Here is a 55,412-nt window from a genome sequence, read left to right as displayed (position 1 = left end):
AGTTCCGCCGCCGTGGGCGCGGTTCAGGCGCGCTCGGCATCCTTTGGCGTGTGCCTTGTGCGCGACCGCAATCCGAAGCTGGAATACCGGCGGCTCTACCGGGAATTCTTTGGGCTTTTTTGCGGGCCGCCCTATCCGCTTTTCGGGCGAGAAAAATTGCAGCCCGCCGATCTGAAGGGGCATAATACAGTTAGTTTTCAGACAGATAGGTTGCAAGATGTGCTGAAGCCGGTGGCCCTGTTGCGGGCGGAGTCAGACATAGGCGAGCAGGTGGTTGGCACGTCGAGCCACCTTGAGGAAGTGCGCCGGATGATCGTGGCCGGACTGGGGATCGGGCCGCTGCCTGTCCATGTCGCGGCGCGGGATGTGGAGGAGGGGCTGCTGTGGCGCTTGCCGCCCTATGACAACCCGCCCGCCATTGATGTGCATGTGGTCTGGAACCCCCAATCGCGGCTGAACCGGGCCGAACAATCGCTGCTGACCTGCCTGCTGGACAAGATCGAACGCACCCCGATTTCGGACCGGACCTATACCTGAGCGGCACGTTTTTCCGACGCCGCCGTCGGTTTTTTCTGACAGGTCCGTCGGAAAACCTTAACACACCGGGCCGTCAGCCCAGAAGCGTTTGCATCCCGAGGAAGAGCAGCGCCGACATCAGGGCGGCGGCGGGCACGGTGATGATCCAGGCGGCGACGATGGTCATGAAATGGGACCGGCGCACCAGCTTTCGGCGGCGGCGCTCTTCGGGGGCGATGCGGGCCTGGTTCGGCATGGCGCGGCGGGCCTTGAGAATTCGGCGTTCGGTGTGCCATTCGCGGAAAAAGCCGACGCCGAAGACGCCACCGACCGCGATATGGGTCGAACTGACCGGCAGGCCGAGCCAACTGGCCACGATCACGGTGATCGCTGCCGACAGGGCGACGCAATAGGCGCGCATCGGGTTGAGCTTGGTGATCCGGCTGCCGACCATGCGGATCAGCTTGGGGCCGAACAGGAACAGGCCGAAAGAGATGCCGAAGGCGCCGATGATCATCACCCAATGGGGAATGCTGACGGCGGCGGTGAAATCGCCCGATTGCGAGGCCTGCACGATGGCGGCAAGCGGTCCGACCGCGTTGGCCACGTCATTGGCGCCATGGGCAAAGCTGAGCAGCGCAGCCGAGACCACCAGCGGAATGCCAAAGAGCACCTTGAGAGACTTGTTGCGGTTCTCCAACCCCCTGGATTGGCGGCGGGTGACCGGGATCATCGCCAGCCAAAAAAGGATGCCTGCCAAAAGGCCGATCAGCAGCGCCGTGCCAAGCGAGATGTGGACCAGATGCTTGAGCCCCTTGAGGGCGAGATAGGCGGCGAATGCGCCCGCCATGATGCCGACCAGAACCGGCACCCAGACCTTTGCCGCCGAAATCTTGTCGTCGCGATAGATGATGCGGGCCTTGATGAACCACAGGACCCCGGCGGCAATCAGTCCGCCAAGCGCGGGAGATATGACCCAGCTGGCGGCGATTGCGCCCATGGTCGACCAGCTGACCGCGCCGAAGCCGGCAGACGCGATGCCCGCCCCCATCACGCCGCCGACGATGGAATGGGTGGTCGAGACCGGTGCGCCGCGCCACGTGGCGAGGTTGACCCAGAGGGCAGAGGACAGGAGCGCGGCCATCATCGCCCAGATGAAAACCTCGGCCGAGACCATGCTGGCGGGCTCGGTGATGCCTTCGGCGATGGTCGAAACCACATCCCCGCCAGCAATGAGCGCGCCGGCGCTTTCGAAAATCGCGGCAATGGCGATGGCGCCACCCATGGTCAGGGCGTTGGCACCGACGGCGGGGCCCATGTTGTTGGCCACGTCATTTGCGCCGATGTTGAGCGCCATGTAGGCGCCGAACACGGCGGCCACGGCAACGATCATGCCATGCGTGGTCTGGCCGAAGAATAGCGCTGCCATGAGGGCCGCGAAGACGACGAAGATCAGCGAGATGCCGGGGCCGACCATGGGCCGGGCGACGTATTGCGCGCCTGCCTCAAGATACGAGAGCCGACCAAGGTCACGGTCCAACGTGTCGAGATGGCGCGTTTCGCGTGACTGTTTTTCCATGATCTATCCCCTCGCGTCCGGGGCGGGGTAAGCAAGACAAAGGGACAAATCAACGCCCTTGCCACGACGGCGCGATGAAACGGCTAAAACTGCCGCAGGATGGACTGAAGCCCCGGTTCCTCAACCATATTGGCCGCCTCGGACGGTGACACCCATGTGCGGCGGCGTTCGTGTGCTTCGGGAAATTCGTCCTCCAGCGCCTCGACCTCGATAGAAAACACCATCGCGTCGATCACGATCGACCAGCCGCTGTCGAGAGCCTTGTCGTAAGTGTACGTTCCGACGGCCTTTTCACACAGGTTGCCCTTGCTGACGCCAGCTTCTTCCCAGGCTTCCTGCATCGCGGCTTCACCTGCGCCAAGGTCTTTCATCGGCCAGCCCTTGGGCAGAATCCAGCGCCCTGTGCCGCGGCTGGTGATCAGGAGAACCTGCTTTTCCATGCCCTGTCCACGATAGCAAAGCGCCGCAACCTGCAATCGGTTGGGGCGTTGCAATAACGGGTGGAGCACTTCGCTCCACGCTTTCTTCAGGATCGGGACCATGTGTCAGGTCTGCTCTGGCAATTTTTTTGTTTTCGAGCGCACAACCTATGCGCGTTCCACCCTGTTTTCAATGCCTGACGGGCGGGAACGCCGCCTAGAACGGGAAAAAGACCGGGATGACCAGAAGGGCAAGCACCACGAAAATAAGGTTCAGCGGCAGCCCCACCTTGAGGAAATCGCTGAACTTGTAGCCGCCCGCACCGTAGACGAAAGTATTGGTCTGGTAGCCGATGGGGGTGGCGAAACTGGCCGAGGCCGCGAACATCACCGCGATGATGAACGGGCGCGGATCGAACCCGAGTTGCTGGGCAAGGGCGATGGCGATGGGCCCGACCAGCACCGCGACCGCGTTGTTCGACACCATTTCGGTCAGGATGCTTGTCAGGATGTAGACCGCTGCCAGCACCGCGAGCGGACCGTAGCCGCCCACCAGTGACACCACCGCATCGACCAGAACCTGCGCCGCGCCCGTGGTTTGCAGCCCCTGGCTGAGGCCGAGCATCCCGAAGATCAGGAACAGGATGCGCCAGTCGATGGCGTCGAAGGCCTCTTCCGGGTCGACGCAGCGGGTCATCATCACGACGACCGCCCCAATAACGGCAAGCCCGGCAATGGGCATCACGCCCGCCGCCGCCAGTGCCATCACGCCGATGATCGTAGCAATAGCGATCGGGGCCTTGGTGCGGCGCATGGGGCGGTCTGCCGGGGTGGTGAGGTTGACGATCCCGCCATCCTCGATCATCCGTTGCAGGCCTTCCGGCGGGCCTTCCAGCAGCAGCGTATCGGCGAATTGCAGGCGCAAATCCTGCACGTTGTCCGAGATATTCTGTTCCTCGCGGTGCACCGCCATCAGGTAGACGCCGTATTTTCGGCGCAGCTTGAGGTCTTTGATCGGGCGTCCGCGCAGGTGGGATTTGGGGCCGACCGAGGCCTCCATGGTCAGGGTCTGATCGGCGGTCACGGGCACCAGCCCGGAGGCACCCATGTCGTGAAACTCGATTTCGCCGTTTTCCTTGAGGCCGAGGATTTCGCCGGTGTTGGTCTTGAGCACGATGCGGTCGCCGGGGGACAGCGTCACCTCTTCGAGCTTGCGCCGCAGCGACACCTCGCCCCGGATCACGTCGACAATGCGCGCGCCGCCGCTGTTTTGAAACGGCAGGTCGGACAGCGGCTTGCCGATATAGCGCGAGCCGGAGGGGATCAGCAGGCGGGCGAGGAACCGGCGCTTGCCCTCCTTGCCCAGAAGACTGGCGAGCGAGGCCCGGTCGGGCAGCATGAAGCGCCCGGCGAAGAACATGTAGATCATGCCCACGGTGGCGAAGATCAGCGCGGGCAAGGTCATCTCGAACATCGACAGGGGCGGTTGGCCCGCATCGCGGGCGACGCCGCTCATCAGGATATTGGTCGAGGTGCCGACCAGCGTCAGCATTCCCCCGAAGATCGCGGAATAGGACAGCGGGATCAGCAGGCGTGACGGCGCGACTCCGACCGACCCTGCCAGCGAGATCATGATCGGGGTCAGCAGGATCACCACCGGCGTGTTGTTCATGAAGGCCGAGGCGACCATCGTGCCGACCATCATCAACATGGTCGTGCGCAGGTAAGAGCCGCGCGCCTGCGTCTTGAGGTAGTCGCCCAACAGCACGAGGACGCCGGTCCGTTCCAGCGCCGCCGAGATGATGAACATCATGGCAATCGTGATCGGGGCGGACGAACTGAATACGGTCAGGAAATCGCCGGTCTGGATAATCCCGGTGGCCAGCAAGGCCGCCGAGGCGCCGAGGGCCGTGACCTCGGGCGGGTAGAGTTCCTTGAAGAAGCTCAGGAAGACCACCCCGAGGAGCGCGAGCACGAAGATCTGATCAAGGGTCATTGTCGGGGCCTGTCGCGAACACAATAGATCCAGTCGATAAGCAACCACACCGCTCTTTGCAATTTCTGCGACGCCGCAGCGGGATGGATCGTGCCATTTGTCCGGCCCGAGGGCGCGACGGGCACCATTTGCGGGCCGAATGTGCGTCTTGCGACCGGATTGGGACGGGGGCGGTCAAGGCGCGGTCGGGTCTAGTCGTCATCCGGCTGGCGCGGCCTGACATAGATGTCGAGCCGGTGGCTGACGATGTCGAAGCCGTAGGTGCGGGCGATCTCTTCCTGAATGCGCTCGATCTCGTCCGAGCGGAATTCGATCACTTCGCCGGTGTCGACATTGATGAAATGGTCATGATGGGATTCGGGCACCGCTTCGTAGCGGGCGCGCCCGTCCGAGAAGCTGTGGCGCTCGATCAACCCGTGCTCGGCCAGCGTGTTCATGGTGCGGTAGACCGTGGCGATGTTCACGCCGGGTTCGATTTCCCTGACGCGGCTGTGCAATTCATCGACATCGGGGTGATCTTGCGCCGTTTCAAGGACTTGCAGGATCACACGGCGCGGGGCGGTAATCCTCAACCCCTTGCGTTTGCAGCGCTCGGTCAGGGTCTTGCGGACCGGGTGTTTCATCTGCGCGCCGTCCCTTTCGTTCGTACCGTTCCTGGCCCCCGCGCTGCCAGCCGGGGGCGTCTGGCCGGTGTCGGACCGACGCATATTGAGCAGAAAACCGGGGCAGAGGGAAGGTGGCGGGGCGTCGCGCAGATGCAAATGAATTGCACTTGCAAAAAATGCGAGATCAGCTAGGTCTTGTTGCGAGTCATTTGCAGAAACATCCGGGGCCAAGGCCGGCCCCGATCACGGAAAGGACAATTCATGCCCAATGCGATGGTGCGCCTTGTCGGCGGGGTGGCGATGTCGGCGCTGCTTGCCGGGGCCGCGCAGGCGGACGAGGACCGACTGCGGGTGGTCACGACCTTCACCGTTCTGGCGGACATGGCGCAGCGGGTGGCGGGCGACGCGGCCGAGGTGGTTTCGATCACCCGGCCGGGGGCCGAGATCCATGGCTATTCGCCCACCCCGCGCGACATCGTTCGGGCACAGGACGCTGACCTGATCCTGTGGAACGGGCTGAATCTGGAACTGTGGTTCGCGCAATTCCTGCGCAATCTGGACGACGTGCCCTCGGTCACGCTGACCGAAGGGATCGACCCGATTCCGATCGCGGAGGGGGCCTATGAGGGGCTGCCCAACCCACATGCGTGGATGGGGTTGGACAACACGCTGATCTATATCGACAATATCGCCGATGCCTTTGCCGGGCACGACCCTGACAACGCCGACATCTACCGCGCCAACGCTGATGCCTACCAAGCCGAGTTACGCGCCACGATCGAACCCTTGCGTGACCAGATCGCCCAGATCCCCGAGGATCAGCGCTGGCTGGTGACCTGCGAAGGCGCGTTCAGCTACCTGGCGCGCGATTTCGGAATGCAGGAGCTTTACCTCTGGCCGATGAACGCCGACCGCATGGGCACGCCGCAACAGGTGCGCGCGGTGATCGACGGGGTGCGGGCGCATGACGTGCCGGTGGTGTTCTGCGAAAGCACGGTCAACACCGGCCCCGCCGAACAGGTGGCGCGCGAGACCGGGGCGCGGTATGGCGGCGTTCTCTATGTCGACAGCCTGTCCGAGGCCGATGGCCCGGTGCCGACCTACCTGGACCTGCTGAGCGTTACCGCGCGCACCATTGCCCAGGGCCTGACGGAAGGGCGGGGGCAATGATCCTGACGGGCAAGACCGGGCGCGGCGGCGCGGCGGATGGCGGGCTTGTGGCGCGCGATGTCACCGTCACCTATCGCAACGGCATGACGGCGCTGCGCGCGGCGAGTTTCGAGATTCCGCGCGGCACCGTGACGGCGCTGGTCGGGGTGAATGGCGCGGGCAAGTCGACGCTGTTCAAGGCGATCATGGGCTTTGTCCCGGTCGCGCGGGGCGAGATCCGGCTGCTCGGCATGACCGTGCGCGAGGCGCTGAAGAAGAACCTCGTCGCCTATGTGCCGCAATCCGAAGAGGTCGACTGGTCGTTTCCGGTGCTGGTCGAAGACGTGGTGATGATGGGGCGCTACGGGCATATGGGGTTTCTGCGCCGTCCGAAGGCGGCCGATCACGCGGCGGTCGAAACGGCCCTGCGGCGGGTCAACATGCAGGACTATCGCCACCGCCAGATCGGTGAATTGTCGGGCGGGCAGAAGAAGCGCGTTTTCCTCGCGCGGGCGCTGGCGCAGGACGGGCAGGTGATCTTGCTGGACGAACCCTTTACCGGCGTCGATGTGAAGACCGAGGAACAGATCATCGCCCTGTTGCGCGAGCTGCGCGACGAGGGGCGGGTGATGCTGGTCTCGACCCACAACCTTGGCACGGTGCCGGAATTCTGCGACCGGACGGTTCTGGTCAAGGGCACGGTGCTGGCCCATGGGCCGACCGAGACCACCTTTACCCGCGCCAACCTGGAGGCCGCGTTCGGCGGCGTGCTGCGCCACTTCACCCTTGGCGGGTCGGACCTGCACGAGGATGACGACGCACGCGGCATCTCGATCCTGACCGATGATGAACGGCCCTTCGTGCAATATGGCGATGAAGTCCGGGTGTCGGAGGAGGGCACATGACGGCCCTGCTGGAGCCTTTCTCCTACGGCTACATGACCAACGCGATGTGGGTTTCGGCCCTTGTCGGCGGGGTCTGTGCCTTCTTGTCGTCCTACCTGATGCTCAAGGGCTGGTCGCTGATCGGTGACGCGCTGTCCCATTCGGTCGTGCCGGGGGTGGCGGGGGCCTATATCCTTGGGCTGCCCTTCGCGCTTGGCGCGTTCATCTCGGGCGGGCTGGCGGCGGCGGCGATGCTGTTTCTGTCGGACCGGTCGGGCCTGAAGGTCGACGTGATCATCGGTATCATATTCACCTCGTTCTTCGGGCTGGGGCTGTTCATGGCCTCGGTCAACCCGATGGCGGTGTCGATCCAGACCATTACCATGGGCAATATCCTTGCCATCACGCCCGAGGACACGCTGCAACTGGTGATCATCGGAGTGGTGTCGCTGGTGGTGTTGCTGGCCAAGTGGAAAGACCTGATGGTGGTGTTTTTCGACGAAAGCCACGCGCGGTCTATCGGGCTGCGGCCCGGCCTGCTGAAAGCGGTGTTTTTCGTGCTGCTGTCGGCCTGTGTCGTGGCGGCGATGCAGACGGTGGGGGCGTTTCTGGTGATCGCCATGGTGGTGACACCGGGGGCGACGGCCTATCTGCTGTGCGACCGCTTTCCGCGACTGATCCTGACCTCGGTCGCAATCGGCACGGTGACCAGCTTTGTCGGGGCCTATGCCAGCTATTTCCTCGACGGGGCCACCGGCGGGGTGATCGTGGTGCTGCAAACGCTGATCTTTTTGACGACCTTCGTATTCGCGCCCAAGCACGGGATTCTGGCGTCCAGGCGCCGCGCGGCAGAGACAGGAGCGGCCCGATGATGGAAACGCTTCTGTTCCCCTTCCAGTTTGCCTTCATGCAAAATGCCTTTTGGATTGCCATGCTGGTATCGGTGCCCACGGCGCTGTTGTCGTGCTTTCTGGTGCTGAAAGGCTGGGCGCTGATGGGCGACGCGGTAAGCCATGCGGTGCTGCCGGGGATCGTGGTGGCCTATGTGCTGGGGCTGCCGCTGATTCTTGGGGCGTTCTTGGCTGGCATGGTGACGGCCTTGGCGACGGGGTATCTGTCGGACAACAGCCGGGTAAAGCAGGACACGGTGATGGGCGTGGTGTTTTCGGGCATGTTCGGTCTGGGCATCGTGATCTATGTCTCGATCCATACCAATGTGCATCTGGACCATATCCTGTTTGGCAACCTGCTTGGCGTCGGTCCCGAGGATCTGTGGGCCGCCGGGGCGATTTCGGCGGTGGTGACGGTGGCACTGTTGCTGAAGTGGAAAGATCTGATGCTGCATGCGTTCGACCCGGCGCAGGCGCGGGCCTCGGGCTTGCCGGTCAACCTGCTGCATTACGGGTTGTTGACGATCCTGTCGCTGACCATCGTGGCGACGCTGACCGCGACCGGGCTGATCCTTGCGGTCAGCCTGCTGATCGCGCCGGGGGCGATTGCGTTCCTGCTGGTGCAGAGCTTTGGCCGGATGCTGGTCGTGTCGGTCGGGGTCTGCATGGCGTCGATGGTGGCCGGGGTCTATGCGAGCTTCTTCATCGACAGCGCGCCCGCGCCGACGGTGGTGCTGATCCTGACGGCGGTGTTCATCGTGGCCTTCCTGCGGCGCATCTGGCAGGTCAAGCGGGCCTCGGCCATGGGCTGAGACGCGCGGCAGGGGGGCTGCTGGCTAGGGCGCTTCCGGCGCGGGCCCGGTCAGGTCGAGGCCTGCGCGGGCATACCAGCGCTTGATGTCGTCCCAGATTTCCTGCGCGGTTTCGGCATACCAGAACAGCGACAGGTCTTCGGGGTCGATCACGCCCTCGGCCACCAGAAACGCGGGGTCGAACACCCGGCTCCAATAGGCGCGGCCCACCAGAACGACCGGGACGGGCCGGATTTTGCGGGTCTGAATCAGGGTGAGCGTTTCAAACAGTTCATCCAGCGTGCCAAAGCCCCCCGGAAACACCACCAACGCGCGGGCGCGCAGCAGGAAATGCAGCTTGCGCAAGGCGAAGTAGCGGAACCGGAAACAGAGATCGGGCGAGATATAGGGGTTCGGGAACTGTTCGTGCGGCAGGGTGATGTTCAGCCCCACCGTGCGCGCGCCCACATCATGGGCGCCCCGGTTGGCGGCCTCCATCATGCCGGGGCCGCCGCCGGTGACGACGACCAGCCGGTTGCCATGCGGCCCCTCGGCCGCCCCGACGATGCGCCCGAAGGCGCGGGCCATGTCGTAGTAGCGGCTTTTGTCGGCGATGCGCCGGGCGATCTGAAGCCGGGTGCGCAGTGCGTCATCGCCGGGCGCGGCATCGCTGGCCGCCTGCGCCTGCGCCAGTTTCTCGGCAGCGGCCTTGGGTTCGGGAATGCGGGTGCCACCGAAAACCACGATGGAATGGGCAATGCCCTGTTCCCGCAACAGGGTTTCGGCCTTTTGGTAATCCAGTTGCAGCCGGGTGCCGCGCATGTCGTCGCGGTTGAGGAACTCCACGTCCGCGTCGGCAAGGCGGTAATTGGGCGCGTGGGTGATGTCGCGTACCAGATCGGGCGCGCGGATGTCTTCGCGTCCGGGTTTCGGCGCGCACCATGGCAGGTCTACCTCTCGGCGCGAGGCATCGACCGGGGCGGGTTTGGCGGGGCTGTCTTCGGGCGCTTTGGGCATGGCTACCTCCTGGGGGCCAGTGGGGTCACATCAGGCTAGCGGTGGCCAGCTCGATGATTTCCTCGGTGATGTCGTCCTGCCGCAGGCGGCGCGAGGTTCCGATCAGCTCTTGCAGCGAGGCGTCGGTATTGTCCTGCGCGGCGATCATCGCGCGCATCCGCGCCTCGTTTTCGGCGGCGAAGGACTGGATGATCGCCTCGCCCAGTTCCGCGAAGATATGCTCCTCGACCAGTTGCTCCAGCAGGCGGGCCGGGGGCAGGGTGATGCGGGGCTGGACCCGTGTCGTGGCCAGCGGGAAGCGGTCATAGTCAAAGGGGACAAGATGCTTGATGACCACGCGCATCTGGTCGCCGCCGCCGGGCAGCGCGTGAATGGCCGTGACCCGCGTGGTTCGGGAATTCGCCACCCTGTCATAGATCTGCTCGGTGATCCGGGTGGCAAGGGCCGCGGTCTGCGCTGGATGGGCAATCATCGGGGTGGACCATGCCACGGGAATTTGTTGCTCATCCGCGACGAAGAGGCCCCGGTCCCCGATCAGGAACAGGTCGCTGCTTGCTTGGCGCAGGGGCGCGGCGGCGGCGAGGGTCTTTTCGGAAAAGCTGCCGGCGAAGCCCTGTTCGGCGGTGAAGACGATCAGCACGTTGCGCCCGCCGTCGGTGTCTGTCCCGGCGTCGGCCTCGGGATGCGGCAGCAGGGCCAGGGCCTCGCCAATCGCGGCGCCGATCGTATCGGCATAGGTGCGGATGCTGTCGAGATGCTGGTGCGCCTCTTGCACCCGCGAGGCGGCGATGCCGCGCATGGCCGAGATCACCGCGCCAAGCTTGTGCACGGTTTCGATCCGCTCGGTGACCTCGGCAAAACGTCCGCTCATGGGGAGGTCGTCCCGGCGGGGGAGATTTGCCGAGCAAGGGCGGCAACGGCGGCCACGAGCGATCGGCGCAGGGCATCGGGCAACGCGCCGCTGTCGTCGATCTGCGCCACCAGACCTGCGGCGGTGTCGTCGAGCCAGCGGGGCAGTCGGGTGCGCAGGTCGGGCAGGGATGTCACCGGCAACGTGTCGAGCGCGCCGTCGGCGAGCGCCGCGAGCAGCGCAACCTGATCGGCCAGCCGCAGGCCGCTGTAGCGCGGTTGCGACAAGAGTGCGCGGATGCGTTCGCCGCGCGCGATCTGTGCCTTGACGCGGGTGTTGGGCAGGCCGCCGAAGCGGGTGAACATCTCCAGTTCCTGAAACTGGGCGTAGTCCAGCCGCACCCGGCCAGAAACCGCGCGCAGGGCCGGTTTCTGCGCCTTGCCGCCGACGCGGCTGACCGAGAGGCCAACGTCGACGGCGGGGCGGTGGTTGGCCGAAAAGAGATGTGAATTCAGGACGATCTGACCATCGGTGATGGAGATCAGGTTGGTCGGGATATAGGCTGACAGGTTGCCTGCGTCGGTTTCGGCAATCGGCAGCGCGGTCAGCGAGCCGCCACCCAAGTCCGACGCCAGTTTCGCTGCGCGTTCCAACAGGCGGGCGTGCAGGTAGAAGATGTCGCCGGGATAGGCCTCTCGCCCCGGCGGTTCGCGGGTCAGCAGCGCCAGTTCGCGGTGGGTCGCGGCGTGGCGGGTCAAATCGTCGATCACGATCAGGGCGTCCTGCCCGTTGTCGCGGAAATATTCGGCCATGGTCATGCCCGCGAAGGGGGCGATCCATTGCAGGCCGGGGGCCGCCGCCGCGCCGCCGACGACAAAGATGCAGCGGTCGAGCGCGCCGTTGTCGCGCACCGCCTCGACCACCCGTTCCACCGCCGAGGCGCGCTGGCCAACGGCGACGTAGACACAGACAACATCGGTGTCTTTCTGGTTGATGATCGCATCGACCGCGAGCGAGGTCTTGCCAGTGGAGCGGTCGCCGACGATCAGTTCGCGCTGGCCGCGACCGAGGGCAAAGAGGCTGTCTACCGCCAGAACCCCGGTTTCGAGCGGCGCAGAGACCAGGTCGCGGTCGATGATTTCGGGGGCCGGGCGTTCGATCGGCCACAGGTCGTGCGTTTCGGGCGCGGGGCCGCCGTCGAGCGGGCGGCCAAGCGGGTCGACCACCCGCCCCAGCAGCGCCGCGCCCACGGGCACCCGCATGACGTCGCCGGTGTCGGTGACGTGATCGCCCACGGCAACATCGGTCGTGTCATCCAGAAGCACCGCGTCGATGAGGTCGCGGTCGAGGCTGTGGGCAAAGGCATAGGCCCCGTTTTCGCAGCGCAACAATGCCCCCAGCCCGGTGTCGGGCAGGCCCGTGACCTCGGCGATGCCATCGGCCAGCCGTGCCACTTGGCCGACGATCCGGGCCTCGGGGGCCAGCACGGTCTGCGCCAGCCGGGCGCGGCGGGTTTCCAGCCAGTCCCGTGGCGTCTGGTCATCCGTCATGGCGTGTCACCTCGGCCTCGATGCGGTCGAGATCGGCGCGCAGGGTATTGCGCACGATCGCTGTGGCGGCGTCGAGTTCCAGACCGGCCAGCAAGCTGGGGTCGGGTGTGACGGTGATATCGACGGGCCGTCCGAGGACGGCTTGCAGGCGGTCCGTCAGCCGGGTCTTTTCCGCGTCGGTCAGCGCGCGGGCGGCGCGCAGATCGACCGGTGCGCCGTCGCCGATCGCCGCGCGGGTGGCCTCTGGCAGCTTGGCCACCGCGTCGGCCAGACCGTCGATAAAACCGGCAATCCGCGCCTCGTCGGGCAGGCGGTCGATCAGCCGGGCCGCGATGTCGAGGGCGAGGGCACCGGCCTGTTCCGAAAGCGCCTGTTGGCGGTCCTTCGCGGCTTGCGCCATCTCGGTGCGGGCGTCGGCGCGCAGGGTGTCCAGTTCGGTCATGGCCTCGTCATGGAGGCGCTGCTTTTCCTGCTCGGCATCGGCGCGGGCCTTGGCCAGCAGCGCGGTGCGGTCGTTGGCGACGCCTGCGGCGGCGTCCTTGGCGGCGGCACGGGCGGCCTCGGCCTCGGCCTTGGCGGCGCGGGCGTCATCGAGCGCGGCATGGGCGGCGGCCTGCCGTTCGGTGATCATCTGCGTCACCGGACGAAACAGGAAACGCGCCAGAATCCAGACAAGGACGAGGACGTTGATCGTTTGCAGGCCCAGTGTCCACCAGTCGATTGTCATGGCGCGGCCCGATCAGGCGAAGGGATTGGCGAAGAGGACGAGCAGGGCGATCACCAACGTGTAGATCGCCATGGTCTCGATCATCGCAAGGCCCACGAACAGGGTTCGGCTGAGGGTGCCGGCGGCCTCGGGCTGGCGCGCGATGGCGTCCATCGCGGCGGCGACAGCGCGGCCTTCGGCAAGGGCGGGGCCGATGGCGCCAAAGCTCACTGCCAGAGCGGCGGCGAGGATCGAGACGATATGAACGAGGTTTCCGGTCATTGTTCTGTGCCCTCCTTGGGGGATTTGGCGCGGTTTGGCGGATCGCCGACCGCCGCGCCAATGAAAACGGTTGCGAGGATTGCGAAGATATAGGCCTGCACGGCCCCGGTCAGCAGATCGAGGGCCATCAGCGGGATCGGGACGAACAGCCCGGCCAACGACAGCACGATGCCGATCACGAAGACGCCGCTCATCATGTTGCCGAACAGTCGGACGATCAGCGAAAAGGTGCGGGTAATCTGCTCGACGATATTGAGCGGGATCATGACCCAGCTCGGTTCCGCGAAGGTGGCGAGATAGCCCTTGAGCCCGAGGCGCGAAATACCGAAACCCACGGTGGCAGCGAAGACGATCAGCGCCAGGGCCGCGTCGGTCTCGATATGGGCCGTGGGCGGTTCGATACCGGGGATCAGCGATGACCAGTTCGCCACCAGCACGAACAGGAAGATCGTCCCGATCAGCGGGCGATAGGGGGCAGGGTCGCGGTCCATCGTGTCGCGGATCTGGCCGTCCAGCGTGGTAACGATCAGTTCAAGCAGGGTTTGCGTGCGCCCCGGCAACAGCCGCAGGCGGCGGGTGGCCAGGATCGAGAACAGCGCCAGCCCCGCGATGATGGCCCATGTCACCACAACCGGCGCGGTGATCGGGACCGGGCCGATGTTGAACAGCGGGTCGAGCGAAAGCGGATTGCCCATCACGATCCCTCTTTCGTCCAGCGCAGCACGATCACCCGCGCCGCGACCACGCCGAGCGCCCCGGCCAGCAGCGGCAGCGCGCCTTGCAGGGCCAGCACGACAAGCACCCCGGTCAGCAGGACCAGCCGCCCCAGTTGCAGGCCAATGGCCAGCCCCGTCGAGCGACCGTCGAGATAGAGCGCCGTCACCCGTTTGAGCGAGGCGAAATGGACGAGCCCGGCGAAAAGGCCAAGGACAAGACCCAGTAGGGCAGGGACAAGGGGCAGGGTCATTGCTGGTGCATCCATTTCCACGCGGCATGCAGGCCGACCGCAGCGCCGATCAGGATCGCCGGGGCGGTGAAGAAAATGCCGGTTTCGAACAGCCGGTCGGCAAGACGGCCAAGCACCACGCCAAGCAGCATCGGCACCACGATGGCCCATCCCAGAATGCCGATCTGCCCAAGCCGCTTGCCAAGCGAGGGTTCGGGGTCTTCCTGTTCCAACCGGTCGCGGGCGGCAGCGCGGCGGGCGGCGTCTTCGACCTCGTCATGGTTTTTCGGGCTGTCAGCCATCGGCGCCCCCTTGCGGACCCGACGAGATCGCGGGCGGATGGTTCAACATGCCGGGACGGTCGGGGCGCAGCAGCCGCATCATCTGCCGCACCGCCTGCGCGTGCAGCCGCATCTGTTCCACCCGCGCCTGCCGCTCGGCTTCGGCGTCCTGTCGGCGCAGGTCGCGGATCGTGGTTTGCAGCGCCTCCAGATCCTGTCCGAGGATCGCCTGACGGCAGGCCACGGCCACCCGCGCCCCATCGGTCACGGTCAACAGCCCCTGCCGGATCGCGCAGAACCGGCGCAGCCCCTCGCCATCGCGCCAGCGCAGGACCGAGGCGGGCAGAACGGTCAGGAAATCGGTGTGGCCGGGCAGGATGCCGAAGCCGCCGCTTTCATCCTCGGCCCGCACGGCGGTTGTGGCGGGGGCATCGACCACCACCTCCATCGGGGTCGAGATCGTCAGGTGCAAGCGCCCGCTCATGCCGCGTCTTGCCCATTTCTGGCCGCCTCTTCCTTGGCGCGGGCCTCGTCGAGGGTGCCGACCATGTAGAGCGAGGATTCTTCCCAGTCGTCGGCCTCTCCGTCCAGAATGGCACGACAGCCCGCGATGGTGTCTTCCAGCGAGACCGAGCGCCCCTCGATTCCGGTGAAGCCCTTGGTGACGGTGAAGGGCTGGGTCAGGAACCGTTGCAGGCGGCGGGCGCGTTCCACCATGCGGCGGTCGTCGCTGCCCAGCTCCTCCATCCCCAGAAGCGAGATCACGTCCTGCAATTCGCGGTAATGTTCGATGGTGCGGCGCACATCGGTGGCGACGCCCACATGTGTCTTGCCCAGAATATCGGGGTCGAGCAGCACCGAGGACGAGGCAATGGGGTCAACCGCGGGATACATGCCGTCGGCGGCCATGGCGCGCGACAGCACCACCATGGAATCGACGTGCCCGGCGATGGCCACGACGGCGGGGTCGGTGAAATCGTCGGCCGGAACATAGACCGCCTCGATAGCCGTGACCGAGGCGTCGCCCACCGATGCGATGCGTTCCTGCAACTGCGCCACTTCGGTGGCCAGTGTCGGCTGATAGCCCACGCGAGAGGGCAGGCGCCCCAACAGGCCCGAGACCTCTGACCCCGCCTGCACGAAGCGAAACACGTTGTCCATCAACAGCAGCACGTTGCGATGCTCGACATCGCGGAAATGTTCGGCAATCGCCAGCGCGGTCATCGGCACCCGCCAGCGCGCGCCGGGCGGTTCGTTCATCTGGCCATAGACCAGCACCGTGCGGTCGAGCACCCCGGCGGTGGTCATGTCGAGCAGCATTTCATGCCCCTCGCGCGAGCGTTCGCCAACGCCGGAAAAGACCGAGATGCCGCTATAGCCCGCCACCATGGCGTGGATCAGTTCCATCACCAGCACCGTCTTGCCCACGCCCGCGCCGCCAAACATCGCGGCCTTGCCGCCCTTGGCCAGCGGCGTCAGCAGGTCGATCACCTTGATGCCGGTTCGAAACAGGTCAGAGGCCGCGCCTTGCGCCCGCAGCGGCGGTGGCGCCCGGTGAATGGGTGCGCGTGGCACGTCGTCGGGCAGGGGCTGCCGCTTGTCGCCGGGGGTGCCGGTCACATCCAGCAGCCGCCCCAGCACCGCCTCGCCCACGGGCACGGTGATCGGGCCGCCGGTCTGCGTTGCCTGCGCGCCACGTTTCACCCCCGAGGTGTTCTGCAAGGCGATGGTGCGCACGGTGGCCTGATCAAGCTGGGCCTGAACCTCCAGCACGACGGGCTTGAGCCCGCTTTGTTCGATCACGAGGACATTGTTGACGGCGGGCAGGCCGCCGCTCGGGAAGGCAACGTCAACCACCGCCCCGCGGACGGCCACGACGATGCCGACGGTCAGTTCTGGTTGGGTCATGCGCACGTCCTCGGGTGGTCGTCCTGGACCAAACATAAGACGCCGGGACCGCGTTGAATACGATCCATGTCAAATAAACCCGAAAACCCGGTCCGCTGGCGGGCCGCATCGGTCTTGGCGGGGTTGGGGGGCTTGGGGGCGATCCCTCGGGCAAAGGTCGATGGCCCCCGCGCCTGCAACGCGCCGCTCAGGCCGGATAGATACTGGCGATTTCAGGGGATTTACGATGGTGCCGCAGGGGAGGATTGAACTCCCGACCTCACCCTTACCAAGGGTGCGCTCTACCACTGAGCTACTGCGGCCTCGTTCGTTGTGGGGGGGGAATTAGACTCAATCGCCCGAGGGTGCAAGCGCAATCTGGACCCTTTTTCCCCTTGGATGTATGCAAGGGGGCATGAGCACAGCGAAACCCCAAGGATCAAAGGGCGGTGCGCCCGCCAAGCCCGCGCAGACCAGCCGCGAAGAGCGGTTGAAGGCGGCGCTCAAGGCCAATATGGGCAAGCGGAAAGCGCAGTCGCGGGCGCGGGCCGCGACCAGGGCGACGGATGCAGAGCAGGACGAGGGCTGACCGGCATCGCGCCGGGACAGGTCAGCGAGAATCAGAAAGGCGGCAGGGCAGTGGATCGGATCATCATACAAGGGGGCGCGGAACTTTCCGGCGCGATTCCCATTGCGGGCGCGAAAAACGCCTGTCTCACCCTCATGCCTGCCACTCTGCTGAGCGACGAACCGCTGACGCTGACCAATGCGCCACGGCTGAGCGATATCCGCACCATGACCGAGTTGCTGGTGTCGCTCGGGGCCGAGGTGTCGGCGCTGAATGACGGCAAGGTCATCGCCATGTCGTCGCACAACGCCGACAATCACCTCGCGCATTACGATATCGTGCGGAAAATGCGGGCTTCGAACCTTGTCCTTGGGCCGCTTCTGGCGCGGCACGGGCGGGCCGAGGTGTCGCTGCCGGGGGGCTGCGCGATCGGCGCGCGACCGATGGATTTGCACATCACCGCGCTGGAGGCGCTGGGCGCCGAGATCGAACTGCGCGACGGCTACCTGCACGCCAAGGCGCCGACCGGGTTGAAGGGCGCGGTGCATGAACTGGGCTTTGCGTCCGTCGGGGCGACGGAAAACATGGTGATGGCCGCGACGCTGGCCAAGGGCACGACCGTGTTGAAAAACGCCGCGCGCGAGCCGGAAATCGTGGATCTTGTCGCCTGCCTGCGGGCGATGGGGGCGCAGATCGCGGGCGAGGGCACCTCGACCATCGAGATTCAGGGCGTCGACCGGCTGCACGGCGCGACCCATCCCGTGGTGACCGACCGGATCGAACTGGGCACCTATATGCTGGCCCCCGCCATCACCGGCGGCGAGGTCGAATTGCTTGGCGGCAAGATGCATCTGGTCGAGAGCTTTGCCGAGAAGCTGCACGATGCCGGGATCGACGTGACCGAAACCAAGGCGGGGCTTGCGGTCAAGCGCGCGAATGGCCGTGTGAACGCGGTCAACGTGGTGACCGAGCCGTTTCCGGGCTTTCCCACCGACCTGCAAGCGCAGATGATGGCGTTGATGTGCACCGCCGATGGCGTGTCGGTGCTGGAGGAACGTATTTTCGAAAACCGTTTCATGCACGCGCCGGAACTGGTGCGCATGGGGGCGCGCATCGACGTGCAGGGGGGACACGCCACGGTGACGGGCGTTGACAAGCTGCGCGGCGCACCGGTGATGGCAACGGACCTGCGGGCCTCGGTGTCGCTGATCCTTGCGGCCTTGGCGGCCGAGGGCGAAACCATCGTCAACCGGGTCTACCATCTGGACCGGGGCTATGAGCGGGTGGAAGATAAACTGAGCGCCTGCGGGGCGCAGATCGAACGGGTGAAGAGTGATGGCTGATGCACGGTTCGAAGATGGTGGCGCACAGCCGCTGCGGCTGAAGGCGCTGGACGGCGATGACCTGAAGGTTATTTCGGCGCTGGTGCAGGACGCGGTGTTCCCGATCACCGAGATGACGTGGGACCGCCCCCGCCGCCGCTTTGCGCTGCTGCTCAACCGGTTCCGCTGGGAAGAAGGCGAGAGCATCACGGCGCATCCGCCCGAGCGGGTTCAATCGGTGCTGGCCATCGACGATGTGCAGGCCGTGGCCAGCCAAGGCGTCGATCTGAGTGACAAGGACACGGTGCTGTCGCTGCTGGCGCTGGACTGGACGGCGGGCGAGGACGGCAGCGGGCGGCTGACGCTGGTTCTGGCGGGCGACGGGGCCGTGGCCGTCGATGTGGAATGCGTTGACGTGATGCTCAAGGACGTGACCCGCCCCTATATCGCGCCCTCGCGCAAGGTGCCGGGCCACCCGGAATGAGGTGGTGGCGCCCGCAGGTTCGGGTGCGGCGGCTATTGGCGGAGGATGCGGAACCCTGGCGCGCGCTGCGGCTGGAGGCGCTGCGCCTGCATCCGGAAGCCTTCGGATCGACCCATGACGAGTGGGCAGGCCAGCCGCTTTCGGTCTTCGTCGACCGTCTGAACCGGGCTGTTATCCTCGGGGCGTTCTTCAGGGGCGACTTGGTGGGGTCCATGGCGCTGGATGCCGAGGGCGAGACCGGCGAGATCACAGCCGTCTATATCCGTCCCGACCAGCGGGGCAGGGGGCTTGCGCGCCGCCTGATGGCCCGAGTGCTGCGCATCGCCAAACAGGCCGGGCTGCGCCGTCTGACGCTGACGGTGGCCGAAACCAACCATCCCGCGCTGCGTTTTTACCTCGCCGCCGGGTTCCGCCGTCAGGCCCGCGCCGCGCGCGCGCTGTCTCGGGACGGGCGGCTGCTGGACCTGATCACGCTGTCACGCGACCTGTAACCCGTGCCTGTGCCTGTGCCCGCGCCGGTCGCAGGCGGGGAGGAGGGCCGCCCATGAAGGCCGGGCGCGAAAAATCGCACCGCCAAGAGGTTCAATCCCCAGCGAAACCCGGCTAGAGGAAAGGACAAAGAGCATAAAGGGTGAGCCATGCCGGTCTTTCTGAACAGCAGCGACGACGGGTTCGAGGCGCGTTTCAAGGCGCTTCTGGAAATGAAGCGCGAGGATTCCCCCGACGTGGATGAAACCGTGGCCGGGATCATCGCGGATGTCCGCGCGCGCGGCGATGCCGCCGTGATCGCGTTGACCGAGCGGTTCGACCGGCTGACCCTGACGCCTGAAACGCTGGCCTTCACGCCCGACGAAATCGCCGCCGCGATCGAGCAGGTGCCAGCGGACGAACGCGAGGCGCTGGAACTGGCCGCCGAGCGTATCCGGGCCTATCATGTTCGCCAGATGCCGGAAGACCACCATTGGACCGACCCCGAGGGCGCGACGCTTGGCTGGCGCTGGTCGCCGGTGTCGGCGGCGGGGCTATATGTGCCGGGCGGTCTGGCGTCTTATCCCTCGTCGGTGTTGATGAACGCGATCCCGGCGCAGGTGGCGGGTGTCGAGCGGCTGGTCATCTGCGCCCCAACGCCGGATGGCAAGGCCAACCCGCTGGTTCTGCTGGCCGCGCATCTGTCGGGCGTCGACACCGTTTATCGCATTGGTGGCGCGCAGGCGGTGGCCGCCATGGCCTATGGCACCCGGACCATCCAGCCCGTCGACAAGATCACCGGCCCCGGCAATGCCTTTGTCGCGGCGGCCAAGCGCCGGGTCTTTGGCAAGGTGGGGATCGACATGATCGCGGGGCCGTCCGAAATCCTGGTGATTGCCGACAAGGACAATGACCCGGATTGGCTGGCCATCGACTTGCTAAGCCAAGCCGAACACGATGAAAGCGCACAGTCGATCCTGATCACCGATGATGCCGCGTTCGGCCGCGCGGTGGCCGAGGCGGTGGCCACGCGCCTTGAAACGCTGGATCGGCGCGCCATCGCAGGCCCAAGCTGGCGCGATTTCGGTGCCGTTATCACCGTGCGTGATCTCGACGAGGCGGCCATGCTGTCGAACCGGATCGCCCCCGAACATCTGGAGCTGTGCGTCGCTGACCCCGAGGCGTTGAGCCGTAAGACCATCCACGCCGGGGCGCTCTTCCTCGGGAAATGGACGCCAGAGGCCATTGGCGACTATATCGGCGGCCCCAACCATGTGTTGCCCACGGCACGCTCGGCCCGGTTTTCCTCGGGCTTGTCCGTGATGGACTTCCTAAAGCGCACGACTGTTGCCAAGATGACCCCCGGAGCCCTGAAAGCCATCGGCCCGGCGGCGGAAACGCTGGCCAGATCCGAAAGTCTGCAAGCACATGGGCTGAGCGTCCGCGCCCGGCTGGACCGGCTGAACCAAGAGGCAGGGGAATGAGCAAGGATATCTGCCAGATCGAGATCGACGACACGGGCCTGCCCGCGCCGACCCCCGAGATCGAACAGGAACGCAAGGTCGCCATCTTCGACCTTCTGGAAGACAACAGCTTTGCCCTGCCCGCTCGGGAAGAGCGCGAGGTGCCGGTGCCGCCCTACAAGCTGCACCTGGCGATCCGCGACCGGCGGCTGGTCTTTGACGTCGACACCGAAGGCGGCGAGGACGCGGCCGAGTTCCACCTGTCGCTCAGCCCCTTCAAGCAAGTGGTCAAGGATTACTGGCAGATCTGCGAAAGCTATTACGACGCGGTGAAGAAGCTGCCCCCCAGCCAGATCGAGGCGATCGACATGGCCCGGCGCGGCATCCACAACGAAGGGGCGCGGGTGCTTCAGGAACGGCTGGACGGCAAGGCCGAGGTCGATCACGATACAGCCCGCCGCCTGTTTACCCTCGTCTGTGTTCTTCATTTCGGCGGGTGACCGAGGTGCCGCAGGACATCCCCCATTCCGTCCTGTTTTGCTGCGATCATAACGCGATCCGCTCGCCTATGGCCGAAGGGCTGATGAAGAAATTCTACGGCCACAGCGCCTATGTGCAGTCGGTGGGGGTCCATAACGATCTGGAAATCGACGGCTTCGCCATCGCGGTCTGTGCCGAGATGGGGGTCAAGCTGGAAACCCACCGCTCGCGCAGTTTCGACGAGATGGAACAATGGGGTGACGACCTGTCGGGGTTCGACCTGATCATCGCGCTCAGCCCCGCCAGCCTGCGCCGCGCGCAGGAACTGACCCGGCACTACCATGTCGATGTGGAACACTGGCAGATCCTCGACCCTTCGGGTATCGGCAACACGCGCGAGGCCAAGCTCGATGCCTATCGCCAGACCCGCGACATGCTGGTGAAGCGGATGCTGGACCGTTTCGGACCGCCGACTGAAACCGAAGAATAGGCAGTCTGTCCGTGCCACATCGCCTCGCGCCCCGGATATGGTCCGGGGCCACCCGGTGTTCCTGTCCCACCGCAGGCGACACACCCAGCAAGATTTGCCGCCATGCTGCCTGCGCGAAACAGCGGCCGCCGCGCGCCGCTGCCCCCCCCCCCCCCCCCGACACAGCGATTTGGCCGGGCTTGTCGCGAGGCTCAGAGAGCCTTCGGATTTGGCCGCCATAAAGTGCTGCTGCACAAAGGCCGGATCGCCGAACCGCAGCCCGGCGATGTGCGGGACCCATGCATCGGGTGGGCAGCACCATAGATCGCCCAAGACCCCACCAAGGGGCGCCTGACCCCTTTCTGGCGGCGGCGGGGGATTGTATAGCGGGGCGGATGACCGAAGAGGGGAGCCGTCATGAAAATCGCCGCCGTCGCCTATCACTGCGACCGTTTCCCGAATTGGGCCGCGCAGGAAGAAAAACTGACCGCCCTGTTGCAAGAGGCCGCCGCCGATCTGGTTGTGCTGCCCGAATACGCCTCGATGGAAGCGGCCCTGGTCGCCGCCCCCGCCACGATGAGCGCGATGGCATGGCGCGACCGCGCCGCCGAACGGGCCGACCAATGGGTGACGCAGATGCGCCGCGCGGCCCGCCGCCACGGCTGTCATATTCTTGCAGGCTCTGGCCCCGCCGCCACGGATCGCGGGGTTGTCAACCGGGCGTGGCTGGTGGCCCCCGATGGCAGCGTCCTGCACCAGGACAAGCTGATCCTGACCCCCTATGAGCGCGACGACATCGCCATGGTGCCGGGCGACGAGATGCGCCTTTTCGAGACCGCCCTTGGCAAGATCGGCATCCTGATCTGTTATGACAGCGAATTTCCCCTTCAGGCCCGCGCATTGTGCGAGGCCGGGGCGGATATGATCCTTGTCCCCTCCTGCACCGATTTCCCGGCCGGTCAGACCCGTGTGCGCCAGTCCTGCCGGGCGCGCGCCGTGGAAAATCAGTGCCTTGTCGTGCAGGCCCCGCTTGTGGGCACGGTCGAGGGCTGCGAGATTGTCGATCAGGCCACGGGCCGCGCGGGCCTGTTCTGCCCGCCCGATACCGGCCTGCCCGATGACGGGATTCTGGCCCAGGGCGAGAGCGACCGCCCCGGCCCGGTGCTGGCCGTGGTCGACCCCGCCGCCATCGCCGCGCCCCGCCAGACCGGGCAGGTCGGCAATTTTGCCCACTGGCCGGAAAGCCGCACGGGGCTGGTGCAGGTGCAACTTGTGCCGGGGGCGTGAGATTCGCCTTGAAAATTGCGCCAATGAGGCGCATTTAACCGCCAATCCGCGCGCTTGACGCGGTTAATGACTGTAGGAGAGACCATGGCCAAGGAAGAAATGCTCGAATTTCCCGGTGTCGTGAAGGAACTCCTGCCGAATGCGACATTCCGGGTCGAGCTTGAAAACGGCCATGAAATCATCGCACATACGGCAGGCAAGATGCGCAAGAACCGCATCCGGGTTCTGGCTGGCGACAAGGTGCAAGTCGAAATGACCCCCTATGATCTGACCAAGGGTCGGATCAACTACCGCTTCAAGTAACCGCTTCATGCGACTTGTCTTGGGATCGGGAAGCCCCCGGCGGCAGGAGCTGTTGGGGGTGTTGGGCGTCGTGCCGGACGCGATCCGGCCCCCCGATATCGACGAAGACCCCCGCAAGGGGGAATTGCCGCGCCCCTATTGCGAACGGGTGGCGCGGGAAAAGGCGCAGGCCGTGCAGGCCGCGCCGGACGATATCGTGCTGTGCGCCGACACCACAGTCGCCATGGGGCGCCGGATTCTGGGCAAGCCAACTGACGCGGGCGAAGCGGCGGAATTTCTGACCGCGCTGTCTGGCCGTCGCCACCGGGTTTACACCTCGGTTGCCGTGCGCCGGGGCGACCGGCTGTGGGAACGCACCGTCGAAAGCCGGGTCGAGATGAAACGCCTCTCGGATGTGGAGCTTAACGCCTATCTCGCCAGCGACGATTGGCAGGGCAAGGCGGGTGGCTATTCGATCCAGGGGCCGGCAGGCGCGTTCATCCCGTGGATTTCCGGCAGTTTTCACGCCATCATGGGCCTGCCATTGCCGGAAACCGCGCATCTGCTCGACGCTGCCGGCTACCCAGTCTGGAGACCGGAATGAAAGGCCGTATCGTCCTGCTCGACCATATCAAGGGCCGCGCGGCCGCTGCGCTGATGGTGGATGGCCGCCTGCAAGACCTGCTGATCGACCCGCCCGAAGACACGGTGCCAGCGATCGGCGCGATCCTGCGCGGCGTCTGCGACCGCCCGCTCAAGGGGCAGGGCGGCATGATCCTGCGCCTGCCCGATGGGCAAAGCGCCTTCTTGAAACAGGGCAAGGGCCTGAAACCCGGCCAGACGCTGCTGGTGCAGGTCACCGGTTTGGGGCAGGACGGCAAGGCGACGCCGGTCACTACGCGGGTCTTGTTCAAATCGCGCTACGCCATTGTCACGCCGAACGCACCGGGGTTGAATATCGCCCGCTCGATCAAGGACGATGACGAACGCGACCGCTTGCTGGAAATCGCGCACGAGGCAATGCAGGGCGCGCCCGAGGGCTTTGGCCTGATCCTGCGCAGCGCCGCGGACGAGGCCGATGGCGACGCCTTGGCCGAAGACATCCTCGCCATGCGGGATCTGGCCGCGACCGTGATGGCCGACCAGGAGGGCGAGGCCGAACTGTTGGTCGATGCCCCCGACGCACACGAGGCCGCGTGGCGGGACTGGGCCTCGCCGGAACCGGATGAGGTGATCGACCGCGAGGGCGGGTTCGAGGATTTGGGCGTGATGGAAGAGATCGACGCAGCGCTCGGCACCGCCGTGCCGCTCGCCGCCGGGGCGTCGATGATGGTCGAGCCGACCTCGGCCCTTGTGGCGGTTGATGTGAATACCGGCCCCGACAGCACGCTTGCCGCCGGTCTCAAGGCCAACCTCGCTGCCGCCCGCGACCTGCCGCGCCAATTGCGGCTGCGCGGTTTGGGGGGGCAGATCACGCTGGACGTGGCGCCGATGCCCAAGAAGGATCGCCGCCAGTTCGAAGACGCCCTGCGCCGCGCGTTCCGGGCCGATGGCACCGACACCGTGCTGGCCGGGTGGACGCCGCTTGGCATGTATGAATTGCAACGCAAGCGCGACCGCTGGCCGCTGTCGCTGCTGGTCTGACCCGGTTGCACCCGCCCCGGCCTGCGCCTAAGTTTGCGCGATGACCTGCCCGATCTGCAAGAAACCCGCCGACCCGAAATACCGCCCCTTCTGCTCGCGCCGCTGTGCCGATCTGGATCTGGGGCGCTGGCTGAATGGCAGCTACGCGGTGGCCTCGACCGACCCCGAGGATATCGAGGAGGCGATCGAGCAGATCGCCAGCAACCCGGACCGGCTGCATTGAGCGTTCACGCGCGGCCCGGAAAACGGGCGACTCGCCCAGCATTTTCGCTGGTGTAAGCAATTGTTAAATCTCGATTAAGCCAGACCTGAAATCATCAGTCCAGTTGCGGCGTTTCATCGGTCCAGATTCCACGATTTCCTTGACGCACGGCCTGCCGCCCTCGCAAGCTTCCCTTGCGACAAGCGTGGGCGTGACACCTGCTGCGCATGAACAGGGAGTAAAATGATGAAGAAACTTGCCGTGTCCGGGGCCGCCCTTGGCCTCTTGATGGGAACGACAGCGTCCTTTGCCCAAGGTATGGACGAAATCACCGTGGCCTATTTCCTCGAATGGCCGATGCCGTTCGAATACGCCAAGCAGATGGGCATTTACGAAGAAGAGATGGGCGTCACCATCAACTGGCGCGCCTTCGATACCGGCACCGCAATGTCGGCGGCCATGGCGTCGGGCGATGTGCAGATCGCCGTCAGCCAGGGCGTTCCGCCCTTCGTGGTGGCCACCTCGGCCGGTCAGGATTTGCAGGCCATCGACGTGGCCGTCAGCTATTCCGACAATGACAACTGCGTGGTGCATGAATCGCTCGAAATCGACGCCTCCAACGTTGCGGACCTCGAAGGCTCTCGCGTGGGCGTGCCGATCGGCACCGCCGCGCATTACGGGTTCCTGCGCCAGATGGAGCATTTCGGCATCGACGTGGACAGCCTCGAAGTGGTCGACATGGCCCCGGCGGACTCGGCTGCCGCACTGGCCCAAGGCTCGCTCGACATGGCCTGCGGCTGGGGTGGTGCGCTGCGTCGGATGCTGGAACATGGCAACGTGCTGCTGACCGGCGCCGAAAAGCAGGATCTCGGCATTTATGTCTTCGACGTGACCTCGGCCCCCGCCTCTTTCGTCGAGGAAGAGCCGGAACTGGTGGCCTCGTTCCTTGCCGTGACCGCCGAGATGAACGCGATGTGGAATTCCGGCGAGCATACCGACGAGATGCTGCCGGTGATCGCCCGCGACGCGGGTATGGACGAAGACGCCACCGCCGCAACGCTGGCCGGGTTCGTCTTCCCCTCGGTCGATGAACAGCTCTCGTCCGCATGGTTTGGCGGCGGCACCCAGAGCTTCCTGCTGGAGGTGGGCAACTTCTTCGTTGAAACCGGGAACCTCGACAGCGCCCGCGACAGCTATGAAGGTGCGGTCAACACGCGCCCGCTGCAAATGGTGCAGGACGGCATGTAGTCCCTGATCGGGGCGGCGTGGGCGCTCCTGCGCCGCCCCTTTCCTCGACCATTTCCGACAGAGAGGACAGGGCAGCATGACCGGGCTCAAGCTCGAAAATATCTCGATGCGCTTCGACCTGCCGGGCGGCGGCTCGGTCCAGGCGCTCAAGGATGTCTCCATGACCATCGAGGAAGGCGAGATCCTGTCGGTTCTCGGCCCCTCGGGCTGTGGCAAGACGACCCTTCTCAACATCGTCGCGGGTTTTCTTGCCCCAACCGAAGGCAAGGTGATCCTGAACGGCCACGCGGTGACCGGCCCCGACGCCGAGCGCGGCATGGTGTTTCAGAAAGGCGCGCTGTTCGAATGGATGAGCGTGCGCCACAACGTCGATTTCGGCCCCCGGATGAAGGGCATGGCCAAGGCCGAGCGCGACAAGATCACCAATCACCTGCTGGAAGTCGTCGGCCTTCAGGCCTTCAAGGAAAAGGCCGTCTACGAACTGTCTGGCGGGATGCAACAGCGCGTGGCGCTGGCCCGCTGCCTGGCCAATGACCCCGATGTGATCTTGATGGACGAACCGTTGGGCGCGCTCGACGCGTTGACGCGGGAAAAGATGCAGGGGTTGGTGCTGAAGCTCTGGAAAGAGACCGGCAAGACCATCATCCTGATCACCCACTCGGTCGAGGAAGCGCTGCTTTTGGGCGAGCGGCTGATCGTCATGGCCCCGCGACCGGGCCGCTTGCACAAGGAATACAAACTGCCCTTCGCCGATATGGGCGTGGGCGCCGATCTGCGCGAGGTCAAGAAACACCCGGAGTTCGGGGAAAAACGCGAGGAAATCCTGTCGATGATCTGGGACATGGAAGAAGAGATCATGGGCCGCACCGAGGAGACCGTCTGATGCTGATCGCGGCCATATACCTCTCGATCTTCGTCGTGGCCTTCCTCGTGGTGCGCTTCATCGCGGCCCGCCACCACGCGGCGCGCGATTTCACCTCGCTCAAGACGGTGACTTTTGGCGACGAAAGCGCGGTGCGCCCGACGCGGGCGGCCTCGGTCATCTCGGTCCTGTCGATCTTCGTGATATGGGGGGCCTTCACCGGGTCGAGCCTTGTTCCGATCCACGTGCCGGGGCCGTTTCTGGGCGAAACCTCTTTCACCTACACCGCCGAGAACGCGGCAGGCGCACGCGATGACGCCACCGTGCGCATCGTCGTGCATCCCGTGGGCGAAGAGGTGGCGGTGCCCGCAGGCGATGGCGGCGGCGACGGCTTTGCACTCGATGACAGCGACGAGGTCAATGGCGGCCGGTCAAGCCTGATCCAGACCGCCGACAATGACATCGGCGCCGATGAAGACGGCTACCACGTCGTGGCCATCAACGGTCAGGCCATCGCCCCCGAAGAGGGCGAGGTCGATACCGGTGACGGTATCGTCACCCTCAGCCGCCGGGGCACGGTGCGCTTTACCCCCAATGCCGGTATGCAGATGGAGCCCATTTGGCTGCCCGCGCCCGAAGACGTGTGGGACCGCCTGGTTGAAATCAGCCGCGACGGCTATCGTGGCTTCACGCTGGCCCAACATCTTGGCTATTCGCTGTTTCGCGTGTTGGCCGGTTTCATCGCCGGGGCAGCGGTGGGGATTCCGCTGGGCTATGCGATGGGGCTGTCCAACTGGTTTCGCGGCTGGTTCGACCCGATCGTGGAATTCATGCGGCCGGTGCCACCCCTGGCATTGATCCCGCTGGTCATCATCTGGTTCGGAATCGACGAAAGCGGCAAGATCTTCCTGCTGTTCCTAGCCGCGCTGTGGATCATGACCATTGCGGCGCGGGCCGGGGTTTCGGGGGTGGCGCTGTCCAAGATCCACGCCGCCTACTCGCTGGGCGCGTCGAAAAGCCAGATCATGCGCCACGTCATCATCCCCAATTCCCTGCCCGAGATCTTCACCGGCGCGCGCGTTGCCATGGGGGTCTGCTGGGGCACGGTGGTGGCGGCGGAACTGGTGGCCGCCGAGCAGGGGGCGGGGCAGATGATCGTCGCGGCGTCCAAGTTCCAGCTGACCGATATCGTGATCATGGGGATCATCCTGATCGGGATCATCGGCTATGGCATCGACATGCTGATGCGTTGGGCCGAACGGCTACTGGTGCCGTGGAAGGGCAAGGTCTGACCTTTCGCGATACCTGCCTTTGGAAAAGCCCCCGCGCGCGGGGGCTTTTTTGATGAATTCATCCGACGGAACAAGGCCAGGAGTCCGGACAAAAGGTTAACGTTGGCGCCGACCCTGAGCTGATTTCGTCGCGCGTGCGCGCCGACCGGGGGGTGGCCCGTCTCGGCCCCTGCCGGGCAGGGGCCTCGTCGGGCCACTTGGGGCGCTGCCCCAAACCCCGGAGGTATTTCGGCCAAGAAGAAGGGCAGGAGGGTCGAAAAGGGCCGAACCGGTGTACGCAGGGTGTACAGGGGGTGCACGCGAGGTGTACGGGCGGCGACAGGCGGTTTTGGGCAGAAAACGGCCCGGGCAGCAGCGGCGGCCCGGGCGGGTTCTGGACAGGATGCAAGGGGCCGCGGCCTAGGCGAAGACCTTGGTCAGCGCCTTGTCCACCGCGTCGGTGATCGCGTCGATATCGGCGGCGGTGGCGATCAGGGCCGGGCTGAAGCAGAGCACGTTGTTTCGCCCCGGAATAGAGCGGTTGGCCGCGCCGATGATGACGCCCAGATTGGCGCATTCCGCGACCACGGCGCCCACGTCCTTTTCCTCGACCGGTTCCTTGGTGCCGCGGTCCTTGACCAGTTCGGCCCCGAGGAAAAGGCCCTTGCCGCGCACGTCGCCGATGACGCCGTGCTTGTCCATCAGGGCCTGAAGATTGCCCATCATCCGCGCGCCCATGGCGGCGCAGTTTTCGAGCAGGTTTTCCTCCTCGATGATGGCCATGTTCTCCAACGCCGCCGCCGGACCGCCGGTGCAGCCGCCGAAGGTGGAGATGTCGCGGAAGTGGTCGAGCTTGTCTGTGGGGTCGGACTTGAACAGGTCGAACACCTCTTCCGTGGTCACCATGCAGGCGATGGCGGCATAGCCCGAGGCGACGCCCTTGGCCATGGTCACGAAGTCGGGCTGGATGCCGTAATGCTGGTAGCCGAACCATTCCGTGCCGGTACGGCCAACGCCGCAGACAACCTCGTCGATATGCAGCAGGATGTTGTATTGCTTGCAGATTTCCTGAACCCGTTCCCAGTAGCCGTCGGGCGGGGTGATGACGCCACCGCCGGCGGTGACCGGTTCGAGGCAGAGCGCGCCGACGGTTTCCGGGCCTTCGCGCAGGATCACCTCTTCGATGAGGTTCGCCGCCGCGATACCGAAGTCGCGGCCCGACAGATGGCCCAAGCCAACCTCTTCCTTGCGGTATTCCATGCAGTGGGGCACGCGCACGAAATCGGGCGCGAAGGGGCCGTATTGCATGTTGCGTTCATCCTGCCCGCCTGCCGACATCGCAGCCAAGGTGGAGCCGTGGTAGTCGCGGTCGCGGTAGAGGATCTTGGTTTTCTTTCCGCCGTATTTCTTGTGCGCGATCTGGCGCACCATCTTGAAGGCCTTCTCGTTCGCCTCGGACCCGGAGTTGGTGTAGTAGACGCGGGACATGCCCGGCATCTTCTCGATCAGCTTCTCGGCGAAGAGCGCGCCGGGGATCGAGCCCGCAGCTTGGGCGAAGTAGCACATCTTGACCAGCTGCTCGCGCACGGCATCGGCGATGCGCTCGCGGCCGTAGCCGGTGTTGACGGTCCAGACCGCGCCCGAGACGGCGTCGATATATTCCTTGCCATGGGCATCCCAGACCCGCATTCCCTTGCCCTCGACGATGATGCGCGGTTCGCCCGTTTCAAACGGTTTGTGCTGGATCAGATGGTGCCAGACATTGGCGCGATCGGCTTCGATCACATGGCTGAGGTCATTGGGGTTGAAGGGCGTATTCATGTGGGCTCTCCCGACGGGAATGGGGCTGATGGGGACAATCTGCCGGGTCGCGCGGGGGGCAGATAGGTCCAGTGATCAGCCTTTCATAGCGCCAGTGCATTGACAAGCGCCAGACCGCTCGGTCTTGTGACCGGCAGGCCAATCGAGCAATCGGAGTAAGTCCAGAAATGTCGATACCCGTAGAGTCCTTCTTTCTCGATCCGGAAGCGGAAGGAACCTTGCAACAAAAGGTTCAGCGGCTGGTGGCCGAGGGGATTCTTTCGGGGCGGTTCCGATCCGGGGAAAAGCTGCCCTCCAGCCGAAAACTTGCCCGGCATCTGGGCATCAGCCGCATCACGGTGACCAATGCCTACACTGAACTGGTGGCCGATGATTACCTGAATTCGCGGGGGCGTTCGGGCTATTTCGTGTCGGACACCGCGCCGACCCCCCCGGCCTTCGACCTGCCGGGCAAGGCCCCGCGGGCGGGGATCGACTGGTCGCGCGCGATCGGGCAGCGCTTTCACAGCCCGGTCCTGCCGATCCGTCCGCTGGACTGGCAAGGCTACCCCTATCCGTTCATCTACGGGCAGGCGGACCCGACGCTGTTTTCCCACCAGACATGGCGGCAATGCGCGTTGCAGGCGCTTGGGCAAAAGGATTTCACCATCCTGACCGCCGACCGTTACGAGGCCGATGACGAACGGTTGGTCGAGCATATCCAGCGTCATATCCTGCCGCGCCGGGGGATCGCGGCGCGCAAGGACGAGATCCTGATCACGCTCGGGGCGCAGAACGCGCTGTGGATGTCGGCGCAGATCCTGCTGACGCAGCGGCGCACGGCGGCGGTGGAAAACCCGGTCTATCCCGGCTTGCGCGAGATTCTGACCCTCACGCGATGCCATGTGGCACCGGTGGATGTGGATGGCGGCGGCTTGCCACCCGAGGCGTTGCCCGAAGACACGGACGTGGTCTTTACCACCGTGTCGCACCATTGCCCGACCAATGCGACCATGCCTCTGGACCGGCGCAAGCGGTTGTTGGAGATGGCCAACGAGCGGGGTTTCGTGATTGTCGAGGACGACTACGAATTCGAGCTGTCGTTCAAGGGCGCGCCCTCGCCCGCGTTGAAGTCGATGGATGAAAGCGGGGCAGTGGTCTATATCGGGTCTTTCTCGAAATCGCTGTTTCCGGGGCTGCGGCTTGGCTATGTCGTGGCGTCCGAGGAGTTTATCCGTGAGGCGCGGGCGCTGCGGGCGCTGGTCTTGCGCCACCCGCCGGGCCATATCCAGCGCACCGTCGCCTATTTCCTGTCGCTCGGCCATTACGACGCGCAGATCAACCGGATGCGCAAAGCCTATGAAGAGCGCCGCGCGGTGATGGAACAAGCGATTTCCGACAACGGCTTGCAGATTGCGGGGGCGGCGGGCCATGGCGGGTCGAGCTTCTGGATGATGGCCCCGGACGGTGTCGATACCGAAGCCCTCGCGCAGCGGCTGCGGGCGCGTGGCGTGGTGATCGAGCCGGGGCGCTCGTTTTTCGATCCGGCGCGCTTCAGCCGCCGGTTCTATCGCATCGCCTACAGTTCCATCGCGGCTGAGAAGATCCCCGAAGGCATTCGCCGCATCGCAGAGGATATCGCCGCCTGTGGACATACGGAGCCAGCCTGACTGGCCCTAACCGCACCGGGGGGGAACCCGTTAAAACCGGTGCAACGATCCTTCGGCCCCTGGCCCCCTTTCGCGCGGAGTTCCCCAATGAAAATGACCACCGAAGAAGCCTTTGTGAAAGTGCTCCAGATGCATGGCATCGAGGATGCTTTCGGAATTATCGGCTCGGCTTTCATGCCGATTTCCGACCTGTTCCCACAGGCGGGTATCCAGTTCTGGGACTGCGCCCACGAAGGGTCTGGCGGGATGATGGCCGATGGCTACACCCGCGCCAGCGGCAAGATGTCGATGATGATCGCCCAAAATGGCCCCGGCATCACCAACTTCGTCACCGCCGTGAAAACCGCCTTTTGGAACCATACGCCTCTGTTGCTGGTCACGCCGCAGGCGGGCAACAAGACGATGGGGCAGGGGGGCTTTCAGGAGGTTGAGCAGATGGCCGCCTTCAAAGACATGGTGGCCTATCAGGAGGAGGTGCGCGACCCGACTCGCGTGGCCGAGGTGCTGAACCGCGTGATCATGAATGCCAAGCGCGCGTCGGCGCCTGCGCAAATCAACATGCCGCGCGATTTCTGGACCCAGGTGGTCGACATCGACCTGCCCGCGATCGTCGCCTTCGAACGCCCCGCTGGCGGGGAAGAGGCCGTGGCCGAGGCCGCGCGCCTGCTGTCGGAGGCCAAGTTCCCGGTGATCCTGAACGGTGCGGGTGTGGTATTGGGCGGCGCGATCCCAGCCTCCATGGCGCTGGCCGAGCGGTTGGATGCGCCCGTTTGCGTGGGCTATCAGCACAATGATGCCTTCCCCGGCTCGCACCCGTTGTTTGCCGGACCGCTTGGCTATAACGGCTCCAAGGCGGGGATGGAGCTGATTTCCAAGGCCGACGTGGTGCTGTGCCTTGGCACCCGCCTAAACCCGTTTTCCACCCTGCCGGGCTATGGCATCGACTATTGGCCGTCCAATGCCAAGATCGTTCAGGTTGACATTAACCCCGATCGCATCGGCCTGACCAAGACGGTCAGCGTCGGCATTGTCGGCGACGCGAGGAAGGTGGCGACCGCGATCCTGTCGCAACTGGCCGACACCGCAGGCGATGCGGGCCGGGACGAGCGCAAGGCCCTGATCGCGCAGACAAAATCGGCCTGGGCGCAGCAGCTTTCGTCGATGGATCACGAAGACGACGATCCCGGCACCACATGGAACGAGCGCGCCCGCGCCGACAAGCCCGACTGGATGAGCCCCCGCATGGCGTGGCGCGCGATCGAGCGGGCTCTGCCGAAAGAGGCGATCATCAGCTCCGACATCGGCAATAACTGCGCCATCGGCAATGCCTATCCGTCGTTCGAGGAAGGGCGAAAATACCTTGCCCCCGGCCTCTTCGGCCCCTGTGGCTATGGCCTTCCCGCAGTGGTCGGCGCCAAGATCGCCTGTCCTGAAACGCCGGTCGTAGGCTTCTCCGGCGACGGGGCGTTTGGCATTGCCGTGACCGAGCTGACCGCCATCGGCCGCAAGGAATGGCCCGCGATCACGCAGGTCGTCTTCCGTAACTACCAGTGGGGGGCCGAGAAGCGGAACTCGACTCTGTGGTATGACGACAATTTCGTCGGCACAGAACTGGACACGCAGGTCAGCTACGCCGGCATCGCCAAGGCCTGTGGCCTGCAAGGCGTGGTCGCGCGCACGATGGATGAGCTGACCGCGGCGCTGGATCAGGCGCTGAAAGATCAGGCGGCAGGCAAGACGACGCTGATCGAAGCGCTGATCAATCAGGAACTGGGCGAGCCGTTCCGCCGCGACGCGATGAAGAAGCCGGTCGCCGTGGCAGGTATCAGCACGGCCGACATGCGCAAGCAGGGCTGAGCCGCGGGATCGAGACAAAACCTACGGGAGGCCGCGCCGTCAAGCGTGGCCTCTTGGCCGTTGTTTTGCGGAGGAAAGTTGACTTTCCGTCGACCCTGTCACAGCCTGCGCCACCCCGCATCACCGGAGACAAATTTTTTTCGCAAGACCCTATGGACAGCCCCCGCGGAACCCCCTAGAACGCCTCCACCCGCAGGCGAGACCTGCACCCGTGCCCGGGTAGCTCAGGGGTAGAGCAGTGGATTGAAAATCCTCGTGTCGGTGGTTCGATTCCGCCCCCGGGCACCATTTATCGCAACGGGAAACTTCCATACCTCCTTGGTCCTGCAAGGAGACATCATCTGCCAATAAGCTACTAGCTGTCTCGAGGAACCTTAAGCCGCAGGGCCCGGGCGTAGCGCTCAACTCTGCAAAGCGGGTCCCGAGGATCTTTCAAGGGTGCAATAGGTCACCGTGCCCTATGACCTCATCGCTTACCTCGCGGTCATTTCAACGATCTCGGCCGGTGCAGGGGCTCTCCATACAGACTGGTAGCCGCCCAATATGCTCGAAGACGTGATCGGAAGCCCCGGCAGGGCGATCCAGGCAGGTGTTTGGCGCCCGAGGAGCGCGAGGATTGCAACCTGCGCCATAGCGAGGCCCTGGGAGTAGGGATTCTGCGCCGCAACGCCCTTGAGGACCGTTCCATCAGCCAGCCGCGGCACCATCTTCTCCCCGAGGTCAACGGTCGTGACTGGCATCGAGACGCCCAGGCGTTCCATCGTTTCCAGCACTTGAACCGCGGGCTCGTCCCAGACCACGAAGAGCCCGTCGAGGTCGGGCGTGGTCGACAGAAAGCTCTCGGCCGTTCCGCCTGCAAGATGCGGCGCGGGGAACGCAGCCGTTTTGAGCGTCACATCCGGTCGCTGCCCGCCCATCCATTTGCTGAAGGCGATCTCTCTCTGGTTCGTAGCAAAGAAATCCACGCCATAGGTCAGCACGCCGACAGACGCGTTCTGCGGCAGGTGCGGGGCCAGGAGTTCCGCGCCTGTCCGGCCAAGTCCGAAATTGTCGGCTGACACGAGAGACACATAGTCCTTGCCCGGCAGCAGCCCGGTTGGGGCATTGTCGAGCAGCAGCAGCTTGATGCCGGCCTCGGCCACGCGCCGGTGCGCGGCGGCGACCGCGGTGTTTTCCACCGGCAACGAGATGATGGCATCCGGGCGAAGGTCGATCAGCCGGTCCAGCGCCGCGATCTGGCGGTCCGGGTTGAACTGGCAATCGACCGCCTCCAAGAGTGAGATCGAAACATCACCAAGCGTTCCTGCGATCGCTGCCAGGTGTTGCTCCGACCAGTTCCCGGACAGGGTGTGCAGAACGACGGCGACACGATACCCGCCATCGCGGGCCGCTGCTGCGTCACTTGCCGTAATGACAAGACGCCGTGGGTCGGATGCGCGTTCGCCATGTGGACCGAGGCCGGATATGGACTGGGACGGTGTCGTCGGGGGAGTAACGGAACCCATCGTGTCTGCCCTCTTCAAATGGATGGCGCCGGTGGCGGCGCGGGTGTTTCGGAGAGCTCGGCCAGGCGACGGGCCGCGGCCTCTCTTGCGGCGAGGAATTCCGGGTGGGCCATTGGGCGTCCGCTCAGGATCCATCCACGCAAGAGGGCCGGGTCGAACAAGGCCTCGGTCACCACCATCGCGGCCCCGACGAGCCCGGCGGAACTGCCCATCTGCGACCGGATGATCCGCAGGTCACGGGTGACCAGCGGGTGACTTTCTCGGTAGACGACCTCGCGGACCGCCGCAAGAAGGGTATCGTTCGTCATCGCCACGCTGCCGCCCAGGACAATGAGTTCGGGGTTGAGCATCGTGGCGAGATAGGCCACGGAATGCCCGATCATGCGGCCGCTGCGCGACAGGATATCCATGCTGGCCCCGTCACCCGCCTGAGCGGCCTGGGCGACATCGAAGGGCGTCAGTTCCTCCATCCTCGCAAGAATGTCCGCCAGGTAACTGCTGCGTCCGTCCTTCACCGCGGCAAGCCCTTCCCGCTGGATCATGTCAGCCCCGGCCATTGTTTCCAGAGGTCCGGTCTTTCCGCCCTCGGTGACCGGCAACTGGCCGATAAGCCCGGCTGCTCCCTGCGCGCCGCGAAACAGGGTTCGGTTCATGGTCAGGCCCGCGCCGATGCGTTTGCCGACCTTGACGAACAGCATTGTGTCCACGTCGGTTCCGTCACCTGCGGTGAGTTCGCCCATGGTCATGGTCTCGACACTGCTGCGAACCCAGACCGGGGCCTTGAAACGGTCGATGAGCGTCTCGACGACCGGCGTCGTTTCCCAGCCGGGAAGGAAGACGGGGGTCTCGCTCAGGAACATTTCCGATGATTGGACGGGGACAGGGGCGGGGACCGACAGCCCGATGCCCCAGAGCGGGCCGGCATCGGCATGGCGCGGGAGGATCCACTCGATCAGTTTGACCAGCCGGTCGAGGATGCTCCGTGGGGCAAGAGACAGCTCCGACGCTTCGTGATGTTCGGTGATCAGCCGCCCCGAAAGGTCGGCGATGCCGATGCTCAGCGAAGTCTGGTCCAGCGCTGCGACCAGGATGCAGCCTGCATTGGGGTGGAAGCTGACGAGTTTCGGTGCACGCCCGCCGGTTGCAACGCCCGACTTGCTCTCATCGACAAGATCGAGGTCGGTCAGGGTCGACAGGCGGTCTGCAACGACTGCCCGGCCGAGTTCACAGGTTCGTTCCAGCTCCTGTCGCGTGGTGGCCGCGCCCAGACGCACCAGGTTCAGGATCGTCATCAGGCTCTGGTTCGGTGTTTCGCTACTGCGCGGTCGCCCCTTTCCGCGCGGCTTGACGGACTCAGGCATCGATTCCTCCCGACTCGGAGCGGTGCTGGGGGGTGACATGATTCTGAGTTTCCAAGCGCGGGTTCATGGGCGCGAGACCTTCTGGGATTGTCTTGTTCTGCATATCACAGCGGTTAGTTGCATCACAATGCATTACTTATGTTGATAAAAAGCAAAAGATAAGTTGCTTGTGCATTTAATATATTGACTTAAGCGTATGAAGACTGAATATTGAGCGCTATGAGATGAAACGGCGACAAAAGTGGTCGCTATCAGAATGCGGGAGATGCAGGACATGGTTGCGAAGCTGGCTTATCACGCCAATTGCTGGGGGCCGCTCGGCGGGCACCCCGTCGGCGTCACCTCGATCGGTAGCCTGACCTACATGACCTTTGCCGACATGGCAGAGGCCTTCGCCGATATCGCCGCAGCTGGCTATTCGGGCGTGGAAATTTTCGACGGGAACCTGCTGGAATACGCGGACCGCAAAGCCGAACTGAAAGCGCTGCTGGCTGACAACGGGCTGGGGTTGCTGGCCGTCTACTCCGGTGCAAACCTCATCTTTCCTGACATCGCCAAGGAAGAATTCGAAAAGATCCGCCGGGTCGCAGACCTTGCGGCTGAATTCGACACCACGCACCTTGTCATTGGCGGAGGCGCAAAGCGCCTTTCGGGTCCAAGGCCGGAGGACCGGGCTGCCGTTGGGGCTGGCCTTGAAACCTGTCGGGAAATCGCTGGTCGGTCAGGGTTGGAGGCGCATTATCATCCGCATCTCACAACGCTGGCCGAGGCACCTGACGAGATCGCGGAAATCTTCGCCCATACCGAGATTCACTTCTGTCCCGACACCGCACATCTGGCGGCCGGCGGATGCGATGTGCCCGCTCTAATCCGCCAATGGGCTGACCGCATCACCTATGTCCACCTCAAAGGGCTTCGGTCCGAACCTTTCGGCTTCACGCCGCTCGGACAGGGGGATCTGGACATGGATGCCATCGTCCAGGCGCTGAAAGACACGCAGTTCAGCGGATGGATCACCACCGAACTCGATACATGGCCCGACCCGGCAGCGGGTGCGCGCGCAAGTTACGACTGGCTGAAGGCCGCTCTGGCCAAAGCCTGACACTATCATCCAACATTACCTTCGGGAGGAGACCGAAATGAGCTTTCTGAAACATACCAGTCTTGCGGCCATGGCCCTGGGCGCGATCCTTGGGGCGACGCCTGTCGCCGCGCAATCGGCAGCCGAGGCGCTGGAGCAGCTTGCCGGGCAGGTGCTGTCCACCGGACCCAATGGCGAGGCGCCGACCGCAGCCTCCGAGATCTCGCTCAGCGAGGCGGATCTCGAGGCGATCCGTGCGATGAACGCGACCGCGGCTATCGTGCTGCATTACGGCGGGAATGACTGGAGCCAGGCCCAGGTGAATGGCCTTCGTCACCAGTTCGAGATCATGGGGATCGAGGTGATTGCGGTCACTGATGCCGGATTCTCAGCGGCAACCCAGATGTCCGATATCGAGACGATCATGGCCCAAAATCCCTCGATCATCGTGTCGATCCCGACCGATCCGGTCGCAACCGCCAGTGCCTACCGCATGGCAGCTGAACGGGGTGTCGAACTGGTCTTCATGGACAACGTGCCTGCCGGGCTGACCGCAGGTGAAGACTATGTCTCTGTCGTATCGGCCGACAACTACGGCAATGGCGTCGCATCGGCCCATCTGATGGCACAGGCCCTTGGCGAGGAAGGCGGCGAAATCGGAATCGTCTATCACGCGGCGGATTTCTTCGTGACGCGCCAGCGTTATGACGCCTTCCGCGCCACCATCGAGGAGAACTATCCCAATATCGAGATCGTCGCCGAGCAGGGCATCGGCGGGCCGGATTTCATCGGTGACGCCGAGCGTGTGGCGAGCGCAATGATGATCTCCAACCGGGGAATCGACGGTATCTGGGCCGTCTGGGACGTTCCCGCCGAAGGCGTGATCGCTGCCGCCCGTGCCGCAGGCCGGGACGATCTGATCATCACCACCATCGACCTGGGCGAGAACGTCGCCATCGACATGGCGCGTGGCGGATACATCCACGGTCTCGGAGCACAGCGCCCGTTTGAACAGGGCGTGACCGAGGCGATCCTGGCCGGCTATGGCCTGCTGGACCGCGAAGCGCCTGCCTATGTTGCGCTGCCGGCCCTGCCGGTGATGCAGGACAACCTGCTTGACGCCTGGGAAGAAGTCTACTCGACCGAGGCGCCCGCTACCGTCGTGGGCAGCATGCAGTAACCCTGCACCTGGCGGCCAGCTGTCCTCCCTCGGCTGGCCGCCTCTCTCTCCCAATCTTTCTGACAGACCCCGCGTGCTGTGCCCCCCTCGGGCGCAAACGCCCGAAGTGCGAGCGAAGCAATGAAAACGATGAATGTAGCAATGATCGGCGGCGGTTTCATGGGCAAGGCCCACGCCATGGCCTATGCGGCAATGCCGATGTTCTTCTGGCCAGCCCCGGCCATTCCGGTGCGCAAGGTGGTTGTCGATATCGACCAGGCCCGCGCCGACGAGGCGGCCACCCGCTTCGGCTTCGAGGAAGGGTCGGCCGATTGGCGCGCCGTCGTCGCCCGTGACGATATCGATGTGGTCGATATCTGCACCCCGAATGACACCCATGCCGAGATTGCCATCGCGGCGGCCAAGGCCGGCAAGCACATCATCAGTGAAAAGCCGCTTGCCCGCACCGCCGAGGAGGCCAAGGCCATGCTCGACGCCGTGCAGGCGGCAGGCGTGATCCACATGGTTGCCTTCAACTATCGCCGCACCCCGGCGGTGGCCCTTGCGCGCAAGCTGATCGACGAAGGCCGCATCGGCGAGATCGTCAATTTCCGGGGCACCTACCTGCAGGACTGGTCTGCCGATCCCGACAGCCCGCTGTCCTGGCGTTTCCAGAAGGATGTGGCCGGGTCGGGCACCATCGGCGATATCGGCACCCATGTCGTCGATTTCGCGCGCTATCTGGTGGGCGAGATCGCGGCGGTGAATTCCGTCAACCGCACCCTTATTCCCACCCGCCCGGTTCAGGAAGGCAATGTCGACAAGCTCGGCGTCGGTGGCGGCGATGCCAATGCCAAGCGCGGCATCGTCGATGTAGATGACGAAATGATCACGCAACTGCGCTTTTCCAGCGGTGCCTATGGTTCGATCGAGGCCAGCCGGAACGCCCATGGGCGCAACAACTACCTGACCTTCGAGATCCACGGCACCAAGGGATCGATCCTTTTCGACTATGAGCACCGCGACGCGCTTCAGGTCATGTTCGCGGACGATCCCGCCGATGTGCGCGGTTTCCGCACGATCTACACCGGTGCCGCCCATCCCTATGGCGAGGGGCTGTGGCCGATCCCGGCCCTTGGCATCGGCTATGGTGAAACCAAGATCATCGAATGCTATGACCTGTTTCGGGCGATCACTTCGGGTGAGCAGCCAAGTCCGAGTTTCGATGACGGATTCCGCATCTGCCAGATCGCGGACGCCATCATCGCCTCGGGCGAAAGCCAGAGCTGGATTGAGGTCTGAAAATGTCACAGGCAACTTCAAACGCATTCGAAATGCGCGCGATGGTCAAGAATTTCGGTGGCGTCCGCGCCCTGAAGTCGGTCGACCTCGCGGTTGCCTTCGGCGAGATTCATGCGCTTTTGGGTGAAAACGGGGCTGGGAAATCGACCATCCTGAAGATCCTTCAGGGGGTCTATCAGCCGACGAGCGGCACCATCGTGGTCGGAGGCAAGGAGGTGTCGGGGTTGACCCCGCGCCTCGCCTCCGAGCTTGGCATCGGCATGATCTTCCAGGAAATGAGCCTGGTTCCGACGCTGACGGTCGCGCAGAATATCTTTCTTCTGCGTGAACCGACGAATGCGCTTGGCTTGATCTCGGATCGTCAGATGGTGGCAAAGGCAAGAGAGATCTTTGCCACGATGGGGGTCGATATCGACCCGCGCGCCGAGGTGAACTCGTTGAGCGCAGGCCAGCAGCAGTTGACGGAAATCGCCAAGGCGCTGAGCCAGGATGTGTCTGTCCTGATCCTTGATGAACCAACATCGGCGCTGACCGCGTCTGAGGTGGAGATCCTGTTCCAACTGCTGGACAACCTCAGGGCACAGGGCAGGGCGATTGTCTACGTCTCTCACCGGATGGACGAGATCTTCCGCATCGCGGATCGCGCAACGGTTCTGCGCGATGGCAACAAGATCGCAACCCGGCCGCTGGCTGACTACACGCTTGAAACCCTGATCGCCGACATCATGGGCAAGGCAACCCGCGATATGTCGGACCTGATCGCGGACTCTGCGGCGACCTCTGACGTGGTTCTGAAACTGCGCGGTGTCGGGGTCGAAGGGCGGCCCGGGTCGGTCGATCTCGACCTGCATGCAGGCGAGGTTCTGGGGCTGGCCGGGCTGATGGGTGCGGGCCGGTCGCGGATCGCACGCACCCTGTTCGGATTGCAGTCAGGCGCCGTGGGTGAGATCGAGATCAATGGCACCACGGTGTCGATCCGCAGCCCCTCTGATGCCATGGCACATGGCATCGCGCTGGTGCCGGAGGACCGGCGGCGGCAAGGCTTGGTGCTGGAACACTCCGTCGAGGACAACATCGCCCTGCCTGTTCTGGGGGCAGTCTCTGGCCGGATCATGGTCCATGGCAAACGCCGGGCCAAGCTGGCCGATGAAACCATCGCCAAGATGTCGATCAAGACCGACAGCCGCAAATCGCCCGCGAATGCGCTGTCAGGCGGCAACCAGCAGAAGATCGTGATCGGCAAATGGTTGGCGGCTTTGCCGGAGATCCTGATCATGGACGAACCGACTGCGGGGATCGACATCGGATCGAAAACCGAAATCATTCAGCTCGTCCGGGCGCTGGCCGCGGCTGGCAAGTCGGTAATCTTCATTTCTTCCGAACTGGCCGAGCTTCTGGCCGTGTCCGACCGCATCGCGGTCATGAAGAACGGCAGCGTGACCGAAACGATCAGCCGCCACGACCTGCATGTCGACCCCGAAGAGGTCGACTCCCTGACCGGCAGCGCCTTCCAGCGCGCCGAACAGCGACTGCAACTGCTTATTCAGAAGGGAGCCGCATGATGGCCCATACCGACACGCGCCAAGGCGGCTTCGACCTCGTGAGCTGGTTCAAATCCAGCTGGCGTCAGAACATCATCTATTTCGGCTTCGTCGCGGTTTTCGTGTTCTTTGCCATCACACTGCACGACCGTGGCTTCACCGATCCGCTGAACCTGCTCAACATCTTCCGCCAAAGCGCGATCATCGCGGTCATGGCGGTTGCGATGACGCTGGTCCTGTCTTCGGGCGAGATTGATCTGTCGGTCGGCGCCGTTGCCGGACTGGCCTCGGTCACAACCGCATTGGCCATCGCCTCGGGCGGGTTGGTCATGGGGGTTGCGGTTGGTCTTCTGACCGGGGTTGCGGTCGGCGTGATCAACGGGTTCCTGTCCACAAAACTGGCCATTCCGACCTTCCTGACCACGCTGGCCATGATGGGCATCGCAACGGGCGCCGCCATGTGGATCAGCGACACCCGCGCTGTGCCGGTTCTGAACCAGAGTTTTGCGGGGTTCTTCGGCGGCGGCACACCGTTCGGCATCCCCTCGCTGCTTCTGTGGATGATCTTCGCCGGGATCCTGGGGCATGTCACGCTGCGCCACACCCGGTTCGGCAGGCAGGTTCTGTCGGTCGGGGGCAACGCTGTCGCGTCTCGCTATTCCGGCGTGAACACTGCGCGGATCAAGATGGGCGTGCTCGTCATCTCCTCGACCACGGCAGCACTTGCCGGGATGCTCTATGCCGGTCGCCTGCAATCGGGGCGGTTCCAGCTTGGCGAAGGGGATGAGTTGTCGGTCATCGCGGCGGCGGTGCTCGGTGGCACTTCGCTCTTCGGTGGCCGGGGCACCGTGATCGGATCCATCGTCGGGGCGCTGATGATCGGTGTGATCAACAACGGCCTGATCCTGATGAGCCTCGAGTATTCTCAACAGCTGATCGCGCGCGGTGCCATCATCATCCTTGCTGTGGCCATCAGCCAAGCGGGTCGCAAACAGGACTGAGACCGGGCGGACAGCAGCCTGTCCGCCCACTGCAACCGAACTGACAGAGACCGGACCTGCCCCCGGCAGGCTACGGGAAAGGCTTGCCCGGACTGCGGCAGGCGAGAGGAGGAACAGCCATGAAAACCATCAAGGGTCCCGCGATCTTCCTGGCCCAGTTCGCCAGCGATGCCGCGCCATTCAACAGCTTCTCCGCGATCTGTGAATGGGCGACCGGGCTCGGGTTCAAGGGCGTGCAACTGCCCAGTTGGGATGCCCGGCTGATCGACCTCGACAAGGCGGCAGACTCGCGAATCTATTGCGACGAGTTGAGGGGGCAGGCGGCGCAGCATGGCGTCGAGATCACGGAGCTCTCAACCCACTTGCAAGGGCAACTTGTGGCGGTCCACCCGGCCTATGACACGGCCTTCGATGGCTTTGCCCCGGCAGCGGTGCATGGAAACCCCGCGGCGCGGACGGACTGGGCACGTGATCAGGTGCTGAAGGCCGCACGGGCCTCTGCCAATCTGGGGCTGACCCATCACGCGACCTTCTCCGGCGCGCTGGCTTGGCCCTATCTTTATCCCTGGCCGCAACGACCTGCCGGGCTGGTCGAAGAGGCCTTCGGAGAACTGGCCCGCCGGTGGCGCCCGATCCTCGATGCCTTTGACGCGGCGGGCGTGGATCTGTGCTACGAGATCCACCCTGGTGAGGACCTGCATGATGGCGCGACATGGGAGATGTTTCTGGAGGCAGTCGGGAACCATCCCCGTGCGCGTATCCTCTATGATCCCAGCCATTTCGTGCTGCAATGCCTCGACTACCTCGATTTCCTCGACATCTATGCTGACCGGATCGGGATGGTTCATGTGAAGGACGCGGAATTCAATCCGACCGGGCGTCAGGGCGTCTATGGCGGCTACCAGCCCTGGCTGAAGCGGGCAGGGCGGTTCAGGTCGCTCGGCGACGGGCAGGTCGATTTTCGCGCAATTTTTTCCAAGCTGACCGCGATGGACTTTGCCGGTTGGGCCGTGATGGAATGGGAATGCTGTCTCAAGCACCCCGAGGATGGGGCGCGGGAAGGGGCCCGGTTCATCGCTGATCACATCATCCGCGTGACCGAGACCGCCTTTGATGACTTCGCGGGCAGCGGCACGGATCGTGCGGCCATCAGGTCCATGCTTGGCGTGAGTGAAGGAGAGGCAAGATGAGTGACCCAATCAGACTGGGCATGGTGGGCGGTGGCGAGGGTGCCTTTATCGGCCAGGTTCACCGCATCGCAGCGCGGCTTGATGGGCGTTACCGACTGCTGGCCGGGGCCCTGTCCTCTCGCGCAGAGGTCGCCCGGCAATCGGCAAAGGCTTTGGGAATCGCCCCGGACCGCGCCTATACCAATTTTGAGCATATGGCGAAGGTGGAGGCTGCCCGTGCCGACGGTATCGAAGCAGTCGCCATCGTCACCCCGAACCATATGCACGTGGCTCCTGCCAAAGCCTTTCTGAAGGCCGGCATCCACGTGATCTGCGACAAGCCGCTTGCCTCGACGCTGGAGGATGCGCTTGACCTGGCAGCTCTCCAACCGGCCAATGGTGCGCGGTTCCTGCTGACGCACAACTACACCGGCTATCCGATGGTGCGCCATGCGCGGCGGATGGTGTCAGAGGGGCGGCTCGGGCAGCTTCGGCTGGTGCAAGTCGAGTATGCGCAGGACTGGTTGACAGAGCCCGCCAGCAATAAACAAGCCGACTGGCGCACCGATCCAGCGCGGTCCGGGGCAGGGGGATGCATCGGCGATATCGGCACCCATGCCTACAACCTCGCCCGGTTTGTCAGCGGCCTGGCTTTGGACTCGCTCAGCGCCGATCTGACGGCCTTCGTGCCCGGGCGGCAGGTCGACGACAACGTGAACATGATGCTCCGCTTCGAAGGCGGCGCCAAAGGGATGCTTTGGACCAGCCAGGTCGCACCGGGCTGCGAGAACGGCCTTGCGCTGCGGCTATACGGGGACAAGGGCGGGCTGGAGTGGCGGCAGGAAGACCCCAACGTGCTCTGGTTCACCGGCTTCGGCGATGCAAAGCAGCGTCTCAGCCGGGGAGCGAGCGATGCCAATGGTGACGAGCTCGGCATCCGCATCCCGCCAGGCCACCCGGAGGGCTACCTTGAAGCTTTCGCGACACTCTACGCCGACTTCGCTGATGTGATCCGCAACGGGACCGACCTCGCGCTGCTACCAACGCTCGACGACGGTGTCGAAGGGATGCGGTTCATTCAGGCCGCACTAAAGTCCAGCCTTGCGGACGGCAAATGGACACCGCTTGGCTGAACACAAGGCGCATCTGGTTTCGTCGGTTGGCCGCTTGTAGCCCAAACAAGCCGATACTTGGCGCAGTCTGATTGCGGCCGGGATACTGTCTGATCGGGTTTTGTTAGACAGATTCCAGCTCTCGTGTCGGTGGTTTGATTTCACTGCCGGACACCATCTAGCAACCTATATCTTATGAATTAAGCCCCTTAGGCGCCTACCTATTCCAGGCGCGGATTGGTGTGGGTAAAAGTGGGACTTATTGGTTCGATATTTGACTTCTTCCAGTGAGCGGACGTTTCGCTGAAAGAAGTCACGTCGTAATCGGGGGAAGCAACACGTTCAGCACAGCTGCCGTTGTCGCGCTGTTCCCTGCAGCGACCAGCAATGCGCGTATCTGCGACCCTGGCAGGTGTTGCCCCCGAGCAGCCTTGCCTGCAATGATCGCCGAACTGACCAATGCTGATGTGATGAGGCCTTCGCTTATCTCGTCGACAAGACCATCCCACTGAAGTTCAGCAAGCCTGTCTTATCGGCCGGTGCTTTCGTCAAATGGGTAGAAGTCTAGGATATCTGTAGCAGGGAGCAGTCACCCGCGCCGGCTATCTGGGTCAGGCCTTGCTCCGTCATGGCGTAGGTGCCTCCGACGAGCACTCCGAGCGACGTGTCCTCGTCCAGAAGGCAAGCGTGCAATACGAAGGTCATGCCCGGCAAGATAGGGGCGCGGTTCGTCCGTGTGATGCCGAAGGGCTCCAGCCAGGTCGGCGGATAGCCGATGCCGACGCTGTAGCCAAACCGCATGGCGAACGTTTCCGAGAGGCCCTCTGCGCGGAGGATATCGAGCGCGGGGGCTTCGATGTCGGCGGCAGGGATGCCCGGGCGGGCTGTAGCCAATCCTGCCGTAAGGCAGCGCCGGGCCACGTCATAATACCATGCAGCCCTGGGATCGGCGTCTCCGATGACCAATGTTTGTAGACCGACGGCATGGTAGCGCCGATGCACGGCGCCGAACTCGACATGCAGCAGGTCGCCGCGCTGCAAGACACGCTCTGACGGCGTGCCGTGGACATGGTGGGCGCAGTCGCCGGAGGCCATTTCGATGGGCACTGCCCAGTAGTCTGATCCGGCGCGGCGCAGTGCGATTTCGATCTCGGTGGCGATCTCGCGTTCACACGCTCCAACCCGTGCTGCGTGACGAAAAGCTTTCAGGCCGTGCTCGACAATGTCTCCCGCCTTGCGCATCGCGGCCATTTCCTCGGACGTCTTGAAAATCCGTAATCGGGCGAGCGCAGCCGAGATGTCGACCGGGGTGATATTGCATGCTGCAATGATCTCGCTGGCCAGAGCGTGATTCAACGCAGCGGATTGCGCGTCCCATCCGAACTTTGCAGAGGCGGGAAAGCTCTTGAACAGCACTTCGGCCAGCGCACTAGCCGGGCTATCCACACCGAACTGGTAACGACGCAGATCGAGCCCTGTTCCGCCACCGGGCAGCATTGGTGCGTCAGCGGCCCAGATGACCATGCAGGGCCGAGTCAGATGCGGTGATAGGATCAGGGCCTGGGGCGTGTTGACGCCGGCAAAGGAGTCATGCCCGAGAAAATAGAACTGCGCAGCGGGATCGAACAGGATCGCGGCATCCAGCTCGTTGTCCTCTATCACAGATAGGGCGGCCCTAATCCTGTCTGCGTGCATCACGCCACCTCACGCAGCCGGGGCCGGTTCCGAGGCCAGCCCGGGCCGAACCCCCAACCCCATGGAGGCGTCGATCACGCTTCCATGCAATGGCGAGGAAAAATGCGACGCCAGGAACAGGATGATCGCAGCAATTTCGGAAGGCTCGATCAAGCGGCCCTTTGGCAGTCGCGCGATATAGGCGCCGCGCTCTGCTTCGCTCATGCTGTCAAGGGTGCTTGCCTGCAACATCCGGGTATTGATCGCGCCGGGGCTGACGGCAAAGACATCGACCCCGTCATGCACATGTTCTGCCGCAAGGGCGCGGGTCAGGAAGGCGATGGCGGATTTGCTCATGCCGTCAGATAGGCGAAAGCCGGGAATCTGTGTGGTGCCGCCACCTACAGAGCTGAGGTTGATGATCTTGGCCATTTCGTCGATCTCGCGCGCCGCGCGCTGCGCCAGGAAGGCCTGCACCATTGCAAGCGTGCCGTCGGCATTGATCAGCAGCATGGCCCGGTCCTGTTCGCCCAATGTCTTGCCATAGGGCGTGACGGTGGCTGAGCCGACGGCAGCGTTGTTGACGAGGATATCGACGCGGCCAAAAGTCTCGAATGCCTGATCCATGCAGCGCTCTATTGAGGAACGATCCATCAGGTTAAGGCCGATGGCGTGCACTTCCCCGTTCAGGCTGTTGGCAAATGCAGTGGCCTTATCCGGATCTTCGAACCCGTCGGCGTAGGTCAGGATCACGCGAAGGCCATGCGCCACCATCGCCTTGACGGTCTCGCGCCCGACACCGCCCATTCCGCCACTTATGAGGGCGACTTTTCCGACCAAAGATGGATCATAAAGGAAACGCCCGTCCGGAATGTCGTTTTGCGGTTCGGTCATTGCGGAATCCCCCCTTGCAGAACGGTCGCATAGTCTGCTGCGTCGATGTTGTGGCCGCTGAGAACGCACACGATCGTGCCGGTCAGTGCCGGGTCATGGATGGCTGCGGCCAGCGCGGTGGCGGAAGCCCCTTCCGTCACGATCTTGGCCTCGTCATACAGAAGGCGCATCGCGGCGACGGTCTGTTCAAGCGTGACCACTGAACTGCGCCGCACCAATTGCCTGGTCGCACTCCACACACCGTCAATGACTGTCGGGGCTCCGATGGCCTTGACGAAAGAGCGCTGCATTTCAACGGTCACGGGATGCCCGGCGGCGAGCGCTGCGGCGACTGGCGTCGCGACCTCGGCCTCAACCGCGACGACTTCAGCCGTGTGCCCAAGCCGGTGCAGGGCGCTGGCCGTGCCAGTGGTCAACCCACCCGCGCCGTATGGTGTCAACACCACGTCCGCATCCGGCACTTGCTGCGCGATTTCCAGCCCGATTGAGGCATGGCCAGTGATCACGGCCTGATCGGTGACCGGGTAAATATAGGCCCATTCCGTTTCTGGCGCGGACTGGCCAAGGGCGTAGGACCAGTAGACCTCGTCGCTGACAATGCGAACCTCGCCACCATTTTCGCGCACGCCCTCCATCTTGGAGTGGGGCGCATGGGCATACATGTAGGCCGCCATCGGCACCCCGGCGATGCGCGCGGCCACCGCCACGGCATAGGCCATGTTGCCGGAACTGACGGTGCAGACGCCCTCCGCGATCCGCTCGTGCGGGCAAGACAAAACAGCGTTCAACGCGCCACGCAACTTGAATGCACCGGCCCGGTTGCGCCCCTCATCCTTGATGAAGATCCTTTTACCCGGCAAGCCAAGCGGCAATTCGAAAACCGGGCTTTCATCCAAATGGGGTGCGATCCGACGTGCCGCTTCGGTGATCTCGCCGAGATCAGGGATACGCACGGGCGCTTGCAAGTCCTGCCCGTGCATTATTGTGATCCTACGAAATAGGGCACCCCGATCTTTGATGGGGTCAGGCTGGAGTGTTCCCGGATCAGACGCACGGCAAGTTCGACATCGCGGGACAGCGCGGCATCCATCAGGCCGGTGTGTTCCTCAATCGAAATGCGCTGTGCCAATTCATCGATTGCGAGCAGCGCCTCTTCGTCGCCCTGCCCGACCCGGTTAACTGACGGAAGCAGGACGAAGGCTTTCTGGTGGCGCCGGAAGTGGTCGTAGATGCCGCGGTAGAAGGTCAGGAGATGCCTGGCCCCGGCAGCGCTTACCAAGGCCATATGAAACTCTATGTGCCGTTCTTCCCATCGTTCGAGATCGGTCAAGTCCGGATCGTGCAGGTTCAATTTGCAGTTTGCCAACCTGCGATGTGCTGCAAGAAGACCCACTTCCCATTCCTCGTCTCCACGCTCGATGGCACGCTTGAGCAAGTCGGCTTCCACAACCGCCCGAGAGAACACGAGATCCTCGAAGTCCTCGGCGCTCAGCGGGGTCGTGTAATAGCCGCGATTGTGGTGCAGTTTTACGAAACCCTCAGCCTCAAGGCGCGCCAGCGCCTCGCGGATCGGCGTGATTCCGACGTCATAGTTCGATTTCAAGGCCTCGATGCGCAGGGGGACGTCATCGGACAGGCGCCCATTGAGGATATCCTGCTTGACCCTCAGATAGGCGATTTCCGATTTCGGTAGTATCAGCGAGTCAGTCATGGTCAGTCCTATCGTGCCTGCGCGACTTTGCGCAGGAATTGCTGGGTGCGGGCTTCGGTCGGCGCGTCGATGACCGCCGCAGGCGGGCCCTGTTCAACGATCCGGCCCTTGTCGAAAAAGCAGATGCGATCGGAAATGTCGTGAGCAAAAGCGATCTGATGCGTAACCATCAGCATCGTGTAGCTGTGCTTGACCGCCAGCGAGCGGATCACCGAAGTGACTTCTTCGATGGTTTCGGGATCGAGCGCCGATGTGGGTTCGTCGAACACGAGAATCTCGGGCTGCATCGCCAGGGTCCGGGCGATGGCGACACGTTGCTGTTGACCGCCCGATAGTTGCGCCGGGTAGTGCGCCTGCTTGTCGCCCATGCCGACCATGTCCAGAAGCTCCTGCGCCCGGCTGCGCGCCTCGTCACGCGTAACCCCGAGGGCAAATATCGGAGGTTCCACGCAGTTTTGCAGGACGGTTAGGTGCGGGAACAAATTGAAGCTCTGGAACACCATGCCCAGTTTGAGACGCATCCGGCGAAGATGCGCATTTGAGGCAGGGACTAGCCTGCCTTCGCTCTCCATCTTGTTCAGGGGTTCACCGTCGATGCGGATAAGCCCGTCCTCGATGCTTTCCAGTGTCATCAGGCAGCGAAGCACTGTGGTCTTGCCCGACCCGGATGGGCCGATGATCGTCACCACCTCGCCGTCGTTTATCGACAGGTCCAGCTTGTCCAGAACGGTCAGCGCGCCAAACCGCTTGGTGACGCCTTCAAAGCGGATCTTCTCATTTGCCATGGCGGGTCTCCGTGAGCAAGTGCCGCTCGACGAGGCGGATCAGAACGGCTGAAAACAGGCTGAGGATTAGGAACAGAATCCCCACCACCGTCAGCGGCTCTGTAAAGCGATAGGTTTCTGATGCGATGCGCCGCGCGGCATCCAGCATTTCGGGCACGGCGACGAAAGACAGAAGCGGCGTTTCCTTGAATGCCAGGATCAGAAGGTTTCCCAGCCCCGGAACGACCGGCTTGACCGCCTGTGGCAGGATCACCTGCCGCCAAGTGCGGTAGGTCGAGTAATTCAGCACATGAGCGGCTTCCCACTGCCCCTTTGGCACGGCTTGCAAGCCTCCACGCAGAATCTCAGCCACTGGGGCGGCGTTGTAGATCCCCATGGCCAGAACACCTGTCCAGAATGGGGCCAGGAAGATTCCGATTTCAGGCAACAGGAAGAACAGGAAAAAGATCACCACGACCAATGGCATGCCGCGCATGAACTCGATGAACTCACCCGCTGCGACGGAAAGTGGCCTGATCGTTGAGCGTCGCGCGATCATCAAGAACAATCCCAGCACCAGCGACAGTGCGAAGGACAGAAAGGTGACCTCGACCGTGACCCAGAGCCCCGGCAAGATGCGCGGCAAGACGGTTTCAAAGGTGAAATCCCAACGCCAGTCCATCACCGCTCCCCCAGGTGTCGGTTGAAGACATGTTCCAGCCGTGCACCGGAAAAACGCACTATCTGCGCAAGGCAGAAGTAGATCAGCGCAAGAACCGAAAAGATCTCGACAGTGCGATAGGTCAGCTGGTTTTGCCGCACCCCGGCGGCGGTCAGGTCAACCAAAGTTACCGCCGAAACCAGTGCGGTTCCCTTGAGCAGCTCGATCGTCATGTTTGTCATTGCCGGAATCGCGATCACCAAAGCTTGCGGCAGGATGATGCGGGCGTATTTGCGCAAGGGTGGCATATTCAGCGTCACACAAGCCTCATATTGCCCCTTGGGCTCTGCCCGCACCGCGCCACGCACAATTTCCGCACCATAGGCCCCGGCATTCAGGCTGACACCCAAAAGCGCAGCGGTATACGCCGATAGGGTGAGGCCGAATTCGGGTAGCACGAAGTAGAGCCAGAACAGGACGACCAGTAGGCTCACGCCGCGGAACACTTCGATATATACGACGGAGACCCAACGCAGCGGTGCGATAGAAGACAGACGGCCCAGCCCGGCAAGGAGCGAGATCGCATAAGCTAGAAGAATCGAAGGCACTGCCACAGAAACCGTCACCGTCAACCCGTTCAGCAGTGCGGGAAGGAACTGCGCGACCGACGAGAAGACTGCAAAATAGAGTCCTGCCAGAAATGCAAGCGGGACGAGGATGGCGATCGGACTGCGGGACATTTGAGGCCTTGCGTCAAGAGATTGCCCCCGGCCACTCGATTGCAGCACGACCGGGGGCCAACATTACGCGCCGCAGAGATCCGAAACGCTGAGCACAGGGGCCTCGTCGGCGGTCATGCCGTGGGCCTCGTTGATGGAAACATAGTCTGCACCACCGATGAATTCCTGCATGATCGCATTGAATCTGTCGACAAAGGCCTGGTCTTCTTGCCGGAAGGCGAAGGCCCCATGGTCAACCGCCGATTGCCCGCCAATCTCGGCGAAGGGCTCGACCATTTCGAAATCGTCGCCGGGCTGGTTGGCGATGATCTGGCGGGCACTTGGGGCATCGACGCCGAAGGCATCGGCCCGCCCGGCCCGCACGGCGGCCAGGGCCGTAGGTGCATCGGGATATTCTTGGATGTTGTCGCGCGCGATGCCTAGCTCAAGCGCTGCAGCCACCTGCGCGGTTCCCGAGACGGCAGCCAGCGTGGCCCCCTGTTCGAGGATGTCTTCGTAAAGCGTGATCTCGCTTGGGTTTCCGGCGGGAACGACCAGCGTCGCGCGGATGCCGAAGGTCGGCTCGGAGAACGCGACTTCTGCACAGCGCGAAGGCGTCACGAACATGCCTGCCGCGACGACGTCATAACGCCCGGCCTGAAGCCCGGGGATCAACGCGCCCCAATCGGTTGCCACTGCGCTGGCCAACTCGATTCCCATCTGGCCCAGGACAGCTTCGAGAATTTCGACATCGGTGCCGATAACGCTGCCGTCATCCGCAACATATGCGAACGGAGCATAATTGAAAAAGGCCACGCGGACACCGTCGGCATCAGCGGTGTCGTTTAACGTTTGCGCGCCAACACCCGGCGCCAGAAGCAGGCTTGTCAAAGCGATCGCAAGGCCTCGTGTGGCTTGGGTGAGCGGTTTCGTGTGCTGGTTCATGTCAGTCTCCCTGGGATTGCGGTTCTTTCGCATGGCTTCGGGGGCCTTATGGCGTGGTTTCCTTCTGAAGCATCCATGATGTGAGTGATTGTATATGATTCTGTCAATAAAATATTACCTCACATGATTGATGCGACTGATGGGGTGCTCGGACATGTCTGCCGACGTTGGTCGGGGCGGTGAAAGTGAGTGCTCTCTTTTGCGGCGAGATCCTGAAATCAGAAAACGATCGGTAACTGTGCCGTCGCAAAGTCCACTGGAAGGTCGTTTCAAAATAAAGACACTAATCCGCAGTTTGGAGTTTCGTTCCCGCGTTCAGTGCTTGAAGCAGTTCTCCCGATGCCACTGCACAAATTCAGGTCGCGGACGTTCTGACAGACGGCCCGGTGCAATCAACTTTCCGGTCGGATTGACGATCGAGCGAATGGACTCGGGGTCGTTGGCCTGACGGGAGACCATAACCGCCAGGTCATCGCGCAGGGCCACCAAACCCCGGTCGAACATCCAGTGCGCGGTCCCGGAGAGGGCGAGGCCGTTGCTGACGATATCGGGCCCATCATGCTCTACGGGCCTGATATGCGCGGCCTCGACCTCTGCCCGCCCGCCGCCGTTGACCAGACGCATCCCTGTGATCGCGCAGCGGTCGTCATAGGCGCGCAGGACGGTTTTTCGAAAATTCCGATCTCGAATCGCCCTATTGGTCAGCTGCACGACACGCTCTCGAGGTGAAACGTGCTGAAATGACCCTTGACCCTCTTCGAAGCCTTGCGGTGCAGGGGGCGGATCCACCCGGGGTAGTATGCTTTCGTCTCGCCCCAGGCCGCGTTCGACGATCCGAGCGAAGTCTGTGGCAGCAAGCGTGCGCACGGCGGCTTGAGCCCGTCCGGACAATTTGCCGATATCGTTCAGCAACCCCTGTTCGAAGATGGTGTTCTCCTCTCGGAAGGGAACCGGGTCGCCAAAGTCCAAGTATGTGCCGGGTGCAATGATCGCGAGAAACATGTCCGGCTTACGTGGATCCGGGATGATCCCCTGCAACTTGGCGACGGCGAAATAGCCTTTCGTGTGCCGGATCTTGCTGGGTTCCAGATAGACGATCCAGTCACCCTCACACTGTTGGGCTCGCGTAAGATACTGCTTTGTAAACTGGTAACGCTCCGACGGAACGTCGTCGTAGATCGAATCCGTTCGGTGGAGGAAGACGCCGAATGCCATAAGGATCATGCTTGCCGGATAGGCGGTGTTAGGCAAGCGTGTTATGGTCGACGGGCAGATGAAGAGCCGTTGAATTGGGAAGCATGGATCAAGGCCCCATGTTCTGCTGCCTCTTCCCACCTCGCGAAGTTCAGCCCCGGCCGCCAAGCTGTTCTAATTCGGCCAAGGGATCCCTGATTGCCTGAAGTGTTTTTGCCATCCGGAAAATCTGGTGATGCCGGCAAAGGTTCAATGAACCTGGGAGCACAGATTAAATGACATTTCGAGCCAAGGAGGCGGAGAAGAAAACCATCATCTTGAGTGAAATGCCAAGGTCCGAGCTGCACCGGTTCGGCAAGGGCATCATGGCACTATCTCTTGACTGAAAAAAGTGGAGGCGCAAACCTCAGAAGAGTTGATTGAGCAATGTGACCCCGCCTTATCGGAGGGATAGGATGGCAATTCTTGACTGGCCTGCGAAATCCACCTCCGACGAAGGGGTCGAACACCCTGCGCTCTATCACATGATCGACGTTGGCACAGTTGCGGAATGCCTTGTCGAGCGAATGAATATTCCGCCGTGCCGAAAGGCCTTCTACGCGCTGGCTGCGGCATTGCACGATCTTGGAAAAATCAGCGCCAGTTTTCGTGGAATGCTGCGCGACGGCACAGCGCAGACAAAGGGGCGGCATTGGGAAGTCACCGAGGCCTGGTTGCGGCGCTTCGATGTGGATCTGGGCGCGATCGCCGATGATCGCTTTGATCGACTGGATTTCTATGCCGCAATAGCGGGCCATCATGGCCTGCCGCCCGTGCAGGAAAATTTCGAGCCCATGATCGCTGCGGCCGGCCAGGAGGCTGAAGGGGATGCCCGCAATGCCCTTGCAGAGATTTTCAAGATTTGGCCGGATGCTCGCTATGACCTGCCTTGGCAGGAAACCCCGGCGCAGACTTGGTGGCTTCCTGGGTTGATTGCGGTCGCGGATTGGGTGGCATCGAATCCCGATTTCTTTCCGCCGGTCGCGGAGGCGATGGACCTGGCCAAGTATCTGGATCGGGCCCGTGCGCTTGCCAGGGAGGCGGTGCACCTTGCAGGTCTGGATGTTCCGCAGGTATCGAGCGCGCCGTTGATGCCCCAAGGCTGGACCCTACGTCCGATGCAGGCCACCGCCCAGACCATCGACCTTCCTGACGGCCCTGTTCTCGCTGTGATCGAGGATGAAACCGGCTCGGGCAAGACAGAGGCCGCGCTGATACTGGCGCAGCGGATGATGCAAGCCGGTTTGGGGGAGGGGTTGTTCTTCGCCTTGCCGACGATGGCCACCGCAAACGCGATGTTCGACCGTGCCGCAGATCTTGCGGGGCGTCTGTTTGACACGGCCCCGAGCCTGGCGTTGGCGCATGGGCGTGCCGAGATGTCAGCGCGGTTTCGCGATCTGATAAAGGCCACGAGGGGCAAAACGATGCCGGCTTGCACAGAATGGCTGGCAGATAATCGCCGCCGTGCGCTGTTGGCAAATGTCGGAGTGGGGACCATAGATCAGGCGCTGTTGTCGGCCTTGCCTGTCCGGCACGCGATGCTGCGCCACTTTGCGCTGTCGGGAAAGATCCTGATCGTGGATGAGGTTCACGAGATGGGCGATCCCTATATGACGCAAGAGCTGTGTCACCTTCTGCGATTGCATCGGCGCATGAACGGATCCGCTATTCTGATGACGGCCACCTTGCCGGTCGATCTGCGTGCCAAGCTTTGTGAGGCATTTGGCTGCGCAGCGCCGGATGGCCACGCCTACCCGGCGTTGACCATTGCCGGGCACCCCAAGTTCGACAAAATCAGGCGCGATTTTCGCTTTTTGACGTGGTGGCCTGAGTCATTTCAATGAGTTATGGGGGC

56 protein-coding genes and 2 tRNA genes (1 of these 58 running past the window's edge) are annotated in these 55,412 nt (G+C 63.7%); 31 read left to right on the top strand and 27 right to left on the bottom strand.

Annotation, left to right across the window (positions count from 1 at the left end; translation table 11 throughout):
• On the top strand, nt 1-537 hold the 3' portion of the coding sequence (locus tag BKY27_RS08305; RefSeq protein WP_071674004.1) for a LysR family transcriptional regulator. It extends 432 nt beyond the left edge of the window; 537 of the gene's 969 nt are visible here — the last part of the coding sequence; its start codon lies off the left edge, out of view; its stop codon occupies nt 535-537.
• A gap of 73 nt (nt 538-610) precedes the next feature.
• On the opposite strand, the gene BKY27_RS08300 is transcribed toward BKY27_RS08305, so the two are convergent.
• From BKY27_RS08300 to BKY27_RS08285, 4 genes are all read right to left on the bottom strand, one after another.
• A complete protein-coding gene (locus BKY27_RS08300) occupies nt 611-2,095 on the bottom strand; it encodes an inorganic phosphate transporter (protein ID WP_071674003.1) in 1,485 nt (494 codons plus the stop codon).
• Nucleotides 2,096-2,178: 83 nt separating this feature from the next.
• On the bottom strand, nt 2,179-2,637 hold the full coding sequence (locus BKY27_RS08295) for an NUDIX hydrolase (protein WP_071674002.1): 459 nt from the start codon (nt 2,635-2,637) through the stop codon (nt 2,179-2,181).
• A gap of 94 nt (nt 2,638-2,731) precedes the next feature.
• Nucleotides 2,732-4,510, bottom strand: coding sequence for an SLC13 family permease (locus BKY27_RS08290; RefSeq protein ID WP_071674001.1), 1,779 nt, complete (start codon nt 4,508-4,510; stop codon nt 2,732-2,734).
• 191 nt (nt 4,511-4,701) lie between these two features.
• The gene (locus BKY27_RS08285; protein ID WP_071674000.1) at nt 4,702-5,133 is read right to left on the bottom strand and encodes a Fur family transcriptional regulator; all 432 of its coding nucleotides are present in this window, start codon (nt 5,131-5,133) and stop codon (nt 4,702-4,704) included.
• 243 nt (nt 5,134-5,376) lie between these two features.
• Between BKY27_RS08285 and BKY27_RS08280 the strand changes: the two genes are divergently transcribed.
• From BKY27_RS08280 to BKY27_RS08265, 4 genes are read left to right on the top strand one after another with little or no spacing between them, the layout of a single operon-like run.
• Nucleotides 5,377-6,285, top strand: a complete 909-nt coding sequence (locus BKY27_RS08280; RefSeq protein ID WP_071673999.1) for a metal ABC transporter substrate-binding protein — start codon at nt 5,377-5,379, stop codon at nt 6,283-6,285.
• Entirely contained in the window at nt 6,282-7,169 is an 888-nt protein-coding gene (locus tag BKY27_RS08275) for a manganese/iron ABC transporter ATP-binding protein (protein WP_071673998.1), read from the top strand. The genes BKY27_RS08280 and BKY27_RS08275 overlap by 4 nt, the downstream gene beginning before the upstream one ends.
• Nucleotides 7,166-8,020: a metal ABC transporter permease gene (locus BKY27_RS08270; protein ID WP_071673997.1), complete on the top strand. Its 855-nt coding sequence runs from the start codon at nt 7,166-7,168 to the stop codon at nt 8,018-8,020. Before BKY27_RS08275 ends, BKY27_RS08270 begins: the two co-directional genes overlap by 4 nt.
• Nucleotides 8,017-8,850 (top strand): metal ABC transporter permease, encoded by an 834-nt coding sequence (locus tag BKY27_RS08265; RefSeq protein WP_071673996.1) that lies wholly within the window; start codon nt 8,017-8,019, stop codon nt 8,848-8,850. The genes BKY27_RS08270 and BKY27_RS08265 overlap by 4 nt, the downstream gene beginning before the upstream one ends.
• Before the next feature lie 24 nt (nt 8,851-8,874).
• On the opposite strand, the gene BKY27_RS08260 is transcribed toward BKY27_RS08265, so the two are convergent.
• From BKY27_RS08260 to BKY27_RS08210, 11 genes are all read right to left on the bottom strand, one after another.
• Nucleotides 8,875-9,846, bottom strand: coding sequence for an LOG family protein (locus tag BKY27_RS08260; protein WP_071673995.1), 972 nt, complete (start codon nt 9,844-9,846; stop codon nt 8,875-8,877).
• A gap of 25 nt (nt 9,847-9,871) precedes the next feature.
• The gene (locus tag BKY27_RS08255) at nt 9,872-10,717 is read right to left on the bottom strand and encodes a F0F1 ATP synthase subunit gamma (protein ID WP_071673994.1); all 846 of its coding nucleotides are present in this window, start codon (nt 10,715-10,717) and stop codon (nt 9,872-9,874) included.
• Nucleotides 10,714-12,246: a F0F1 ATP synthase subunit alpha gene (locus BKY27_RS08250; protein ID WP_071673993.1), complete on the bottom strand. Its 1,533-nt coding sequence runs from the start codon at nt 12,244-12,246 to the stop codon at nt 10,714-10,716. The genes BKY27_RS08255 and BKY27_RS08250 overlap by 4 nt, the downstream gene beginning before the upstream one ends.
• Nucleotides 12,236-12,973 carry a F0F1 ATP synthase subunit delta gene (locus BKY27_RS08245; RefSeq protein WP_071673992.1) on the bottom strand — a complete coding sequence of 246 codons (738 nt, stop codon included), beginning with the start codon at nt 12,971-12,973 and terminating at the stop codon, nt 12,236-12,238. The genes BKY27_RS08250 and BKY27_RS08245 overlap by 11 nt, the downstream gene beginning before the upstream one ends.
• 12 nt (nt 12,974-12,985) lie before the next feature.
• Nucleotides 12,986-13,234: a F0F1 ATP synthase subunit C gene (locus tag BKY27_RS08240; RefSeq protein ID WP_071673991.1), complete on the bottom strand. Its 249-nt coding sequence runs from the start codon at nt 13,232-13,234 to the stop codon at nt 12,986-12,988.
• Nucleotides 13,231-13,932: a F0F1 ATP synthase subunit A gene (locus BKY27_RS08235; RefSeq protein ID WP_199559087.1), complete on the bottom strand. Its 702-nt coding sequence runs from the start codon at nt 13,930-13,932 to the stop codon at nt 13,231-13,233. The genes BKY27_RS08240 and BKY27_RS08235 overlap by 4 nt, the downstream gene beginning before the upstream one ends.
• Nucleotides 13,929-14,201, bottom strand: coding sequence for an N-ATPase subunit AtpR (locus BKY27_RS08230; RefSeq protein WP_071673989.1), 273 nt, complete (start codon nt 14,199-14,201; stop codon nt 13,929-13,931). Before BKY27_RS08230 ends, BKY27_RS08235 begins: the two co-directional genes overlap by 4 nt.
• Nucleotides 14,198-14,482, bottom strand: coding sequence for an AtpZ/AtpI family protein (locus BKY27_RS08225; RefSeq protein ID WP_071673988.1), 285 nt, complete (start codon nt 14,480-14,482; stop codon nt 14,198-14,200). Before BKY27_RS08225 ends, BKY27_RS08230 begins: the two co-directional genes overlap by 4 nt.
• Nucleotides 14,475-14,945 (bottom strand): F0F1 ATP synthase subunit epsilon, encoded by a 471-nt coding sequence (locus BKY27_RS08220; protein WP_071673987.1) that lies wholly within the window; start codon nt 14,943-14,945, stop codon nt 14,475-14,477. Before BKY27_RS08220 ends, BKY27_RS08225 begins: the two co-directional genes overlap by 8 nt.
• Complete coding sequence (atpD, locus tag BKY27_RS08215) at nt 14,942-16,369, bottom strand: F0F1 ATP synthase subunit beta (protein ID WP_071673986.1); 1,428 nt, start codon at nt 16,367-16,369, stop codon at nt 14,942-14,944. Before atpD ends, BKY27_RS08220 begins: the two co-directional genes overlap by 4 nt.
• 227 nt (nt 16,370-16,596) lie before the next feature.
• Nucleotides 16,597-16,671, bottom strand: a tRNA-Thr gene (locus BKY27_RS08210).
• A 92-nt stretch (nt 16,672-16,763) separates the two neighbouring features.
• On the opposite strand from BKY27_RS08210, the gene BKY27_RS20230 reads away from it, so the two are divergent.
• The 15 genes from BKY27_RS20230 (at nt 16,764) to BKY27_RS08135 (ending at nt 28,419) form a co-directional block, all read left to right on the top strand.
• On the top strand, nt 16,764-16,937 hold the full coding sequence (locus BKY27_RS20230) for a hypothetical protein (protein WP_199559086.1): 174 nt from the start codon (nt 16,764-16,766) through the stop codon (nt 16,935-16,937).
• Nucleotides 16,938-16,987: 50 nt separating this feature from the next.
• Entirely contained in the window at nt 16,988-18,259 is a 1,272-nt protein-coding gene (murA, locus tag BKY27_RS08200; RefSeq protein WP_071673984.1) for a UDP-N-acetylglucosamine 1-carboxyvinyltransferase, read from the top strand.
• Entirely contained in the window at nt 18,252-18,722 is a 471-nt protein-coding gene (locus BKY27_RS08195; protein WP_071673983.1) for a DUF2948 family protein, read from the top strand. Before murA ends, BKY27_RS08195 begins: the two co-directional genes overlap by 8 nt.
• The gene (locus BKY27_RS08190) at nt 18,719-19,213 is read left to right on the top strand and encodes a GNAT family N-acetyltransferase (RefSeq protein ID WP_071673982.1); all 495 of its coding nucleotides are present in this window, start codon (nt 18,719-18,721) and stop codon (nt 19,211-19,213) included. The genes BKY27_RS08195 and BKY27_RS08190 overlap by 4 nt, the downstream gene beginning before the upstream one ends.
• Before the next feature lie 147 nt (nt 19,214-19,360).
• Nucleotides 19,361-20,674, top strand: coding sequence for a histidinol dehydrogenase (gene hisD, locus BKY27_RS08185; protein ID WP_071673981.1), 1,314 nt, complete (start codon nt 19,361-19,363; stop codon nt 20,672-20,674).
• On the top strand, nt 20,671-21,153 hold the full coding sequence (locus tag BKY27_RS08180) for a UPF0262 family protein (RefSeq protein WP_071673980.1): 483 nt from the start codon (nt 20,671-20,673) through the stop codon (nt 21,151-21,153). Before hisD ends, BKY27_RS08180 begins: the two co-directional genes overlap by 4 nt.
• A 5-nt stretch (nt 21,154-21,158) precedes the next feature.
• A complete protein-coding gene (locus BKY27_RS08175) occupies nt 21,159-21,623 on the top strand; it encodes an arsenate-mycothiol transferase ArsC (protein WP_071673979.1) in 465 nt (154 codons plus the stop codon).
• A gap of 396 nt (nt 21,624-22,019) precedes the next feature.
• A complete protein-coding gene (locus BKY27_RS08170) occupies nt 22,020-22,889 on the top strand; it encodes a carbon-nitrogen hydrolase family protein (RefSeq protein WP_071673978.1) in 870 nt (289 codons plus the stop codon).
• 84 nt (nt 22,890-22,973) lie between these two features.
• Nucleotides 22,974-23,192, top strand: coding sequence for a translation initiation factor IF-1 (gene infA, locus BKY27_RS08165; RefSeq protein ID WP_011455993.1), 219 nt, complete (start codon nt 22,974-22,976; stop codon nt 23,190-23,192).
• 7 nt (nt 23,193-23,199) lie between these two features.
• Complete coding sequence (locus BKY27_RS08160; protein ID WP_071673977.1) at nt 23,200-23,775, top strand: Maf family protein; 576 nt, start codon at nt 23,200-23,202, stop codon at nt 23,773-23,775.
• Nucleotides 23,772-24,815: a ribonuclease E/G gene (locus BKY27_RS08155; protein WP_071673976.1), complete on the top strand. Its 1,044-nt coding sequence runs from the start codon at nt 23,772-23,774 to the stop codon at nt 24,813-24,815. Before BKY27_RS08160 ends, BKY27_RS08155 begins: the two co-directional genes overlap by 4 nt.
• A 40-nt stretch (nt 24,816-24,855) precedes the next feature.
• Nucleotides 24,856-25,038, top strand: a complete 183-nt coding sequence (locus BKY27_RS08150) for a DNA gyrase inhibitor YacG (protein ID WP_071673975.1) — start codon at nt 24,856-24,858, stop codon at nt 25,036-25,038.
• Nucleotides 25,039-25,260: 222 nt separating this feature from the next.
• A complete protein-coding gene (locus BKY27_RS08145) occupies nt 25,261-26,265 on the top strand; it encodes a taurine ABC transporter substrate-binding protein (protein WP_071673974.1) in 1,005 nt (334 codons plus the stop codon).
• Nucleotides 26,266-26,341: 76 nt separating this feature from the next.
• Nucleotides 26,342-27,148 carry a taurine ABC transporter ATP-binding protein gene (locus tag BKY27_RS08140; RefSeq protein WP_071673973.1) on the top strand — a complete coding sequence of 269 codons (807 nt, stop codon included), beginning with the start codon at nt 26,342-26,344 and terminating at the stop codon, nt 27,146-27,148.
• On the top strand, nt 27,148-28,419 hold the full coding sequence (locus BKY27_RS08135) for an ABC transporter permease (RefSeq protein WP_071673972.1): 1,272 nt from the start codon (nt 27,148-27,150) through the stop codon (nt 28,417-28,419). The genes BKY27_RS08140 and BKY27_RS08135 overlap by 1 nt, the downstream gene beginning before the upstream one ends.
• Before the next feature lie 399 nt (nt 28,420-28,818).
• Here the strand turns inward: BKY27_RS08135 and BKY27_RS08130 are convergent, their stop codons facing one another.
• On the bottom strand, nt 28,819-30,219 hold the full coding sequence (locus BKY27_RS08130; protein ID WP_071673971.1) for an aminotransferase family protein: 1,401 nt from the start codon (nt 30,217-30,219) through the stop codon (nt 28,819-28,821).
• A gap of 167 nt (nt 30,220-30,386) precedes the next feature.
• Between BKY27_RS08130 and pdxR the strand changes: the two genes are divergently transcribed.
• From pdxR to BKY27_RS08115, 3 genes are all read left to right on the top strand, one after another.
• A complete protein-coding gene (gene pdxR / locus BKY27_RS08125; protein WP_071673970.1) occupies nt 30,387-31,868 on the top strand; it encodes a MocR-like pyridoxine biosynthesis transcription factor PdxR in 1,482 nt (493 codons plus the stop codon).
• An 87-nt stretch (nt 31,869-31,955) separates the two neighbouring features.
• A complete protein-coding gene (gene xsc / locus BKY27_RS08120; RefSeq protein WP_071673969.1) occupies nt 31,956-33,725 on the top strand; it encodes a sulfoacetaldehyde acetyltransferase in 1,770 nt (589 codons plus the stop codon).
• 213 nt (nt 33,726-33,938) lie between these two features.
• Nucleotides 33,939-34,013: transfer RNA gene (locus tag BKY27_RS08115), tRNA-Phe, on the top strand.
• 185 nt (nt 34,014-34,198) lie between these two features.
• On the opposite strand, the gene BKY27_RS08110 is transcribed toward BKY27_RS08115, so the two are convergent.
• Complete coding sequence (locus BKY27_RS08110; RefSeq protein ID WP_071673968.1) at nt 34,199-35,230, bottom strand: substrate-binding domain-containing protein; 1,032 nt, start codon at nt 35,228-35,230, stop codon at nt 34,199-34,201.
• 14 nt (nt 35,231-35,244) lie between these two features.
• Nucleotides 35,245-36,591, bottom strand: a complete 1,347-nt coding sequence (locus tag BKY27_RS08105) for an ROK family protein (protein WP_071673967.1) — start codon at nt 36,589-36,591, stop codon at nt 35,245-35,247.
• A gap of 274 nt (nt 36,592-36,865) precedes the next feature.
• Here BKY27_RS08105 and BKY27_RS08100 point away from each other — a divergent pair, with 274 nt between their 5' ends.
• The 7 genes from BKY27_RS08100 (at nt 36,866) to BKY27_RS08070 (ending at nt 44,977) form a co-directional block, all read left to right on the top strand.
• Nucleotides 36,866-37,693 (top strand): sugar phosphate isomerase/epimerase family protein, encoded by an 828-nt coding sequence (locus BKY27_RS08100; RefSeq protein ID WP_199559085.1) that lies wholly within the window; start codon nt 36,866-36,868, stop codon nt 37,691-37,693.
• 37 nt (nt 37,694-37,730) lie between these two features.
• Complete coding sequence (locus BKY27_RS08095; protein WP_084667902.1) at nt 37,731-38,852, top strand: substrate-binding domain-containing protein; 1,122 nt, start codon at nt 37,731-37,733, stop codon at nt 38,850-38,852.
• 120 nt (nt 38,853-38,972) lie between these two features.
• The gene (locus BKY27_RS08090; protein WP_071673966.1) at nt 38,973-40,133 is read left to right on the top strand and encodes a levoglucosan dehydrogenase; all 1,161 of its coding nucleotides are present in this window, start codon (nt 38,973-38,975) and stop codon (nt 40,131-40,133) included.
• A 2-nt stretch (nt 40,134-40,135) separates the two neighbouring features.
• On the top strand, nt 40,136-41,695 hold the full coding sequence (locus BKY27_RS08085) for a sugar ABC transporter ATP-binding protein (RefSeq protein ID WP_071673965.1): 1,560 nt from the start codon (nt 40,136-40,138) through the stop codon (nt 41,693-41,695).
• Nucleotides 41,692-42,675, top strand: coding sequence for an ABC transporter permease (locus BKY27_RS08080; RefSeq protein WP_164744770.1), 984 nt, complete (start codon nt 41,692-41,694; stop codon nt 42,673-42,675). Before BKY27_RS08085 ends, BKY27_RS08080 begins: the two co-directional genes overlap by 4 nt.
• Nucleotides 42,676-42,794: 119 nt before the next feature.
• Nucleotides 42,795-43,865, top strand: a complete 1,071-nt coding sequence (locus BKY27_RS08075; protein ID WP_071673963.1) for a sugar phosphate isomerase/epimerase family protein — start codon at nt 42,795-42,797, stop codon at nt 43,863-43,865.
• A complete protein-coding gene (locus BKY27_RS08070; protein WP_071673962.1) occupies nt 43,862-44,977 on the top strand; it encodes a Gfo/Idh/MocA family protein in 1,116 nt (371 codons plus the stop codon). Before BKY27_RS08075 ends, BKY27_RS08070 begins: the two co-directional genes overlap by 4 nt.
• A gap of 543 nt (nt 44,978-45,520) precedes the next feature.
• On the opposite strand, the gene BKY27_RS08065 is transcribed toward BKY27_RS08070, so the two are convergent.
• The 9 genes from BKY27_RS08065 to BKY27_RS08025 all read right to left on the bottom strand — a co-directional run bounded on the left by BKY27_RS08065 (nt 45,521) and on the right by BKY27_RS08025 (nt 53,539).
• Entirely contained in the window at nt 45,521-46,618 is a 1,098-nt protein-coding gene (locus BKY27_RS08065; protein WP_158514970.1) for a M24 family metallopeptidase, read from the bottom strand.
• A gap of 42 nt (nt 46,619-46,660) precedes the next feature.
• Nucleotides 46,661-47,524, bottom strand: coding sequence for an SDR family NAD(P)-dependent oxidoreductase (locus tag BKY27_RS08060; RefSeq protein ID WP_084667901.1), 864 nt, complete (start codon nt 47,522-47,524; stop codon nt 46,661-46,663).
• Complete coding sequence (locus BKY27_RS08055) at nt 47,521-48,504, bottom strand: threonine ammonia-lyase (RefSeq protein ID WP_071673960.1); 984 nt, start codon at nt 48,502-48,504, stop codon at nt 47,521-47,523. Before BKY27_RS08055 ends, BKY27_RS08060 begins: the two co-directional genes overlap by 4 nt.
• The gene (locus tag BKY27_RS08050) at nt 48,504-49,235 is read right to left on the bottom strand and encodes a GntR family transcriptional regulator (protein ID WP_071673959.1); all 732 of its coding nucleotides are present in this window, start codon (nt 49,233-49,235) and stop codon (nt 48,504-48,506) included. The genes BKY27_RS08055 and BKY27_RS08050 overlap by 1 nt, the downstream gene beginning before the upstream one ends.
• Before the next feature lie 8 nt (nt 49,236-49,243).
• Nucleotides 49,244-50,020, bottom strand: coding sequence for an ectoine/hydroxyectoine ABC transporter ATP-binding protein EhuA (ehuA, locus tag BKY27_RS08045; RefSeq protein ID WP_071673958.1), 777 nt, complete (start codon nt 50,018-50,020; stop codon nt 49,244-49,246).
• Nucleotides 50,010-50,681 (bottom strand): ectoine/hydroxyectoine ABC transporter permease subunit EhuD, encoded by a 672-nt coding sequence (gene ehuD, locus BKY27_RS08040; RefSeq protein ID WP_071673957.1) that lies wholly within the window; start codon nt 50,679-50,681, stop codon nt 50,010-50,012. The genes ehuA and ehuD overlap by 11 nt, the downstream gene beginning before the upstream one ends.
• The gene (gene ehuC, locus BKY27_RS08035; RefSeq protein ID WP_084667900.1) at nt 50,681-51,400 is read right to left on the bottom strand and encodes an ectoine/hydroxyectoine ABC transporter permease subunit EhuC; all 720 of its coding nucleotides are present in this window, start codon (nt 51,398-51,400) and stop codon (nt 50,681-50,683) included. The genes ehuD and ehuC overlap by 1 nt, the downstream gene beginning before the upstream one ends.
• A gap of 63 nt (nt 51,401-51,463) precedes the next feature.
• The gene (gene ehuB, locus BKY27_RS08030) at nt 51,464-52,324 is read right to left on the bottom strand and encodes an ectoine/hydroxyectoine ABC transporter substrate-binding protein EhuB (protein WP_071673956.1); all 861 of its coding nucleotides are present in this window, start codon (nt 52,322-52,324) and stop codon (nt 51,464-51,466) included.
• A 315-nt stretch (nt 52,325-52,639) separates the two neighbouring features.
• Nucleotides 52,640-53,539, bottom strand: coding sequence for an HNH endonuclease (locus BKY27_RS08025; protein WP_071673955.1), 900 nt, complete (start codon nt 53,537-53,539; stop codon nt 52,640-52,642).
• Nucleotides 53,540-53,973: 434 nt separating this feature from the next.
• Between BKY27_RS08025 and BKY27_RS08020 the strand changes: the two genes are divergently transcribed.
• Complete coding sequence (locus BKY27_RS08020) at nt 53,974-55,401, top strand: CRISPR-associated endonuclease Cas3'' (protein WP_071673954.1); 1,428 nt, start codon at nt 53,974-53,976, stop codon at nt 55,399-55,401.
• Nucleotides 55,402-55,412 lie beyond the last annotated feature (11 nt).

Source organism: Nioella nitratireducens (assembly GCF_001879715.1).
In the GTDB taxonomy this organism is placed as follows: domain Bacteria; phylum Pseudomonadota; class Alphaproteobacteria; order Rhodobacterales; family Rhodobacteraceae; genus Nioella; species Nioella nitratireducens.
This window is presented reverse-complemented; position numbering and strand designations above follow the sequence as displayed.

What these genes read in the sequence shown, in the direction of transcription:
- BKY27_RS08300 (WP_071674003.1), bottom strand. Translation starts at nt 2,095, where the DNA reads ATGGAAAAACAGTCACGCGAAACGCGCCATCTCGACACGTTGGACCGT.
- BKY27_RS08295 (WP_071674002.1), bottom strand. Translation starts at nt 2,637, where the DNA reads ATGGTCCCGATCCTGAAGAAAGCGTGGAGCGAAGTGCTCCACCCGTTA.
- BKY27_RS08290 (WP_071674001.1), bottom strand. Translation starts at nt 4,510, where the DNA reads ATGACCCTTGATCAGATCTTCGTGCTCGCGCTCCTCGGGGTGGTCTTC.
- BKY27_RS08285 (WP_071674000.1), bottom strand. Translation starts at nt 5,133, where the DNA reads ATGAAACACCCGGTCCGCAAGACCCTGACCGAGCGCTGCAAACGCAAG.
- BKY27_RS08280 (WP_071673999.1), top strand. Translation starts at nt 5,377, where the DNA reads ATGCCCAATGCGATGGTGCGCCTTGTCGGCGGGGTGGCGATGTCGGCG.
- BKY27_RS08275 (WP_071673998.1), top strand. Translation starts at nt 6,282, where the DNA reads ATGATCCTGACGGGCAAGACCGGGCGCGGCGGCGCGGCGGATGGCGGG.
- BKY27_RS08270 (WP_071673997.1), top strand. Translation starts at nt 7,166, where the DNA reads ATGACGGCCCTGCTGGAGCCTTTCTCCTACGGCTACATGACCAACGCG.
- BKY27_RS08265 (WP_071673996.1), top strand. Translation starts at nt 8,017, where the DNA reads ATGATGGAAACGCTTCTGTTCCCCTTCCAGTTTGCCTTCATGCAAAAT.
- BKY27_RS08260 (WP_071673995.1), bottom strand. Translation starts at nt 9,846, where the DNA reads ATGCCCAAAGCGCCCGAAGACAGCCCCGCCAAACCCGCCCCGGTCGAT.
- BKY27_RS08255 (WP_071673994.1), bottom strand. Translation starts at nt 10,717, where the DNA reads ATGAGCGGACGTTTTGCCGAGGTCACCGAGCGGATCGAAACCGTGCAC.
- BKY27_RS08250 (WP_071673993.1), bottom strand. Translation starts at nt 12,246, where the DNA reads ATGACGGATGACCAGACGCCACGGGACTGGCTGGAAACCCGCCGCGCC.
- BKY27_RS08245 (WP_071673992.1), bottom strand. Translation starts at nt 12,973, where the DNA reads ATGACAATCGACTGGTGGACACTGGGCCTGCAAACGATCAACGTCCTC.
- BKY27_RS08240 (WP_071673991.1), bottom strand. Translation starts at nt 13,234, where the DNA reads ATGACCGGAAACCTCGTTCATATCGTCTCGATCCTCGCCGCCGCTCTG.
- BKY27_RS08230 (WP_071673989.1), bottom strand. Translation starts at nt 14,201, where the DNA reads ATGACCCTGCCCCTTGTCCCTGCCCTACTGGGTCTTGTCCTTGGCCTT.
- BKY27_RS08225 (WP_071673988.1), bottom strand. Translation starts at nt 14,482, where the DNA reads ATGGCTGACAGCCCGAAAAACCATGACGAGGTCGAAGACGCCGCCCGC.
- BKY27_RS08220 (WP_071673987.1), bottom strand. Translation starts at nt 14,945, where the DNA reads ATGAGCGGGCGCTTGCACCTGACGATCTCGACCCCGATGGAGGTGGTG.
- atpD (WP_071673986.1), bottom strand. Translation starts at nt 16,369, where the DNA reads ATGACCCAACCAGAACTGACCGTCGGCATCGTCGTGGCCGTCCGCGGG.
- BKY27_RS20230 (WP_199559086.1), top strand. Translation starts at nt 16,764, where the DNA reads ATGAGCACAGCGAAACCCCAAGGATCAAAGGGCGGTGCGCCCGCCAAG.
- BKY27_RS08195 (WP_071673983.1), top strand. Translation starts at nt 18,252, where the DNA reads ATGGCTGATGCACGGTTCGAAGATGGTGGCGCACAGCCGCTGCGGCTG.
- BKY27_RS08190 (WP_071673982.1), top strand. Translation starts at nt 18,719, where the DNA reads ATGAGGTGGTGGCGCCCGCAGGTTCGGGTGCGGCGGCTATTGGCGGAG.
- hisD (WP_071673981.1), top strand. Translation starts at nt 19,361, where the DNA reads ATGCCGGTCTTTCTGAACAGCAGCGACGACGGGTTCGAGGCGCGTTTC.
- BKY27_RS08180 (WP_071673980.1), top strand. Translation starts at nt 20,671, where the DNA reads ATGAGCAAGGATATCTGCCAGATCGAGATCGACGACACGGGCCTGCCC.
- BKY27_RS08170 (WP_071673978.1), top strand. Translation starts at nt 22,020, where the DNA reads ATGAAAATCGCCGCCGTCGCCTATCACTGCGACCGTTTCCCGAATTGG.
- infA (WP_011455993.1), top strand. Translation starts at nt 22,974, where the DNA reads ATGGCCAAGGAAGAAATGCTCGAATTTCCCGGTGTCGTGAAGGAACTC.
- BKY27_RS08160 (WP_071673977.1), top strand. Translation starts at nt 23,200, where the DNA reads ATGCGACTTGTCTTGGGATCGGGAAGCCCCCGGCGGCAGGAGCTGTTG.
- BKY27_RS08155 (WP_071673976.1), top strand. Translation starts at nt 23,772, where the DNA reads ATGAAAGGCCGTATCGTCCTGCTCGACCATATCAAGGGCCGCGCGGCC.
- BKY27_RS08150 (WP_071673975.1), top strand. Translation starts at nt 24,856, where the DNA reads ATGACCTGCCCGATCTGCAAGAAACCCGCCGACCCGAAATACCGCCCC.
- BKY27_RS08145 (WP_071673974.1), top strand. Translation starts at nt 25,261, where the DNA reads ATGATGAAGAAACTTGCCGTGTCCGGGGCCGCCCTTGGCCTCTTGATG.
- BKY27_RS08140 (WP_071673973.1), top strand. Translation starts at nt 26,342, where the DNA reads ATGACCGGGCTCAAGCTCGAAAATATCTCGATGCGCTTCGACCTGCCG.
- BKY27_RS08135 (WP_071673972.1), top strand. Translation starts at nt 27,148, where the DNA reads ATGCTGATCGCGGCCATATACCTCTCGATCTTCGTCGTGGCCTTCCTC.
- BKY27_RS08130 (WP_071673971.1), bottom strand. Translation starts at nt 30,219, where the DNA reads ATGAATACGCCCTTCAACCCCAATGACCTCAGCCATGTGATCGAAGCC.
- pdxR (WP_071673970.1), top strand. Translation starts at nt 30,387, where the DNA reads ATGTCGATACCCGTAGAGTCCTTCTTTCTCGATCCGGAAGCGGAAGGA.
- xsc (WP_071673969.1), top strand. Translation starts at nt 31,956, where the DNA reads ATGAAAATGACCACCGAAGAAGCCTTTGTGAAAGTGCTCCAGATGCAT.
- BKY27_RS08110 (WP_071673968.1), bottom strand. Translation starts at nt 35,230, where the DNA reads ATGGGTTCCGTTACTCCCCCGACGACACCGTCCCAGTCCATATCCGGC.
- BKY27_RS08105 (WP_071673967.1), bottom strand. Translation starts at nt 36,591, where the DNA reads ATGCCTGAGTCCGTCAAGCCGCGCGGAAAGGGGCGACCGCGCAGTAGC.
- BKY27_RS08100 (WP_199559085.1), top strand. Translation starts at nt 36,866, where the DNA reads ATGGTTGCGAAGCTGGCTTATCACGCCAATTGCTGGGGGCCGCTCGGC.
- BKY27_RS08095 (WP_084667902.1), top strand. Translation starts at nt 37,731, where the DNA reads ATGAGCTTTCTGAAACATACCAGTCTTGCGGCCATGGCCCTGGGCGCG.
- BKY27_RS08090 (WP_071673966.1), top strand. Translation starts at nt 38,973, where the DNA reads ATGAAAACGATGAATGTAGCAATGATCGGCGGCGGTTTCATGGGCAAG.
- BKY27_RS08085 (WP_071673965.1), top strand. Translation starts at nt 40,136, where the DNA reads ATGTCACAGGCAACTTCAAACGCATTCGAAATGCGCGCGATGGTCAAG.
- BKY27_RS08080 (WP_164744770.1), top strand. Translation starts at nt 41,692, where the DNA reads ATGATGGCCCATACCGACACGCGCCAAGGCGGCTTCGACCTCGTGAGC.
- BKY27_RS08075 (WP_071673963.1), top strand. Translation starts at nt 42,795, where the DNA reads ATGAAAACCATCAAGGGTCCCGCGATCTTCCTGGCCCAGTTCGCCAGC.
- BKY27_RS08070 (WP_071673962.1), top strand. Translation starts at nt 43,862, where the DNA reads ATGAGTGACCCAATCAGACTGGGCATGGTGGGCGGTGGCGAGGGTGCC.
- BKY27_RS08060 (WP_084667901.1), bottom strand. Translation starts at nt 47,524, where the DNA reads ATGACCGAACCGCAAAACGACATTCCGGACGGGCGTTTCCTTTATGAT.
- BKY27_RS08055 (WP_071673960.1), bottom strand. Translation starts at nt 48,504, where the DNA reads ATGCACGGGCAGGACTTGCAAGCGCCCGTGCGTATCCCTGATCTCGGC.
- BKY27_RS08050 (WP_071673959.1), bottom strand. Translation starts at nt 49,235, where the DNA reads ATGACTGACTCGCTGATACTACCGAAATCGGAAATCGCCTATCTGAGG.
- ehuA (WP_071673958.1), bottom strand. Translation starts at nt 50,020, where the DNA reads ATGGCAAATGAGAAGATCCGCTTTGAAGGCGTCACCAAGCGGTTTGGC.
- ehuD (WP_071673957.1), bottom strand. Translation starts at nt 50,681, where the DNA reads ATGGACTGGCGTTGGGATTTCACCTTTGAAACCGTCTTGCCGCGCATC.
- ehuC (WP_084667900.1), bottom strand. Translation starts at nt 51,400, where the DNA reads ATGTCCCGCAGTCCGATCGCCATCCTCGTCCCGCTTGCATTTCTGGCA.
- ehuB (WP_071673956.1), bottom strand. Translation starts at nt 52,324, where the DNA reads ATGAACCAGCACACGAAACCGCTCACCCAAGCCACACGAGGCCTTGCG.
- BKY27_RS08025 (WP_071673955.1), bottom strand. Translation starts at nt 53,539, where the DNA reads ATGGCATTCGGCGTCTTCCTCCACCGAACGGATTCGATCTACGACGAC.
- BKY27_RS08020 (WP_071673954.1), top strand. Translation starts at nt 53,974, where the DNA reads ATGGCAATTCTTGACTGGCCTGCGAAATCCACCTCCGACGAAGGGGTC.